The 40,617-nt window shown below is 46.3% G+C and carries 34 protein-coding genes and 1 pseudogene; 22 read left to right on the plus strand and 13 right to left on the minus strand.

The features are described 5' to 3' along the window. From ACTHUT_RS02760 to ygiD, 6 genes are all read right to left on the minus strand, one after another. Positions 1 to 424, minus strand: a 424-nt coding sequence (locus ACTHUT_RS02760) for a contractile injection system protein, VgrG/Pvc8 family (protein ID WP_440386704.1), incomplete at its 3' end; no start/stop codon positions are given. 589 nt (positions 425 to 1,013) lie between these two features. Next, positions 1,014 to 2,252: a type VI immunity family protein gene (locus tag ACTHUT_RS02765; RefSeq protein ID WP_440386805.1), complete on the minus strand. Its 1,239-nt coding sequence runs from the start codon at positions 2,250 to 2,252 to the stop codon at positions 1,014 to 1,016. Between the two features lie 32 nt (positions 2,253 to 2,284). Beyond that, positions 2,285 to 2,482 carry a hypothetical protein gene (locus tag ACTHUT_RS02770; RefSeq protein WP_440386806.1) on the minus strand — a complete coding sequence of 66 codons (198 nt, stop codon included), beginning with the start codon at positions 2,480 to 2,482 and terminating at the stop codon, positions 2,285 to 2,287. A 549-nt stretch (positions 2,483 to 3,031) separates the two neighbouring features. After that, the gene (locus ACTHUT_RS02775; RefSeq protein WP_440386419.1) at positions 3,032 to 3,481 is read right to left on the minus strand and encodes a hypothetical protein; all 450 of its coding nucleotides are present in this window, start codon (positions 3,479 to 3,481) and stop codon (positions 3,032 to 3,034) included. Between the two features lie 380 nt (positions 3,482 to 3,861). Continuing rightward, positions 3,862 to 5,298 (minus strand): NAD-dependent succinate-semialdehyde dehydrogenase, encoded by a 1,437-nt coding sequence (locus tag ACTHUT_RS02780; RefSeq protein WP_440386418.1) that lies wholly within the window; start codon positions 5,296 to 5,298, stop codon positions 3,862 to 3,864. A gap of 803 nt (positions 5,299 to 6,101) precedes the next feature. Then, on the minus strand, positions 6,102 to 6,887 hold the full coding sequence (ygiD, locus tag ACTHUT_RS02785; protein ID WP_440386417.1) for a 4,5-DOPA dioxygenase extradiol: 786 nt from the start codon (positions 6,885 to 6,887) through the stop codon (positions 6,102 to 6,104). 244 nt (positions 6,888 to 7,131) lie between these two features. On the opposite strand from ygiD, the gene ACTHUT_RS02790 reads away from it, so the two are divergent. From ACTHUT_RS02790 to ACTHUT_RS02815, 6 genes are all read left to right on the plus strand, one after another. Then, a complete protein-coding gene (locus ACTHUT_RS02790) occupies positions 7,132 to 7,650 on the plus strand; it encodes a GbsR/MarR family transcriptional regulator (protein ID WP_308904528.1) in 519 nt (172 codons plus the stop codon). 180 nt (positions 7,651 to 7,830) lie between these two features. Then, positions 7,831 to 8,220, plus strand: a complete 390-nt coding sequence (locus ACTHUT_RS02795; protein WP_440386416.1) for a DoxX-like family protein — start codon at positions 7,831 to 7,833, stop codon at positions 8,218 to 8,220. Continuing rightward, a complete protein-coding gene (locus ACTHUT_RS02800) occupies positions 8,217 to 8,699 on the plus strand; it encodes a DUF2269 family protein (RefSeq protein ID WP_440386415.1) in 483 nt (160 codons plus the stop codon). Before ACTHUT_RS02795 ends, ACTHUT_RS02800 begins: the two co-directional genes overlap by 4 nt. A gap of 38 nt (positions 8,700 to 8,737) precedes the next feature. Then, positions 8,738 to 9,010 carry an NAD-dependent epimerase/dehydratase family protein gene (locus tag ACTHUT_RS02805; protein WP_440386414.1) on the plus strand — a complete coding sequence of 91 codons (273 nt, stop codon included), beginning with the start codon at positions 8,738 to 8,740 and terminating at the stop codon, positions 9,008 to 9,010. Then, positions 8,931 to 9,563, plus strand: coding sequence for an HsdM family class I SAM-dependent methyltransferase (locus ACTHUT_RS02810; protein WP_440386413.1), 633 nt, complete (start codon positions 8,931 to 8,933; stop codon positions 9,561 to 9,563). The genes ACTHUT_RS02805 and ACTHUT_RS02810 overlap by 80 nt, the downstream gene beginning before the upstream one ends. Positions 9,564 to 9,578: 15 nt before the next feature. After that, positions 9,579 to 9,953: a hypothetical protein gene (locus ACTHUT_RS02815; RefSeq protein ID WP_440386412.1), complete on the plus strand. Its 375-nt coding sequence runs from the start codon at positions 9,579 to 9,581 to the stop codon at positions 9,951 to 9,953. A 162-nt stretch (positions 9,954 to 10,115) separates the two neighbouring features. Here ACTHUT_RS02815 and ACTHUT_RS02820 read toward each other — a convergent pair whose 3' ends face one another. From ACTHUT_RS02820 to ACTHUT_RS02830, 3 genes are read right to left on the minus strand one after another with little or no spacing between them, the layout of a single operon-like run. Further along, positions 10,116 to 11,570 (minus strand): LutB/LldF family L-lactate oxidation iron-sulfur protein, encoded by a 1,455-nt coding sequence (locus ACTHUT_RS02820; RefSeq protein WP_440386411.1) that lies wholly within the window; start codon positions 11,568 to 11,570, stop codon positions 10,116 to 10,118. Next, positions 11,567 to 12,268, minus strand: coding sequence for a LutC/YkgG family protein (locus ACTHUT_RS02825; RefSeq protein WP_440386410.1), 702 nt, complete (start codon positions 12,266 to 12,268; stop codon positions 11,567 to 11,569). Before ACTHUT_RS02825 ends, ACTHUT_RS02820 begins: the two co-directional genes overlap by 4 nt. After that, complete coding sequence (locus tag ACTHUT_RS02830; protein ID WP_049323225.1) at positions 12,265 to 13,044, minus strand: (Fe-S)-binding protein; 780 nt, start codon at positions 13,042 to 13,044, stop codon at positions 12,265 to 12,267. Before ACTHUT_RS02830 ends, ACTHUT_RS02825 begins: the two co-directional genes overlap by 4 nt. Positions 13,045 to 13,711: 667 nt before the next feature. On the opposite strand from ACTHUT_RS02830, the gene ACTHUT_RS02835 reads away from it, so the two are divergent. The 10 genes and pseudogenes from ACTHUT_RS02835 (at position 13,712) to clpP (ending at position 25,985) form a co-directional block, all read left to right on the plus strand. Continuing rightward, complete coding sequence (locus ACTHUT_RS02835; protein ID WP_049323224.1) at positions 13,712 to 15,622, plus strand: alpha-amylase family protein; 1,911 nt, start codon at positions 13,712 to 13,714, stop codon at positions 15,620 to 15,622. Between the two features lie 154 nt (positions 15,623 to 15,776). Beyond that, positions 15,777 to 16,601, plus strand: a complete 825-nt coding sequence (locus ACTHUT_RS02840) for an amino acid ABC transporter substrate-binding protein (RefSeq protein ID WP_049323223.1) — start codon at positions 15,777 to 15,779, stop codon at positions 16,599 to 16,601. Further along, the gene (locus ACTHUT_RS02845; protein ID WP_191620507.1) at positions 16,591 to 17,307 is read left to right on the plus strand and encodes an amino acid ABC transporter permease; all 717 of its coding nucleotides are present in this window, start codon (positions 16,591 to 16,593) and stop codon (positions 17,305 to 17,307) included. Before ACTHUT_RS02840 ends, ACTHUT_RS02845 begins: the two co-directional genes overlap by 11 nt. A 9-nt stretch (positions 17,308 to 17,316) precedes the next feature. After that, the gene (locus ACTHUT_RS02850) at positions 17,317 to 18,078 is read left to right on the plus strand and encodes an amino acid ABC transporter ATP-binding protein (RefSeq protein WP_036490792.1); all 762 of its coding nucleotides are present in this window, start codon (positions 17,317 to 17,319) and stop codon (positions 18,076 to 18,078) included. 176 nt (positions 18,079 to 18,254) lie between these two features. Further along, the gene (locus tag ACTHUT_RS02855) at positions 18,255 to 20,174 is read left to right on the plus strand and encodes an ATP-binding cassette domain-containing protein (protein ID WP_440386409.1); all 1,920 of its coding nucleotides are present in this window, start codon (positions 18,255 to 18,257) and stop codon (positions 20,172 to 20,174) included. Positions 20,175 to 20,221: 47 nt separating this feature from the next. Further along, the gene (locus tag ACTHUT_RS02860) at positions 20,222 to 20,554 is read left to right on the plus strand and encodes a nucleolar protein (protein WP_440386408.1); all 333 of its coding nucleotides are present in this window, start codon (positions 20,222 to 20,224) and stop codon (positions 20,552 to 20,554) included. Positions 20,555 to 20,590: 36 nt separating this feature from the next. Then, entirely contained in the window at positions 20,591 to 21,142 is a 552-nt protein-coding gene (locus ACTHUT_RS02865) for a hypothetical protein (RefSeq protein WP_440386407.1), read from the plus strand. A 287-nt stretch (positions 21,143 to 21,429) separates the two neighbouring features. Then, positions 21,430 to 23,775: pseudogene (locus ACTHUT_RS02870) on the plus strand (DNA translocase FtsK); the annotation flags it as partial. A 188-nt stretch (positions 23,776 to 23,963) separates the two neighbouring features. Beyond that, positions 23,964 to 25,274 carry a trigger factor gene (gene tig, locus ACTHUT_RS02875; protein ID WP_070837884.1) on the plus strand — a complete coding sequence of 437 codons (1,311 nt, stop codon included), beginning with the start codon at positions 23,964 to 23,966 and terminating at the stop codon, positions 25,272 to 25,274. 90 nt (positions 25,275 to 25,364) lie between these two features. Continuing rightward, entirely contained in the window at positions 25,365 to 25,985 is a 621-nt protein-coding gene (gene clpP, locus ACTHUT_RS02880) for an ATP-dependent Clp endopeptidase proteolytic subunit ClpP (RefSeq protein WP_049349799.1), read from the plus strand. A gap of 62 nt (positions 25,986 to 26,047) precedes the next feature. On the opposite strand, the gene ACTHUT_RS02885 is transcribed toward clpP, so the two are convergent. After that, complete coding sequence (locus ACTHUT_RS02885) at positions 26,048 to 28,033, minus strand: site-specific recombinase (protein WP_440386406.1); 1,986 nt, start codon at positions 28,031 to 28,033, stop codon at positions 26,048 to 26,050. A 227-nt stretch (positions 28,034 to 28,260) separates the two neighbouring features. After that, complete coding sequence (clpB, locus tag ACTHUT_RS02890; RefSeq protein ID WP_440386405.1) at positions 28,261 to 30,834, minus strand: ATP-dependent chaperone ClpB; 2,574 nt, start codon at positions 30,832 to 30,834, stop codon at positions 28,261 to 28,263. A gap of 259 nt (positions 30,835 to 31,093) precedes the next feature. On the opposite strand from clpB, the gene trpS reads away from it, so the two are divergent. The 3 genes from trpS to tpx all read left to right on the plus strand — a co-directional run bounded on the left by trpS (position 31,094) and on the right by tpx (position 33,265). Beyond that, on the plus strand, positions 31,094 to 32,104 hold the full coding sequence (trpS, locus tag ACTHUT_RS02895) for a tryptophan--tRNA ligase (protein WP_440386404.1): 1,011 nt from the start codon (positions 31,094 to 31,096) through the stop codon (positions 32,102 to 32,104). A gap of 84 nt (positions 32,105 to 32,188) precedes the next feature. Beyond that, the gene (locus ACTHUT_RS02900; protein WP_188211696.1) at positions 32,189 to 32,728 is read left to right on the plus strand and encodes a hypothetical protein; all 540 of its coding nucleotides are present in this window, start codon (positions 32,189 to 32,191) and stop codon (positions 32,726 to 32,728) included. Between the two features lie 42 nt (positions 32,729 to 32,770). Beyond that, positions 32,771 to 33,265 (plus strand): thiol peroxidase, encoded by a 495-nt coding sequence (gene tpx, locus ACTHUT_RS02905; RefSeq protein WP_440386403.1) that lies wholly within the window; start codon positions 32,771 to 32,773, stop codon positions 33,263 to 33,265. 103 nt (positions 33,266 to 33,368) lie between these two features. Here the strand turns inward: tpx and ftsH are convergent, their stop codons facing one another. Continuing rightward, a complete protein-coding gene (gene ftsH / locus ACTHUT_RS02910) occupies positions 33,369 to 35,330 on the minus strand; it encodes an ATP-dependent zinc metalloprotease FtsH (RefSeq protein WP_440386402.1) in 1,962 nt (653 codons plus the stop codon). Between the two features lie 70 nt (positions 35,331 to 35,400). Then, positions 35,401 to 36,021, minus strand: coding sequence for a 23S rRNA (uridine(2552)-2'-O)-methyltransferase RlmE (rlmE, locus tag ACTHUT_RS02915; RefSeq protein WP_150537380.1), 621 nt, complete (start codon positions 36,019 to 36,021; stop codon positions 35,401 to 35,403). Positions 36,022 to 36,133: 112 nt separating this feature from the next. On the opposite strand from rlmE, the gene yhbY reads away from it, so the two are divergent. The 3 genes from yhbY to aceE all read left to right on the plus strand — a co-directional run. Further along, complete coding sequence (gene yhbY / locus ACTHUT_RS02920; RefSeq protein ID WP_049323205.1) at positions 36,134 to 36,421, plus strand: ribosome assembly RNA-binding protein YhbY; 288 nt, start codon at positions 36,134 to 36,136, stop codon at positions 36,419 to 36,421. Positions 36,422 to 36,640: 219 nt separating this feature from the next. Beyond that, positions 36,641 to 38,068, plus strand: a complete 1,428-nt coding sequence (locus ACTHUT_RS02925; protein ID WP_440386401.1) for a tetratricopeptide repeat protein — start codon at positions 36,641 to 36,643, stop codon at positions 38,066 to 38,068. Between the two features lie 592 nt (positions 38,069 to 38,660). Continuing rightward, positions 38,661 to 40,617: pyruvate dehydrogenase (acetyl-transferring), homodimeric type (gene aceE / locus ACTHUT_RS02930; RefSeq protein WP_440418671.1), on the plus strand; the 1,957-nt coding region annotated here is incomplete at its 3' end.

Genomic DNA, 40,617 nt, shown 5'->3' on the forward strand with positions numbered 1-40,617 from the left:
CGTGGTGTTTGAAGACGGCGACAATGATGTCGGGAATGGTTTGGTGTTGGAACAGCCGGGAAGTTTGGAAATGTTTTAAAGCCGCGAAGCGCGGCTCTAAAACAAAGCGGTAAACGGTTTCATCCTTAGATACCGACAACTTCTCGCATGAGGTGATGATGCCCTGCCATTGCTTCGCCGGCGGATCGTCTGAAGCAGACCCGAACACCCCGGCCACTTCCGACAGTAAGCCTTCCTGCGGACGAATCTCAAATGCTGCGCGTTGGTTGAGGTAGGAAGACAGAGGCAAAGAGGAATCGGTCGATGTGGCAGTGATTTCAACCCGATAAGCGGTATTGACCGCTTCGGATGCGCTGAAGGAGCGGACTGAAAGTGACGGGGAAAAACGGGCGAAAGTGAGGTGGTAGGATTGGCGGGCGGTCATGACGAAACAATTTTAGAATGACAATGAATTTGGTATGTTAACTTGGATGATGACTATGGTAAAGCGAATGGGATGAGTGGAAAAAAGGCCGTCTGAACGGTTGAAATAAGGGATAAAATACCATTTTACCCTGCCCTATTCCACCATTCAGGGAAAAAGTGGTAAATTAATCAACCACAATTCTCTTAAAACCTATTGATTTTATACTAAAAATTGGAGTACTATGAGCATACTCTCTAGAGTATTATTAATTCTCATTTGACATATAGGAACAAAACAGCGGAATTTGTAGAAGAATAGGGAAAAGGAAATTAATTTATATTATGTTAACTTCATATACCTAGTATTGTAGTCTATTCATTCCAGTTTCTCTTAATTCTACAATCACTTACAGAATTCAAGAATAAAAAAGGCCGTCTGAAAGGTTTTTCAGACGGCCTTTTATCAATTGCCCCAGCTTTTTCTCAATAAATCCCTTGTTGTTAAAGTCTCCGATTATTTCAATAAGTAATTTGTCCAAGACTTTATTCAGGGATTGCTTTGGTGTTTTTTTAGATCCACCTGCCGACAGATTGTTTATGGCTTGGCTTTACCATATAGGTTTTCTACGCAACGGCTCGTCATGGTCTCCTTTGACAAGCTCCCAAATGGTCAGACCCATTTGGGGGCCGAGAAGTGCTTTTTGCGTTCTCTCACCCTCTCCTTCGGGGAAGATTTCGCCTTTATTGAAATGACGGGTTTCGCCGTTAAAGCTGGTAATTTTCCATATGCCCGAAATCGGGACAGGCTCTTCCTCGACGCCGATGATTTCCTGCGGTGCTTGGGTGTAGATCTTTTTACCGTCTTTTTCTTCTTCCACTTCCCAGCCGTCCCATCTTCTCGACCAATAATACATCTGTTCGCGGGTAATGCCGCCCATATTTTCACGGGGGTATTTTTCACGTATCGGTTCTAAAGCGCGGTTTAGCTCAATATAGTCCAAGGGTAAATCTTCGTGGATATCTCCGGTTTCAGGCAAATTGCCAATTTTGAAAACTTTGATACCTGCTATATCACGCATCTTAATATCGGGATGATTTGCCAAAACAGGCTCTATCCTGCCTGCCGGAAGCTGTCCGTAAAGTTCCCTACCAACCAGAGTGTACCAACTGATACTGCGTATGTTGTATCTATAAAAAGTTGACAGATAATCGGTTGTAACCGGAATCAGACCGAAATTCTCGCGACACACCCCGTATTCGTATGGCGCACCATCGTAATAGTTATGAGGTGGAATTGCTGCCAGACCGATATAGCCATGGAAAACATCCAGCTTCTCTGCAATCTTGTCGACAAACTCATCCAGTTTTGCCAAATCTTTGGGGGAAGACAAAATTTCCAGTGGCAGGTTAAAAAGTAGGGTGCCTAGCGGCATATGGGCTTCATTAACCAAACCTGCGGCAATAGAGGTAATGTCGAAATAATAGGATGCGCTGGTATCTGCATGCTCACTTTGCATTCCCCACATCACCTCTGGCAGATTTTCCTCCCGATTGTCCAACCACCGGTAGATTGTATCCCGTTCTTTCAGATATGATTTTTCGGTCAGTTTGACTTTTTTAATATCCCTATGGCCTCTTTCGTGCCTAGCTATTGTCAGCTTGTCTTTCGCCCATTCGTAATAGAAATCCATCAGAGCGGTTAAGGCATCGGCGACATCATTGCGGGTATTAAAATAGATTGCGCCACGTATGCCCAGTTTCAACAGGGTAAAGCCATGTTCGTTGTTGCGTTTGGTGCGGTCGGCGGTATAATGGATGGCGATGAGTTTCTTTTCGGTATCATTCATGAATTATCCTTTCTTGATTAAAATAAAGATTTTTATCTGGCGGCGCAACTGTTGCGGGCTTCTTCTTTGCTGGTGATAATTTCCCCATTACAACCTACTATGGTTACATGAGGACTGGCATCATACTCTTCTTTGCTTGCATCTCTGATATATGCAACTTGATCAATGGTATAAGTATTTCCTTCTACAACAGGTATTCCTTCTTTGAAATGAAATAAGGTATAGCCCAAGTCAAATTTACGAAGGAGCTCTATTTTATTCTCAACGGCCTCTTCTATTTCTTCATCGGTAAAATCGGCAGCTCAGTATATGTTAAATTTATAATTTAAGCATTTCAAATTTCTAAAATCTGTTTCTTTCAGTAGTACAATCACTTACAATATTCAAAAACAAAAAAGGCCGTCTGAAATGTTTCAGACAGCCTTTTTTGTTTATATTCCTTAAGCCTTTTCATAATCAAACTTTCGTTGTCAAAGTCCGTATTGTTCCAATGTAATCCATTTTCTCGATCGTAATATTTACCTTGGACACGGAATGGGACGTTGAATTTTTAAGCCTTCTAAAACGGTTTCTTAGTGGATTCTATCCTATGCTTCGTATTTATTCGTCCATACTGCCTTACTATCTACACTAACCTTCTCAAAAGAACTAATACCGATATATTTTTTATAATCAATAGAATAAGAATTGAAAAACAGCCTAATGATAAAAAAATCAGATACAGATTATACTGATTAAAGTATCCAAACTAAAAATTTTATTATTATTTAACTCTATTGTTAATCATCCATTCCCCTATTTTTTCGTTTAAACTTCCATCCTTCTTCTATATCAAACCTTATAATTTTTTGCTCCATCTCGACAAGAGATAACTTATCAATAAAGAAGGCATAAAAAAAGTCACGTGCTGCCTCCAAGGCGTGAGGATGTCGTAAATCAACCCCTAATCCTAAAAAATAGAGTTCATCTGCCTTATTTCCACTAACTTCTGACCAAGAGTTATCTATACCGGTATTAACTCTGAAATGATCATCATTAAATCTGTCTTCATAGTATCCAATTGGACATAAGGTAATATACCTTCTAGTTTTTTTTCCATAAAAATGATCACAATTCGGATCAAGACGTTTTCCTTGAGAATATGAGCCATTTGTCAAACCATCTCCATCAAATGAACTGCATGCTCCGCTGAAAGCTACGCAAAACAAGATTAAAAATTTCTTCAACATTCACATCACTTTTTTATAAAAATCATACCCAAAAATTACAGCCTAGATAAAGTTCCCACGCTATCGATATAAGCCACACTATGTGAGCAAAAAAACAATCCTTCCTTGCTCACGGTTGTATTATCCAAAATTCCCGCTGCCATCACTCAAAGAAAAACCACTGCTAGAAACTCGAAATAAGCACCTTGCAAGATTAAAAACATAAAAAAATTATCAAAATAATTTTATATACATGTGACAAAATTTTTGCAACTTTGTTTCTTATGGTTTTGCTTTTTTATAAAGCTCGTTCTCACAATATGAAAATTATCCAATACCTTTTCTGCGTTTAAAAAAGGCCGTCTGAAAACCGAATTTCAGACGGCCTTTACTGTACAGCCTTATTCCGCCACATCAATACACAAATATTTCAATTCCAAATATTCGTCCGCACCGTATTTGCTGCCTTCACGTCCCAAACCGCTGCGTTTTACACCGCCAAACGGTGCCACTTCATTACTGATTAAGCCCGTATTGATGCCGACCATGCCGTATTCCAAGGCTTCGCCGACGCGCCACTGACGGGCGGTATCGGAGGTAAAAAGGTAAGCTGCCAAACCGTATTCCGTATCGTTGGCGGTCGCGATGACTTCGGCTTCGGTTTCAAAACAGAATACTGGACACAACGGCCCGAAGGTTTCTTCGCGCGCCACCGCCATTTGCGCCGTTACGCCGCTTAAGACAGTCGGTTCGAAAAATGTTCCGCCCAACGCGCTGCGTTTGCCGCCGGTCAGGCAGACCGCGCCTTTTGAAAGTGCGTCGGCGATGTGCTGCTCAACTTTCTCTACCGCTTTTTCCTCAATCAGCGGCCCTTGGTTCACGCCTTCATCCAAGCCGTTGCCCAATTTGAGCGCAGCCACTTTTTCACTCAATTTACGGCAAAATTCTTCGTAAATGCCGGATTGAGCATAAACGCGGTTGGTGCAGACGCAGGTCTGGCCGCTGTTGCGGAACTTGCTGGCCAGCGCGCCTTCGACGGCTTTGTCAAAATCGGCATCATCAAACACGATAAACGGAGCGTTGCCGCCCAGTTCTAAACTGAGTTTTTTAATGTCCGCCGCGCTGTCGGCAAAAATTTTCGCACCGACTTCGGTAGAGCCGGTAAAGCTGATTTTGCGCACGGTCAGGTTCGTGGCAAATTCATGGCTGATTTCAGAAGCGCGGCCACTGACGACGGGAAGCAAATCCTGCGGCACGCCTGCTTCGTAGGCCAGTAGCGCCAGCGCATACGCGCTCAGGGGCGTGAGCGACGCAGGTTTGACTATCATCGCGCAACCCACCGCCAAAGCAGGCGCGGCCTTGCGCGCAATCATCGCGGACGGGAAGTTCCACGGCGTAATCGCAGCGGTAACGCCGACGGGCTGTTTCAACACGACCAGTTTTTGCGACGCTTTCACGCTTGTCAGCACATCGCCGTCAATCCGCCGCGCCTCTTCGGCAAACCAGCGCACAAACGAAGCCGCATAATCGATTTCGCCGCGCGCCTCGGTCAGGCTTTTGCCCTGTTCCATCGTCATGATGCGCGCCAGTTCTTCTTTGTTTTCCTTGATTAAAAAATACCAACGCCACAACACATCGGCGCGTTCCAACGCAGTTTTTGCCGCCCATAATTTTTGTGCGGCCTCCGCCTTTTGAATCAGCAACTTGAGGCCGTCTGAACGAGTCGTGCGGACAAACGCCAAAGTCTCACCTGTTGCAGGATTATCAACTTTAATAGCATTTGGAATCGGAGAAAAGGAAATATCGGGATGGTTGAGCAAGCGGGCAAAATCTTTCATGAGAAACTAGCTTTCTAAAATCAGGAATATGTGTTCATTATCATATTCATACCATGAAAGCGCAACTGAATCGCAAAATAAGACAACAGCAAAGGCCGTCTGAATATCTTACAGACGGCCTTTCTTATTCGGGTTTCTCTAAACTACATACTTATCTCAATTTATGTATGCGAAGATAAAAATATATATTGCTTAACAAAAGTATCACATATAGGAAAAATATAATGATTAATCCATAATTACCTGCTTTTATTGTACTGAAGACAATGATAAAAAATAGATCTAATCCTACTAATTTATGGATAAAATATAAAAATAAAGCTAAGAATATTAATCCAATTATTTTCCTATTGAGTAGAAAAAGTAAAATAGGAATATTATTCAAAATAAAAAATAATTTAATAAAAACTTCATTACCCTCTATCTCACCCTGTAGCTCAGATAGCTTATAGATATCCCCATAAACAATATAATCTGAAATATAGAAATTTTGCTTACTAAGGAAAAAAGAGAATACACATAGTAATAAAAAAATTATAAAATTTCATAAATAATATACCATAGTCCTACTTTATTAGATATAACTTTTATCTATAATATAATCAAACCATTCCCACCTAATCATCCCAACTGCAAATAAAATTCAGCTTTAATCGCTTGCTATGCTCGAATTATTTATATTTGAAGATTATAAACTCAATCTCATCTTTGCTGAATAGGTTATGGTTTATATAGATATAAAACGCAGTCTGAAACAGATAAAGCCAATAAAGGATGATTTCTTTTACTATATTTTTCCCTTTTTACCCCACTAAAACCGACGTCATGCTGAGTGAACCTGCAATCAGCTTGTCGTTGAAAAACGTAACCTGATCTTGCGGTTCGCGCAATGCCATGATGTACAGCAAGGGCAAGTAATGATCCGGTGTTGGCACGGAAAGCTCGGCTTTTTCGCCTAGTTGCTGATAATGCACCAAGGTTTCATCATCTTGTGTCGCAATCGCTTGATTGACCGTTTCTTGGAATGCAAACGCCCATTCATACCCTGCACCGATTTGATCAATATGTTCCCAGCTTATTGCCCTCAGGTTATGCACAATATTGCCGCTGCCGATAATCAACACGCCTTGTTCGCGTAAAGCAGCTAACTTTTTCGCCAAATTGAAATGCCATTCTGCCGATTGCAAACGGTTAAGGCTAAGTTGCACCACAGGAATATCGGCATTGGGATAAAGAAATTTCAACACTGCCCAAGCACCATGATCAAAGCCACGTGTTGGGTTCAGCTCGACATTTTCCGGCTGTAATAATGACTTCACTTGCTCCGCCAACTCAGGCGAACCGGGCGCAGGATATTGCACTTGACTGAGTTCATCTGGAAAGCCGTAGAAATCGTAAATCATTTTAGGATGCGCGCCTGAGGTTACCTGCAAACGGCTGCTGTACCAATGCGCTGAAATCATCAAAATAGCTTTTGGTTTGGCAAACCTTTGCGTAATTAGGCTGAAATTCTGATTAAACAGGTTTTCTTTGTCCAACACATTCATCGGGCTGCCATGCCCGACAAACAATACAGGCATTTTTTTCATGATTTACTCCTCGTTATTTGATACAGCGGATTGTACGGACAAATTTTTATTCAAAAAATACCGGTTTACGAACAACATCTTTTCCTCATAAGAAATCATGACTGATAAGGTCTAGAGATGTTGAGAGGATATATAGAAGAAGGGTTGATTCAAAAGGCCGTCTGAACATTTTATTTCAGACGGCCAAAAATTTCTTTATTTCTGTATTGACAGAAATAAAAGATAAAAATAGAATACCATCACTATGAAACTGAATCCGACCACTGAAAAATTTATCCTCCATTGGGGCGAAATGGGCACCAAATGGGGGGTCAACCGTACCGTTGCGCAAATCCATGCCCTGCTCTATATCTTGGGCAGGCCGATGAATGCCGAGGAAATTACCGAAACGCTCGGAGTGGCGCGCTCCAATGTCAGCAACAGTATTAAAGAGCTGCAAAATCTGAGACTGGTGCATACCGTGCATATCTTGGGCGATAGGCGCGATCATTTTGAAACTTCGGATGATGTCTGGACTTTATTCCGCACCATTGCTGAAGTGCGTATGCAGCGCGAAATCGAACCGACGCGGCAATTTTTGCAAAGCCTGATCGACAGCCCTGAATTTAGTCAGGAAAATGAAACCGCCAAGCAGCGAATCCAACAAACCCATGATTTCATCAGTACGCTGACCATATGGGCAAATGAAATGCTGAAGCTATCCACTTCAACCATGGTAAAAATCTTGAAAGTCGGTGCAGGAATACAAAAATTTTTCCGGTAATGGCATTGGGCATCTGCTCAAAAAATACTGCCTATGTTATTTAGAAATATGAAAACATACTCATGTTAGTTTTACATGGGCATGTAAAACCAAAATTTTTTTACCCTATAATTTCTCTCTTGACAGAAATTTTAGAAATTAAAGATTGAACAGGCTTAACTGATGAAATAGGAATTTGGTATGCTCGACAATATTAAACGCCCTCCTCCCGCCTACTTGTCTTACTCGATGGGGCTGCTATGGCTCTGGAGTGGTACCCAGCCTCTGTTTTTCATGCCTGAAATGTCATTGGGTTTACTGCGTTCGGCCGGCATTCCTAATCCTTTGCAATGGCCGACATTAATCGCTGCTTCACTGTTGGACATCGGTTTTGCCTTTTTATGTTTCAGCCGCTTTCGCTTCCGTTCCGCAATATGGCTGCTGCAATTGATAACCGTCGCGGCATACAGCCTGATTATTGCCTTCAGGCTGCCTGAAATGTGGGCGCATCCGTTTGCACCTTTGGTAAAAAACCTGCCGATTATGGCTACTTTATTTTTCCTGTATCAATCCGTAGAAGATAAAAAATGAACACCTATTTAATCGTTAAAACCTTGCACATCATCTCCGCTACCTTAATGGTCGGCACCGGTTTTGGTACAGCGTTTTACCTCTTTTGGGCAAACCGCAGCGGTTCGGTCGCCGCACAGTCGGTCGTATCGCATTGGGTCATCAAAGCAGATTGGTGGTTTACGACACCTGCCGTCATTTTCCAACCCTTGTCCGGCTTATGGATGCTGTATGAACGCGGCTATACTGTTTCCACCATGCTGGAACAAAATTGGATATGGATGACGCTGGCTTTATACATCTTTTCAGGCATTTGCTGGCTGCCCGTTGTTTGGCTGCAAATCCGCATGGCCAAGATTGCCGAAAAAGCGCACAAAGAAAATGCAGACACCATTCCTGAGCCTTATTGGCGTTATGCCAGACGTTGGGAATTGCTGGGCTATCCCGCCTTTTGTGCCACTATCGTGATTTACTTCCTGATGGTGATGAAACCGGTTTAAAGGTTTTCAGACGGCCTCAGCAATATAAAGAAAAAACCATGAACATCATCATTTTCGGAGGCAGCGGATTTATCGGCAAGCGTACCGTTCAAATCCTCAAAGAACAAGGTCACCAAGTTTGCACGCCTGACCGCCGCGCCTTCGACTTTCTTCATCCCAATGAAACAGCCGCACGCCGTTTATTAGAGGGGCAAGACGTCCTCATCAACTGCATCGGCATCATGAGCCGTCATGCCGAAATACTCGAACCCGCCTTTCGGTGTGGAATGGAAAATCCAAGAAGATTACGTCAAAGAAGAATATGCCGATAAAGGCTTTAACGGGCGTTTCGGGGCTGGTCTGCCGCGTATCAACGATGGCTCACTCCTCTTTTTGCAACACATGATGAGCAAAATGAAGCAGCCTGAAAAAGACGGCCAAGGCTCGCGCATTGCCGTGGTATTTAACGGCTCGCCGCTATTTACCAGCGATGCCGGCAGCGGTGAAAGCAATATCCGCCGCTATGTAATTGAAAACGACCTGCTTGAGGCCGTTATCGCGCTGCCGGATCAAATTTTTTACGACACCGGCATTTATACCTACATTTGGATTTTATCGAATAAGAAAAGCGCCAAACGACAAGGCAAAGTGCAGCTGATTAACGCTACGCAGTATTTCCAAAAAATGCAAAAATCGCTTGGCAATAAGCGCAACGAATTGTCTGAACAGCATATCGCAGAGATTACCAAACTGTATGCCAATTTTGCCGAAACCAAAGACAGCAAGATTTTTAGCAACCAAGATTTTGCTTATTTGAAAATCACGGTAGAACGTCCGCTGCGACTCAATTTCCAAGCCAGCGCAGAACGTATTGAAAAACTGTAGGAACAAACCGCCTTTGTGAATTTAGCCACAAGCAAAAAACTCAAAGACGAAGCGCAGATTAAAGCTGATGAAGCCATCGGCGCAGCGCAGCAACAAGCCATTATTACCGCATTAAATGGCTTGGGCGATAAATTATATAAAAATCGTGAGGCATTTTTAAAAGTGTTGAATCCGGCCTTAAAAGCCTTGGATTTCACCATTGGTGCACCGCTGAAAAAAGCGATTTTGGAAGCCTTAAGCGAGCGTGACCAAACCGCTGATATCTGCACAGACAATAAAGGCAATAAAGAGGCTGATTCACAACTGCGCGATAGCGAATTAGTACCGATGCCGTCTGAAATGCCGTTTCCATTAAGTTTGAGCTATGAGAATGTTCATTTAGAAAAGTAGAATATTGATATTTACAAGGCCGTCTGAAACTCATTTTCAGACGGCCTCTTACTTAATAGAAATAAAAATAAGCTAATGAAATCAATTACTATCAGTCATTCAACACCATTCAATAAAAAATAAAACCTGAGGCTTTCATCCCCCAGGTTTTATTTTCAAGCCTTATGCTTTTTCCTGCTGACGTTTTCTTTCTGCCACCATCTCATGCAATGTTTGCTTGGCAGGTTTCATCGGAACATGGTTATTGGTCCAGCTTAACTGCTTACTTGGCGTCAATGCACGGAATTTGGTAGCAGCCCAGCCGAATGCTCGATAAGCCTTACTGCCGCTGAAAATACCGTTAAAGGTTCGCCATGCCATTTGCTCGCCGAAGGTATGCGATGCGCCTTGACCACGGATAGGATGAGGAACGGCTTCTGTTGGCGAACGTTGTGCTTCAACGCGCAGACGTTGCATTTGTTCGGTAATCGGAATGCGTACTGGGCAAACTTCGACACACGCGCCGCACATGGTACACGCAGTCGGCAGATCGCGTGTCGCATCCAAGCCCAACAAATGCGGAGAGATAATCTCGCCAATCGGGCCGGGATAGGTTGTGCCATATGCCGCGCCACCGATACGGGTGTAAACCGGACAGTGGTTCATGCACGCACCGCAACGGATACATTGCAAGGTACGGCGCATTTGATCTTCTGCATACGCTTGGCTACGGCCGTTGTCGAGCAGAACCAAGTGCATTTCCTGCGGACCGTCCAGTTCTTCGCTACGGCGAGGACCGGTAATCATATTGAAATAAGTGGTAATATTCTGACCGATGGCGGAGCGTGGCAACAGGCTGTACAAAGGCGGCACATCCGACAGTTTCGCAACCACTTTTTCAATACCGGTAATGGCGATATGCACAGGCGGCACAGTGGTACTCAAGCGGCCGTTACCTTCGTTTTCCACCAGACACAAAGTGCCTGTTTCAGCAACGGCGAAGTTTACGCCGCTCAAACCGACGTCGGCAGTGCTGTAAATATCGCGCAGTGCTTTACGGGCGAAGCCGGTCAGTTGGTCCACGTCGTCAGTTAACGGCGTACCGAGGTTTTGATGGAAAAGCTCGCTCACCTGCTCTTTGGTCTTGTGAATGGCAGGCATCACGATATGGGTTGGTTTCTCGCCGGCCATTTGTACGATAAACTCGCCCAAGTCGCTTTCAACCGCTTTGATGCCCCGGTCTTGCAGATAATGGTTCAGCTCAATCTCTTCGCTGACCATAGATTTGCCTTTCACCATCAGCTTACCGTTTTTATCGGTAATGATGTTGTGAATGATTTGGCAGGCTTCGGCCGGTGTTTCCGCCCAGTGGACTTTAACGCCCAGCTTGGTCAGGTTCTCTTCCAGCTGTTCCAATAATGCAGGTAATTTGGACAACGAACGTTGACGGACATGCTCACACAGGTCACGCAGGCTTTGCAGCTCTTCTTCATCTGTCAAAACAGCTTTGCGCTTGGTCATCAGCATATCCATCGCCGTACGCAAGCTTTTACGCAGAGGCTTGTCTTGCAAAGAAATCGCGGCGTTTTGCTTGAACGTTTCCGGCTTCATATGGAATTTAATGGTTTGGGAACTCATGCTTTTTCCTCCAAATCGGCAGGGGAAATATGATCAGGCAGGACAGCCAAAACCACCAAATCGCGCGGGCCGTGTGCACCATAGGCCAAAGTCAATTGAATATCGGCAGTCTTAGACGGGCCGGAAATCAAAATAACGTTGGTAGACATACCTTTTTCTACCAGTTTTTCGCCTTCAACAGCATTATGGAATTCGTTGTACATTTTGCTGGTGTCAAACAGGCAGAAATGCACAGGCGGTACCAAACTCAAACTGCGCGGCTCCAGAGGACTGGACTCCAACATAATCGTACCGGTACGGGCAATACCGCATTTAGAGCCGCTAAATCCGGCCTCAATATCGGCAAAGAATTCGTTTTTCCAGTCGTCGATTTTTCGCTCAAAACCGCGCGGTTCGATATCGGTATCGGCCAAAGCTGCACGAGCCAGCTGGCCGTGTTCTGTTTCCAATGGCAACAGAATGTTTTTCAAGCCTTTGCCTTCGGCTGCTTGACGGAATACTTGCGGCCAGTTGGTTTTAGTAACCCAATAGATTTCCGTTTTGACGGCACGCATGGCAGCCGCCCAATGTTTCAAGCGTTCGACATCGTTTGCCCAAGAAACGCCCATTTCACGGTAATAATCGAAAACCGGCGGCTCTTCCATCGGTAAGGCATCGGCTTTTTTCAATTTCGCCAAAATATTTTCGCGCGCGCTCATGCTTTACCTCCGGTGCGTTCCAACAGGAAGGATGCAATGTGTTTCGGACGTGGCATATTCGGTTCGTCTTTGGCAATTTTGCCGCCGATATTCATCATGCAGCCGCAGTCTGCGCTGATGATTTCAGTCGCGCCGGTTTCTTTCAGGGCTGCAACTTTGTCGGTTACCATCGCGCCGGAAATATCTGCTTGTTTGACAGAGAATGTACCGCCAAAACCGCAGCATTCACTTTCATGGTCGTGAACGATACGCTCAACATTTTCCATGCCGTCAATCAGCTGCCAGCCTGACAAATGGACATTCATCTCACGACGCGCCGCGCAAGAAGTATGAACGGCCACTTTAACCGGCTCGCCTTTATCTTCAGGTTTGTAGCCGATGGCCAGCAGGAAGTGGGTAAATTCAATGATACGGTTGGCGCAATCAATGGCTTTTTGTTCGTACTCGGTGCCTTTGAACAAAGTCGGCCAGTGGTGTTTCATCATGCCGCCGCAAGAACCGGACGGTACGACAATCGGCCAATTTTCCGGGAATAAATCCAATTGGGCTTTGGCCACATCAAAAGCTTCTTTCGGATGGCCGGACGAATAGGCAGGTTGGCCGCAGCAGCTTTGCTCCATCGGATAATGGATACGGATGCCCTGTTGTTCGATTAAGGTAATGGCATCCATGCCTGCTTCGGGCATGAAAAGGTCGAGAACGCAAGTACCGAAGAAATAAGCATCGGTTGGCTTGCTGTCGAATACGGTGATTTGTGGTGGTTTGATTGCGCTCATTTTTTTGGAACGGGATAACCCATTTTCTTGTGTAAAAATAAGATGGATACTTTAAGTAATTGCTTGTAATGGGTCAAGTCTAATTTTAAAAAATAATATTAAAAAAGCATGACAAACCAGACAAACACCTTTCCCTTATTAAATTGATAATCTACATAATAACTACTATCAATAAGAAAACTAAAGGATTCATTTTTTAATAAATGAAATGCAACCATTCACTCTCTCTTCAAAACACAATAACTGCCTCTTTATAGAATCTTGATTTACATCAGAAGTCATGAATTTAATCGCTATGACACGTTTTTAAACAAAATAAGCAACCTCTTATGCTATACATATGTTTCAGACGGCCATACTTAGCATAAAAATATGTCTAAGATAATAAAAATAAAAGTTTTTTCACAAGACTCAGGCCGTCTGAAAGATAAGTTCGTCAAAAGGCCACTTTCCATATGCTCAATCCTACTTTTAATCAAAATCAAACACTTGAAAAATCATCGTTCCCAACCTTGAAAACCCTATGCACACTCAAGCACTTCCAGTATTATTGTGACAATTTCTTGACGCAAAATTACAGTCTTAGCCGCCCACAATCGGCATGGATTTGCAAAAGAAGTGAAACCAAGCTTCAAAACAATTTCACCTTAACTTCGGAGTAGGCATCATGTTGACCCAGACTCAACAGGTTGATTTGACCTTGCATCACCTTAAAGAACGCACCCTATCGATTTATACCCCCGAACAGCGTGCAAGCATCGAGACATCTGAAGACTGGAAACAGTTTGACAGGCGACTTGAAGAACACTTCCCAAAACTGATGCACGAGCTGGACAATGTTTACAACAACAACGAAGCCGTTCTCCCCATGCTGGAGCAACTGATTGCTCAAGCATGGCAAAGCTATTCCCAACGCAACTCATCCTTAAAAGATATTGATATTGCGCGCGAAAACGATCCTGACTGGATTTTGTCCAACAAACAGGTTGGCGGCGTGTGCTATGTCGATTTGTTCGCAGGCAATCTGCAAGGTTTGAAAGCCAAAATCCCTTATTTCCAAGAATTGGGCTTGACCTATCTGCACCTGATGCCCCTGTTTAAATGTCCCGAAGGCAAAAGCGATGGTGGCTATGCGGTCAGCAGCTACCGCGATGTCAATCCGGCTTTGGGTACGATAGACGACTTGCGCGATGTCATTGCCGCCTTGCACGAAGCAGGTATTTCCGCCGTCGTCGATTTCATCTTTAACCATACTTCCAACGAACACGAATGGGCAAAAGGCTGCGCCGCCGGTGATCCGCTCTACGACAACTTCTACTACATCTTCCCTGACCGCTGGATGCCCGACCAATACGACCGCACCCTGCGTGAAATCTTCCCCGACCAACATCCGGGCGGCTTCTCCCAACTGGAAGACGGACGCTGGGTATGGACGACGTTCAACTCCTTCCAATGGGACTTGAATTACAGCAACCCATGGGTATTCCGTGCCATGGCAGGCGAAATGATGTTCCTTGCCAACTTGGGCGTTGATATTCTGCGCATGGACGCCGTTGCCTTTATTTGGAAACAAATGGGCACAAGCTGCGAAAACCTGCCGCAAGCCCATGCCTTAATTCGCGCGTTTAACTCTGTGATGCGTATTGCCGCCCCGGCCGTGTTCTTCAAATCCGAAGCCATCGTCCACCCCGACCAAGTTGTCCAATACATCAGCCAAGACGAATGCCAAATCGGTTACAACCCGCTGCAAATGGCATTGTTATGGAACACGCTTGCCACGCGCGAAGTCAACCTGCTCCATCAGGCATTGACCTACCGCCACAACCTGCCCGACCACACAGCATGGGTCAACTACGTACGCAGCCATGACGACATAGGCTGGACGTTTGCCGATGAGGACGCATGGCAGTTCGGCATCCACGGCTACGACCACCGACAATTCCTCAACCGCTTCTTCGTCAACCATTTCGACGGCAGCTTCGCGCGCGGCGTCCCCTTCCAATACAACCCAAACACTGGCGACTGCCGTGTCAGCGGTACAGCCGCAGCATTGGTTGGTTTGGCTCAAAATGACCCGTATGCCGTTGACCGCATCAAACTTTTGTACAGCATCGCCCTGAGTACCGGCGGTCTGCCGCTGATTTACCTAGGCGACGAAGTGGGTACGCTCAATGACGACGACTGGTCGCAAGACAGCAATAAGAGCGACGACAGCCGCTGGGCACACCGTCCTCGTTATAATGAGGAGTTGTACAACCAACGCCATGACAGCTCGACCACTGCCGGTCAAATCTTCCAAGGTTTGCGCCATATGATTGCCATCCGCCAAAGCAATCCGCGCTTTGACGGCGGCAAGTTGGTTACCTTCAATACCAACAATAAACACATCATCGGCTATATGCGTAACAACGCGCTTTTGGCATTCGGCAACTTCAGCGAACATCCGCAAACCATCAGTGCGCATACGCTGCAAGCCATGCCGTTTAAAGCGCACGATTTGATCAGCGGTCAAACCGTTTCCCTGAATCAGGATTTGGTACTGCAACCCTATCAAGTCATGTGGCTTGAAATTGCATAAGCCGGAATTTTGATACACCGCTCAAGGCCGTCTGAACAAATCAGCGTTCAGACGGCCTTTTAAGAAATAAGATGTATTTTGTATTTTGGGCAGTTTCGCTTAGAATGCATGCTTTAATACCAGATGACACACTAAAAATCAGGAGTAAAAATCCATGTTGAAAAAATTCGTACTCGGCACCATCGCTGCAGTAGTTTTGGCTGCTTGCGGTGGCGAAGGCAGCAATTCAGCTTCTTCTGCACCGGCCCAATCCGGCGCAGCCTCCGGCTCACTGATTGAGCGTATCAACAACAAAGGTACCATCACTGTCGGTACGGAAGGCACTTACGCACCCTTCACCTACCATGATAAAGACGGCAAATTGACCGGCTACGATGTCGAAGTTACCCGCGCCGTTGCCGACAAACTGGGCGTAAAAGTCGAATTTAAAGAAACACAATGGGACTCCATGATGGCGGGTTTGAAAGCCGGCCGTTTCGACGTGGTTGCCAACCAAGTCGGCCTGACCAGCCCTGAACGTCAAGCAACTTTTGACAAATCCGAGCCTTACAGCTGGAGCGGTGCTGTATTAGTTGCGCGCAAAGACAGCAACATCAAATCCATCGACGACATCAAAGGCGTGAAAACCGCACAATCCCTGACCAGCAACTATGGCGAAAAAGCCAAAGCTGCAGGCGCAGAACTCGTACCGGTAGACGGCTTGGCTCAATCCCTGACCTTGATTGAACAAAAACGTGCCGATGCAACCCTGAACGACGAATTGGCGGTATTGGACTATCTGAAGAAAAATCCGAACGCCGGTGTAAAAATCGTTTGGTCTGCCCCGGCTGATGAAAAAGTCGGCTCCGGCTTGATTGTCAATAAAGGCAACGATGAAGCATTGGCTAAATTCAGCACAGCCATGAACGAACTGAAAGCCGACGGCACGCTGAAAAAACTGGGCGAACAATTCTTCGGAAAAGACATCAGTGTTAAATAATTTCCTTGCCTCTCTGCCGTTTATGACGGAAACACGCGCTGATATGCTCATCAGCGCGTTTTGGCCCATGGTTAAAGCCGGCTTTATAGTATCTCTTCCTCTAGCGATCGCTTCTTTCGTTATCGGCATGATTATTGCTATAGCCGTTGCTTTGGTACGAATTATGCCACCAGTTGGAATTCTTCAAAAAATCCTACTTAAAGTGGTTGAATTCTATATTTCGGTCATTCGTGGCACACCACTTCTAATACAGCTGGCTGTAGTCTTCTATGGCCTGCCATCTGTTGGTATATATATCGACCCGATTCCTGCTGCCATCATCGGCTTCTCGCTCAATGTCGGCGCATATGCTTCCGAAACCATCCGCGCGGCAATCTTGTCCGTACCTAAAGGTCAATGGGAAGCCGGCTTCTCCATCGGTATGACCTATATGCAGACGTTCCGCCGTATTATCGCGCCGCAGGCATTTCGTGTTGCCGTACCGCCTTTGAGCAACGAGTTTATCGGCTTGTTCAAAAATACTTCGCTTGCAGCAGTTGTAACAGTAACTGAATTATTCCAAGTTACCCAACAAATTGCGAATCGCTCCTATGACTATCTACCAGTCTATATCGAAGCCGCATTGGTTTATTGGTGTTTCTGCAAAGTGCTGTTTTTGATTCAGGCGCGCTTGGAAAAACGCTTTGACCGCTATGTCGCCAAATAAGGAGTTGTCATGATTAAAATCCGCAATATCCATAAGACCTTTGGCGAAAATACCATTTTGCGCGGCATCGATTTGGATGTCGGCAAAGGACAGGTGGTCGTTATCCTAGGCCCTTCCGGCTCGGGCAAAACCACGTTTTTACGCTGTTTAAACGCTTTGGAAATGCCCGAACAAGGTCAGATCGAGTTTGACAACGCGCAGCCGTTAAGCATCGATTTTTCCAAAAAACCAAGCAAACACGATATTTTGGCACTGCGCCGCAAGTCCGGCATGGTGTTCCAACAATACAACCTCTTTCCGCACAAAACTGCGTTGGAAAACGTCATGGAAGGACCGGTTGCCGTACAAGGCAAACCTGTCGCCCAAGCGCGTGAAGAGGCTGTCAAATTGCTTAAAAAAGTCGGTTTGGGCGATAAGATTGATCTCTACCCCTACCAGCTTTCTGGCGGTCAACAGCAGCGCGTCGGCATTGCCCGAGCATTGGCGATTCAGCCTGAACTGATGCTGTTTGACGAACCGACTTCCGCGCTCGACCCTGAATTGGTGCAAGATGTTTTGGATACCATGAAGGAGTTGGCACAAGAAGGCTGGACCATGGTTGTCGTTACGCATGAAATCAAATTTGCCTTGGAAGTGGCAACCACCGTCGTCGTGATGGATGGCGGCGTTATTGTCGAACAAGGCAGCCCGCAAGATTTGTTTAACCATCCCAAACATGAGCGGACACAAAAATTCCTGCGCCAAATCCGTGCGGACAATGCTGACCTTTAAATTTAATTGAAACGACAGAAAATTTGAAAGCATTTCCGACTGTCATTTCATAAAGGCCGTCTGAATAAGTGAAATAGAAAACGCTGATTTCGTTTTCATACTTGTTCAGACGGCCTTTTATATGTCTTTTCAGGTAAAATAACGCCTTTCGTTTTACTTATCCCCTACCCGCCATCATGATAGAAATCAAAAAACTCACCCTGCAACGCGGTTTGAAAGTCCTGCTCGATAAAGCCGATGCCGTAATCAACCCCGGCCAACGCGTTGGTTTAATCGGTAAAAACGGTACGGGAAAATCCAGCCTGTTTGCGCTGATAAAAGGTGAAATCACACAAGATGGCGGCGAAATCCTGATTCCCAAAACATGGCGCCTGGCTTCCGTCTCTCAAGAAACGCCCGATTTAGATATTTCCGCTTTAGACTACGTTTTGCAAGGCGATGCCGAATTGCAGGCTTTTCAGACGGCCTTGGCCCAAGCAGAAGCGCAAAACGATGGCATGAAGCAGGCCGAATATCACGCCAAACTCGAAGAAATCGATGCCTATACCGCTCCGGCACGCGCGGCGAAATTGTTGAGCGGCTTGGGTTTTGCACAAGAAGAACATATCCGCCCCGTCAAATCTTTTTCCGGCGGCTGGCGTATGCGCCTCAACCTTGCCCAAGCACTGATTTGCCGTGCCGATTTGCTGCTTTTGGACGAACCGACCAACCACTTGGATTTAGAAACCGTATTGTGGCTGGAAAACCATCTTGCCTCCCTGCCCTGTACGCAAATCATCATCTCCCATGACCGCGACTTCTTGAATGCCACCACCACGCAAACCATCGAACTGTCGCAACAAAAACTGACCCAATACGGCGGCAATTACGATTTCTATCAAGCCGAACGCGCCCAGCGTCTGGCGCAACAACAAGCCGCCTACGTCAAACAGCAGGCGCAAATCAAACATCTGCAATCCTTTATCGACCGTTTCAAAGCTAAAGCCACAAAGGCCGTACAAGCCCAAAGCCGCATGAAGGCATTAGCCAAACTCGAGCGCATCGCCCCTGCTCATTTGGATAGCGAGTTTTCCTTTGAGTTTGCCAATCCGACCCACCTGCCCAATCCATTATTGAAACTCGACCATGCCGACTTGGGCTATGGCGACAAAACCGTTTTGCACGATATCACCTTGTCTCTGGAAAGTGGCGCACGTTACGGCCTGTTGGGCGTTAACGGCAGCGGCAAATCCACATTTATCAAAGCCTTGGCAGGAAAAATCGATTTGCTTTCCGGCAGCATCGTCCGCTCCGAAAAGCTCAATATCGGCTATTTTGCCCAGCACCAACTGGATACCTTGCGTGCAGACCAAAGTCCGGTTTGGCATATCCAACAGCTTTCGCCCGAAGTCCGCGAACAGGAAATCCGCAACTTTTTAGGCGGTTTCAACTTTGTCGGCGATATGGCGGTTCAAAAGACCGAGCCCTTTTCCGGCGGCGAAAAAGCGCGGCTCGCCCTTGCCATGATTATCTGGCAAAAACCCAATCTGCTGCTGCTTGACGAGCCGACCAACCATTTGGACTTGGATATGCGCCACGCCCTGACACTTGCCCTGCAAAGTTTCCAAGGCGCATTGATTGTCGTATCGCACGACCGCAGCCTGCTTGAAGCGACTACCGACAGCTTCCTATTGATTGACAAAGGCCGTCTGAACAACTTCGACGGCGATTTGAACGACTACCGTCAATGGCGATTGGCACAAGAAAACGCCGCAACAGCCCCCGCTGCATCTGCACAAAGCCAAAGCCCCAAGGACACCAAGCGTATCGAGGCACAAATCCGTCAGGAAAAAGCCAAACGCAGTAAACCGATTCAGCAGAAAATCGACAAAGCCGAAAAAGAAATCGCGCGTTTGACTGATATTCAGACGGCCTGTGAAGCATTTTTGGCACAAGAATCTGCTTATTCAGAAGAAAATAAACCCAAATTGCAAGAGACACTCGCACAATTAACAGAAACTAAAGTAAAATTAACGCAACTGGAAGAAAACTGGCTGCAATGGCAAGAAGAGCTTGAGCAAATCCAAGTTGATGTCGAAGCCGAGTTTTCCCAATAAAAATAGAGCCATCAGGCCGTCTGAAATAAAACACAATACGGAAAAACATGACTTCAACTATCAAACAAGCCGGATACTTCCTCGTATCCTCTTTCGTCTTGGGCATTTCTCTTCACGCAGCCGCCGCAGTTTATTCCTGCGGCAACGGCAGCTATACCTCCGAGCCCAACTCCTCCTGCGCACAGGCCCAATTGCCTAAAATCAGCGGCCATCAAGGCAGCGGTTATCATCTCAACATCCGCAGCCTCAATGCCTCTGATGAACGCGTCAATGCAAAACCCAAGAAAAAGAAGCGCACGGAAAAATCTGACAAACCGAGCAAAAACAAAAACAGTGCAAAAGCCAAAAAACAACAGCCCATGCCGTCTGAACAAGAATAAAATGCTCAACTGCAACGAATCAGCCCTACCTGAATCATGAAAAAATATCTGCTTACCCTATCCTTGCTGCCGCTTGCTGTTTTCAACAGCCAAGCCCACGCCGCAAAAATCTACACCTGTGAAGTCAACGGCTCGATTGTCTATACCTCACGCCCAAGCGGCAACTGCCAAGCCGTCAACGATTTGCCGATTGTCGGCAAATACAGCAGCAGCCGATACGATGCCCCGATCAGCGATGCGCCTACACTCAACGCGCCGACATCACAAACGGCTCCGGCAAAAAGCAAAAATACGGCGGCAAAATCCAACCATAAAGCAACGCCTAAACCTGCCCCCGTCCGCACCGCTTCTGAAACGGCTCCTCCTCCGGTTCCCAAATCCTCCGGCGTCAACAGCCGCCGCTCTATTTTGGAAACCGAGTTATCGAATGAACGCGCGGCTTTGGCCGATGCCAAAAAGCAATTAAGCCAAGCGCGGACAGCCAAAGGCGGCAGCGTCAATCAACAGGCCATCAGTACGCTGCAAGGTGCCGTTTTGGATAGGGAGAAAAACATTCAAGCCCTCCAGCGCGAACTGGGCAGAATGTAAGTTCAAATCAATCAAAACATCAGGCCGTCTGAACAGGTGGAAACGAAATCCAAAATTTTCGTCACGCCAAACAGACGGCCTGAATCCCGTAATGATTACGCCCGTTTCAATTTCTCGCGTCTGGTAAATACGGTATAATTTGCCCTTTACGCACATTACCTCCGGTCTTTTCAGACGGCCTTTATCTCATGACTGCAAAATCTTCTAAAACCCAAACAAAAAAACGTACCTCCAACAAACCGGCTGCCAAACCGACCACACGCAAATCCGCCAAAACACAAACTCAAGCCGACAATAAAGTCTCCCAACGCCTGAAAGCCGCCAAAGAGCTGCAAAGAAACGAAGAAAAAAAAGCGCGCCCCGAACATGTCGTCAACTTGATTAATGATGCCTTATGGCTGTTTGGTTTGGTTATCACCATTTATCTGGCCATTTCCCTGGCCAGTTTCAGCATGGACGACCCTGCATGGTCACGCAGCGTTCCCAAAAGCCATGATGTTGCCAACCTCGGCGGCCTTTTTGGTTCCTATCTTTCCGATGTCGGGTATTATTTGTTCGGCCTGTCATTTTGGTGGTGGATTGTCGCCTCTTGCGTTTTCCTCTACAAAAACTTCCGCCCCATGAAAAAGCAGGAAAACCATAAGCCCTACAATCACGGCGTAGCCGCTTTAGCATTATTCCTCCTGCTGGTGTGCAGCCCGATTATCGAGCACTTCCTGTTTGACAACGCATTGAGCGAATCCCTTCCCGTCGGTGCCGGCGGCTTGGTCGGCTTATTGGCCGGCTCAGGCTTGGCTTGGCTGCTGGGCAAATCAGGCAGCCTGTTGATTATGCTGGTGATGTTGCTGTTGTCCATTTCCCTGCTGGCTCAGGTGTCATGGTTGGAAGTCATGGCCAAATCCGGCAGCCATATGGGCGGCCTGTTTGGCAGCCTGATGAAAAAATTGTCTCAATTCAAAAATAAAAAAGAAGACGTCAGCGCCGAAGCTTTGGAAACCCAAAATACGCGCCGCATGGTTAAAGAAGCCAAAACCATTACCGCTACTCCGGTTGCTCCGTTGGCAGGCAGCAGCAGCAACCGTAAAACCGTTGCCGTATCCGTTGCACCGCCTCCTAAAATCCAAACTTCCCTGTTTGACGATACCGAGCCTAAAAACAACGGCGAATACCACAAACCCAATATGAACCTGTTGCGTATGCCGTCTGAAGAACCGGTTGCCGTCAATCCAGATGAATTGCAACAGACTGCAGAATTGATTGAAACCAAACTGGCTGAATTCGGCATCGGCGTACAAGTTGTTTCCGCCACTTCCGGCCCTGTGATTACCCGCTACGAAATCGAACCAGCACAAGGTGTCAAAGGCAGCCAAATTGTCGCCTTATCCAAAGATTTGGCGCGCTCGATGTCTCTGCAAGCGGTACGCATTGTTGAGACCATTGCTGGTAAAAATACCATGGGCATTGAATTACCTAATGAGAAACGCCAAGACGTGATGTTGAGCGAAATCCTCTCTTCACCCGTATTTACCGACGCTAAGTCCAAACTGACCGTCGCGTTGGGTAAAGATATTGCAGGTACGCCCGTGGTCGGCGACTTGGCAAAAATGCCGCATCTTTTGGTCGCTGGTATGACCGGCTCGGGTAAATCCGTCGGCGTGAACGGCATGATTATGTCCATGCTCTTCAAAGCCACGCCCGACGAAGTCCGTTTTATTATGATTGACCCTAAAATGCTGGAATTGAGCATTTACGATGGCATTCCACACCTGCTCTGCCCGGTTGTAACCGATATGCGCGAGGCAGGACAAGCGTTAAACTGGTGCGTTGCCGAAATGGAAAAACGCTATCGCCTGCTCTCACACGCCGGCGTGCGTAATCTGGACGGCTTCAACCAAAAAATTGAGCAGGCCAAAGCGGCAGGCAAGCCATTACTCAATCCATTCAGCTTAAATCCTGACGATCCCGAGCCTCTGGAAAAACTGCCGTTGATTGTGGTCGTCATCGACGAGTTGGCAGACTTGATGATGACCGAACGCAAATCCGTCGAGCAACAAATCGCACGCCTTGCCCAAAAAGCGCGTGCGGCAGGCATCCATATGATTGTCGCCACCCAACGCCCGAGCGTTGATGTGGTTACTGGTCTGATTAAAGCCAATATCCCGACACGCATGGCCTTTACCGTACAAAGCAAAATCGATAGCCGCACCATTCTTGACCAAATGGGTGCAGACGAATTGCTCAAATACGGCGACTCATTGTTCCTGCAACCGGGCAGCGCAGAACCGACACGCCTGCAAGGTGCGTTTGTTTCCGATGATGAAGTGCATCAAGTTGTCAATTTCATCAAAGAACAAGCGCCGACCAATTATGTGGAAGGCTTGCTCAGCGGTGAAGCGGCCATCGAAACCACCAATATTGTCAATCCGAACGCCAACAGCGATGAACTGTTTGATCAAGCAGTTGCCTTCGTATTGGAAAGCCGGAAGACTTCCATCTCCTCCCTGCAACGCCAATTGCGCATCGGCTACAACCGTGCCGCCAATTTAATAGATGCGCTTGAAAATGCCGGCGTGCTTTCTCCGGCAGATGTCAACGGCAGCCGACGGATTCTGGCGCAAAAAGACCAGCTTTAAAAAACAATGTCAAAGCAAAAAGGCCGTCTGAAAAGAATTTCCTACTTTTCAGACGGCCTTTTTATGTTATTCGTGAAACATTGTGTTATACTAAGCAGCTAAATTTTGACCTTATGCATATTCCCGAAATCCTTCGGGGGATTAAGCAGAAGGATAACCGTTTAACACAACAAATTTAAGGGCTTACGATGAGCGTAACTGTTGAAACTTTAGAAAATCTGGAACGCAAAGTAGTATTGTCTCTGCCTTGGTCCAAAATCAACGCAGAAACTGAGAAAAAACTGAAACAAACCCAACGCCGCGCAAAAATTGATGGCTTCCGTCCGGGTAAAGCACCGTTCAAAATGATTGCCCAAATGTACGGCGCAAGCGCACAAAACGACGTTATCAACGAATTGGTACAACGCGAATTCTACGATGTTGCCGTTGCTCAAGAATTGAAAGTTGCCGGTTACCCACGCTTTGAAGCCGTTGAAGAACAAGACGATCAAGAGTCTTTCAAAGTTGCCGCTATTTTTGAAGTCTTCCCCGAAGTAACCATCGGCGACCTGTCTGCCCAAGAAGTAGAAAAAGTAACTGCAACCGTTGGCGATGCCGAAGTTGACCAAACTGTAGAAATCCTGCGCAAACAACGCACCCGTTTCAACCATGTTGACCGCGAAGCCCAAAACGGCGACCGCGTCATCATCGACTTCGAAGGCAAAATCGACGGCGAACCTTTCGCCGGCGGCGCGTCTAAAAACTACGCTTTCGTATTGGGTGCAGGTCAAATGTTGCCTGAATTCGAAGCCGGTGTTGTCGGTATGAAAGCCGGTGAAAGCAAAGACGTTACCGTAAACTTCCCTGAAGACTACCACGGTAAAGATGTTGCCGGTAAATCTGCCGTATTCACCATCACTCTGAACAACGTTTCTGAAGCCACCTTGCCTGAAGTTAACGCTGACTTTGCTAAAGCTCTGGGCATTGAAGACGGCGACGTTGCCAAAATGCGTGAAGAAGTGAAGAAAAACGTCGGCCGTGAAGTTGAACGCCGCATCGGTGAACAAACCAAAGAATCTGTCATGAACGCCCTGCTCAAAGCGACTGACTTGCAAGTTCCTGTTGCTTTGGTCAACGAAGAAGCGGCCCGCTTGGCAAACGAAATGAAACAAAACTTCGTTAACCAAGGTATGGCTGACGCTGCCAACTTGGATCTGCCTTTGGATATGTTCAAAGAACAGGCAGAACGCCGCGTTGCTTTGGGTCTGATTTTGGCTAAATTGGTTGAAGAAAACAAACTTGAGCCAACTGAAGACCAAATCAAAGCCGTTGTTGCCAACTTCGCAGAAAGCTACGAAGATCCTCAAGAAGTTATCGACTGGTACTACGCAGAGCCTTCCCGCCTGCAAGGCCCGACTTCTTTGGCAGTAGAAAGCAACGTTGTTGATTTCGTTCTGAGCAAAGCTAAAGTAACCGAAAAAGCGCTGTCTTTTGACGAAGTAATGGGCGCACAAGCTTAATTGCTCTAAGGCCGTCTGAAACAGACAATCAAAAGCACCGAAGCGCTTTAAATGGCTTTGGTGCTTTTCCATCATTAACAGGAGACAAAAATGTCCTTCGATTTCAATAACTACCTTGTCCCTACCGTTATCGAACAAAGCGGTCGCGGCGAGCGCGCATTCGACATCTACTCACGCCTTTTGAAAGAGCGCATCGTTTTCTTGGTCGGCCCGGTAACAGACGAATCTGCCAATCTGGTTGTCGCGCAACTGCTGTTTTTGGAAAGTGAAAATCCAGATAAAGACATCTTCTTCTATATCAACTCACCGGGTGGTTCGGTTACTGCCGGTATGTCGATTTACGACACCATGAACTTCATCAAGCCTCATGTTTCTACCTTATGCTTGGGCCAAGCGGCAAGCATGGGCGCATTCTTGTTGTCTGCCGGTGAAAAAGGCAAACGCTTTGCCCTGCCCAACAGCCGCATCATGATTCACCAACCGCTCATCAGCGGCGGCTTGGCCGGTCAGGCTTCCGACATTGAAATTCACGCTAAAGAGTTGCTGAAAATCAAAGAGAAACTGAACCGCTTGCTTGCCAAACATTGTGATCGCGATTTGGCCGATTTGGAACGTGATACCGATCGCGACAATTATATGTCTGCCGATGAAGCCAAAGAATACGGTTTGATTGACCAAGTTTTGGAAAACCGCGAATCTCTACAAGCCTAATCTTTATCGGTTTAAATCAAAGGCCGTCTGAACGTATATATTCAGACGGCCTTTCTCCAATCCTACTTCGTATTGTCTTTATTATTCACTTGAACCGGATACAGCAAAATCAAAGGGTTGGCTTTTACTTGGTTCCAAAAACTTTTCAGCAGATTGCGTATACTGCCCAAACGCGTACCGCGGGAGCGGAGCGCAACAGCCAAAGCCAAAGAAAAGCTGACCACTAAATTTACCATACCGATTGCCAATACGCTTGCCAAGCCGAGTATAAACGTGAATACATCTGCATGGCCGCTGATCGCGGCATAACCTAAATTTGCCGAAGAAAACGCCACATGGCGAATATCCAGCGGCAAGCCGAAAAGATGGCCAAAATAGCCGGTCATGCCTAAAAGCATACCGAAAATAAAATTGCCCATAAGCGAGCCGTAATGCTTATGAATATAAGCGGCCAAACGGCGGCGCGGCTGCGGGCGCATGATTTTTCGTAAAAACGGATTAAACGGCAGGCGCTGACGCAGGTTCAGATAATCGGAACGGTTGTCAAAGAAGCCGGCAATAATCCCTGAACAAAACAACCATACACCGGCAATAGCGGCATACCATAAGGTTGGCTGAGTAAAAATCTCAATAGATTTAAGCTGGTAGGCTGTAACCACCTCATTCAACAAGGGATGGCCATGCGTGTAGGCATAGCCCCAAGCGATCCCCGCCGCCAATAATACAGCAATCGATACATTACCAAATACGGCAACACTTTGCGAACGGCACACGTCAATCAGCAGTTTAGCCAATTTATTGTCCACCGCTTTGCTGCCTTCATTCGAGTCCACCTGTTCGGCAAAGCTCGCTGCCGTCATGGCAGGCTGCTTGGTTGCAACGGTGCAGTGCAACATATGAATCAACATAAAGCCCAAACCATAATTGAGCCCGGCTAAGAATGCAGTAGTAAATTCGCCAAACCCCAAAGACGCAATATGGATTTTATTCAATGCCATCAAAGCAATAATTACGCCGCCGCCTGCTGCGGAATAAAACATTTTGAAATATTCGCTACGGTTGCGCGTAATGTAATGCTCACCATGATGACTTTTGTTTTCCGTAATACTGCGTGCCAGCATTCGGATACTGCTTTTACGCAAGTGGCTGGTGCTGTATTGCTCCACCGCCGCATAAATCATCGCATTCATCAGATTGACAGTTAAGCGGGTGCGGCTGGTTTCGATTTGAATATTGGTCAACAATTTCAGGCGGTCTATGGTTTGTTGCAGGCGTTCGAGCAAGTGGGCAACTTTTACTGACGAACCAGACCCTGCTCCGGTACCACGACGGCGCAAATAGTCAATTTGATTTTCACACTGGTCAAACATAACCTCCAAGTGCGCCGTGTCATAAGTTTCTTCACTATGGCGATAATGTTCCACCATCTTCGCAACTTCGCGCTGTAAAGCGACAAATGCAGAATCCGCTTCCAACAAACGGGGGGCAATCCGTATTAAATCCGGCTCAATCGCTTCGGAAGCAATCCAGATGGACAACATTTCTACCGCACGCAAACGTGCATCTGTCAATTGTCGGCTGGCCGTCTGAAGCAAAGCGGGATCCGCCTTAGCCAACAACAATTCATACATACCCAGCCATTGTCGCAAACTCAGTGTTTGCAACCATTTATCATCGTTTTCAGAATGAAAAAGATATAAAAATACTTCGCGCAAGTTGGAAAAATCTTTATAAGACGGGCTGAACCGCTCATAAATCCGTATGCCCATTTCCCGGGTAAAACTATGGCGCGAGAAAATACCCAGCTTAATCAGCGCAGGATAAATGTGAACTTTAGACAGCCAAGTATAAAAGCGCAGGCTGAATTGACGGCATAAAGCATCATCTTGTTTTAACGTAGATAAAATCAAATCAAAACGTTCGGAGGCCTTCTTTTTGCCTCCCCGGCGCAAAAATTTGATTAAGGCATTGAGGATAAGAACAAAGTCGGTATCGTTTAAGCGCTCCGACAAAATAATGTGAAGATTTTGATTAGTCAGTTTTTGCATTGTAGTATTATTACATTAAATTAGGTATTTAGCAAGAACCTTGGTAAACAAGTCGGATTATAGCGTATTCTTTATCAAACTAAGGTATAAGATTTTGATCAATTTCCCTAGAATTCAAAGAATAATCAAATTACATAACAATTATATAATATGAATCAATAATCAAGAAAGGCCGTCTGAATTCTTTCAGACGGCCTGTTACAACAACATACTACATTAATTTAATCCTATGCAAACAAGAGTTTACCACCCTCTTCTTTAACATGGATTGTGCTATCGGGCGCATATTTGCCTTCAAGCAAGGCTTTTGCCAGCGCATTTTCGATTTCAGACTGAATAGCGCGTTTGAGCGGACGGGCACCATACACAGGGTCGAAACCGGCTTTGGCAATCAGATCCAAGGCAGCATCATCGACTTTCAGATGCAGATGTTGCGCTTCCAAACGTTTTTCCAAACCTTTAAGCTGGATTTTCGCAATGCTGCGGATATTGGCCTGATCCAAACCGTGGAACACGACGACTTCGTCAATACGGTTGATCATTTCTGGACGGAAATGTTCTTTCACATCCTCCATCACAACTTCTTTTACTGCTTCGTAGTCCTGAGTACCCATTTGTTGGATATGTTGGCTACCAATATTGGAAGTCATGACGATAACAGTATTTTTAAAGTCCACTGTACGACCTTGTCCGTCGGTCAAACGGCCGTCATCCAAAACTTGCAGCAAGATGTTGAACACGTCTGGATGGGCTTTTTCCACTTCGTCCAAAAGAATCACGCTGTACGGTTTGCGGCGGACTTGTTCGGTCAGGTAGCCGCCTTCTTCGTAGCCGACATAGCCGGGAGGTGCACCGATTAAGCGGGCAACAGCATGTTTTTCCATGTATTCGGACATATCGATACGAATCAGATGATCCTCACTGTCAAACAGGAAGCCTGCCAATGCCTTACACAATTCGGTCTTACCCACACCGGTCGGGCCTAAGAACAAGAAGCTGCCATAAGGTTTATTCGGATCGGCCAAACCGGAACGGCTGCGACGGATAGCGTCGGACACAGCACGTACGGCTTCGTCTTGACCAACCACACGACGGTGCAATACTTCTTCCATCTTCAGCAGCTTGTCGCGTTCACCTTCCATCATTTTTGACACAGGAATGCCGGTCATACGGGAAACAATTTCAGCCACTTCATCCGCGCCAACTTCGGTACGGAAAAGTTTGTTTTGTTTTTTGCCGTCAGGATTGCTTTCCGCAGCTTGCAACTGTGCGCCCAATTTCGGCAACTCGCCGTATTCGAGTTCGGACGCGCGGGCAAAGTCGCCTTGGCGTTTGGCCTGCTCGATTTTGACTTTGATGTCGTCCATCTGTTTCTTAATGTCGGCGGTGCTGGAAGACGCGGCTTTTTCGGCTTTCCAGATTTCGTCCAAATCGGCATATTCTTTTTGCAGACCGTCGATTTCTTCGTCTATCAGTTCCAAACGTTTTTTGCTGGCGTCGTCGCTTTCTTTGGCAACGTGCATTTTTTCCATTTTGAGCTGGATGATGCGGCGGTCGAGTTTATCCATCTGCTCGGGTTTGCTGTCCAACTCCATTTTGATACGGCTGGCGGCTTCGTCAATCAAATCAATCGCTTTGTCGGGCAGGAAGCGGTCGGTAATGTAGCGGTCGCTCAACTCCGCTGCGGCAACGATAGCGGGGTCGGTGATGTCGATGCCGTGGTGGATTTCATAGCGTTCCTGCAAACCGCGCAGGATGGCGATTGTGTCTTCTACGCTGGGCTCGCCGACCAATACTTTTTGGAAGCGGCGTTCGAGTGCCGCATCTTTTTCGATGTATTGGCGGTATTCGTCCAAGGTGGTCGCGCCGATGCAGTGCAATTCGCCGCGCGCCAAAGCCGGTTTCAGCATATTGCCCGCGTCCATCGCGCCGTCGGTTTTACCCGCGCCGACCAAAGTATGGATTTCGTCGATGAAAATCAGGGTGTTGCCGTCGTCTTTCGCCAAATCATTCAACACACCTTTCAAGCGCTCTTCAAATTCGCCGCGGTATTTCGCACCGGCAATCAATGCCGCCAAATCCAAAACCAGCAGGCGTTTGTTGCGCAGGGATTCGGGCACTTCGCCATTAACAATACGTTGCGCCAAGCCTTCAACAATAGCGGTTTTACCCACACCAGGCTCACCAATCAGCACAGGGTTGTTTTTGGTACGGCGTTGTAATACCTGAATCGCACGGCGGATTTCATCATCACGGCCGATAACAGGGTCGAGCTTACCGTCACGGGCGCGTTGAGTCAGGTCGAGCGTGTATTTTTTCAGCGCATCGCGTTGGTCTTCAGCATTGGCATCGTTCACGTTTTGTCCTCCTCTTACCGCATCAATTGCGGCATTGATGTTTTGTTCGGTTGCGCCGGCATCTTTCAAGATTTTGCCGGTCGCATCATTCTGCTGCACCAAAGCCAACAGGAAAAGTTCGCTGGCGATATAGGCATCGCCGCGTTTGGTTGCAGCCTTGTCCATCAGGTTCAATACAGCTTGCAGCTCACGGCTGGGCATAATATCGCCACCCTGGCCGGACACTTTCGGCAGGCTGCTCAAATGTTGCTGCAAACGCTGTTTCACCTGAGGCACATTCACACCTGCATGAGCCAGTAACGCAGCAGCTCCACTGTTTTGATCATCAAGCAATGCTTTTAAGATAAAGCCGGCCTCGAGATAGCTGCTGTCCGCAGCCAAAGCCAGGCTTTGACCTTCTTGCAGAGCTTGCTGAAATTTAGCAGTCAATTTATCAAATCTCATTTTACGTTCCTCTACAAATATATTTCTGTTGAAGCCTATATAGGCGCAAATGTGGATAACTCAAGAGTTATTTTTTCATTAAATAGTAAATTTTATTTATATTATTGTTTTATATTGATTTATTTTTATAATTTTATGTGTATAACTTTTCTTTTCCATTTGCCCCATACGTAAAAGGCCGTCTGAAAAATCAAGAAGAATCAGGTATAATCGGCAACATATTAATTTTCAGACGGCCTTTGCGCCGAAGGATACTTTCATGAGCAAAAAACGAGTTTTAACAGGCGTTACCACAACAGGCATTCCGCACTTGGGCAACTACGTCGGCGCCATCCGCCCGGCTATCCGCGCGGCGCAGGATGCCAATACCGAATCATTCCTCTTTTTGGCCGACTATCATGGCATCATCAAATGTCATGAGCCGGAAATGATTCATCAATCTACTCAAGCTGTTGCCGCTACATGGCTCGCCTGCGGACTCAATCCGGAACAGACCACTTTCTACCGTCAAAGCGATATTCCCGAAGTAATGGAATTGAACTGGATTCTGACCTGTATTACTGCAAAGGGTCTGATGAACCGCGCACACGCTTACAAAGCCGCAGTACAGGCAAATACCGAAAACGGTCAGGAAGATCCGGATCATGGCGTGGAAATGGGCCTATACAGCTACCCTATCCTTATGACTGCCGACATCCTTATGTTCAATGCCCATGAAGTACCTGTCGGTCGCGACCAAATCCAACACGTCGAAATGGCGCGCGATATTGCCGGACGCTTTAACCACCGCTTCCAAGAACTCTTCACCCTGCCCGAAGTAAAAATCGATGAAAATGTCGAACTTTTGGTCGGCTTGGATGGACGCAAAATGTCCAAGTCCTATGGCAATACCATTCCGCTTTGGGAAAACGATAAAAAAACCCAAAAATCGGTCAACAAAATCATCACCAATATGAAAGAACCCGGCGAGCCGAAACAGCCTGATGAAAGTCCTCTGTTTGAAATCTACAAAGCCTTCTCTACGCCGTCTGAAACTGCCGAATTCACACAAATGCTGGCCGAAGGCCTTGCTTGGGGCGAAGCCAAAAAACTCTTGGGCGCAAAAATCAATGCCGAACTCGCAGAACCGCGCGAGCGTTACAATGAGTTGACAGCCAAACCCTCTCAAATTGAAGATATTTTGCAGGCCGGCGCACAAAAAGCGCGTAAAGAAGCAGGCGAATTGTTGGATAAAGTACGCGATGCAGTAGGTATTCGTCCGTTGAAATAATAATAGTAAGGCCGTCTGAAAATTTCAGACGGCCATAATATCGTTTATTATTTGAAATATAATCATTTTTCTAGGGTTTCTCATATGAAAAAAACCTTTCCTCTTATCTTGCTCAGCCTTTCATTGGCTGCCTGCGGCGGCAAGTCTGAAGATACTGCCGCCAATGATGCTGCTTCAGGCAAAGCGCCTAAACCTACCTTTAAAGTCAAATACATCGATGAACAAGCCATAGCCGGTTTGGATTTAGGTACAGCTCAAGAAGGCGAAACTAAAGAAGGTAAAAAACAACGCACCTATCCGATTAACGGCATAGAGGGCGGCGTTATCAATCTGATTGGCAAGCACCCTAACGACTTAGAAGTCATCAGCGGCCAATGCATGGAAAAAAATGAAAAAGGCGTTTCAGCCGGATGGTCAGCCAACGGCGTCTGCCACACTGCCTTTGCAAAAATGGTGGACAATATTGCCCAAGACGGCGGCAAACTGACCGACTATCTGATTTCACACGCTGCTTTACAGCCTTATACCGAAGGCAAAAGCGGTTATGCCGCCGTTCAAAACGGCCGCTATATTTTGGAAATTGACAGCGAAGGCATGTTCTATTTCCGCCGCCGTCATTACTAAAACCCTGCCCATCCATTTTACCCCTGATATAAGGACTGAATCATGGCTCAAGTTACTTTCCAAGGATCACCTATTTCTACAAACGGTAATTTGCCCGCTATCGGCCAAGTTGCATCTGATTTCACATTGGTAGCAGCAGACCTATCTGAGAAATCATTGGCTGACTTTGCAGGCAAACGCAAAGTGCTGAATATTTTCCCTAGCATTGACACCGGCGTATGCGCCCAGTCCGTCCGCACTTTCAACAAACGTGCCTCGTCTTTGGACAATACCGTCGTCTTGTGCATTTCTGCTGATTTACCGTTTGCACAAGCCCGCTTCTGTGGCTCAGAAGGTTTGGAAAATGTAGTAACACTTTCTACATTCCGCAGCAGCTTTTCTAACGATTACGGTGTTACACTGACAGAAAGCCCATTACGCGGCCTAACTGCCCGTGCAGTGGTAGTTTTGAATGAGCAAAACCAAGTTCTCCACGCTGAGTTGGTTTCTGAAATTGCGAATGAACCTGACTACGAAGCTGCTTTGGCCGTTTTGTAATTAACCAAATAAAATCAGGCCGTCTGAAAATTTTCAGACGGCCTTTAGCTTATCCTCAAAATAAAAACGGCAGCTTAAAAGCTACCGTTTTCTGTTTCAAACCTTATACAGATTTATCTGTTTTTTCTGCTTCTACTGATTCAGCAGTCTGAACCTCATGTTGCTCAACAGGTTCAGCAGCTTCAGCAACAGGCGCTTCAGGCTCTTCTACTTTGTCATCACGGACATTGTGGCTGTAATCTTTAGGCGGGCTAGGCTGTTTACCGGCCATAATTTCCAAAACTTGGTCTCGATCGATGGTTTCCCAATCCATCAGTGCTTTGCACATGGTTTCCATCTTATCGCGATTTTCATCCAAGATTTTGTAAGCCACTTGATATTGCTCATCCAAAATACGGCGGATTTCCGCATCGATATCTTGTTGGGTTTTCTCGGAAATATTTTGAGAACGGGTCACGCTGCGACCCAAGAACACTTCACCTTCGTTCTCAGCATAAACCATCACCCCCATTTTATCGCTCATACCATAACGCGTTACCATCTCGCGTGCCATTTGAGTTGCACGCTCAAAGTCGTTAGAGGCACCGGTAGAGATACGGCCGACAAAAATATCTTCAGCAATACGGCCGCCGAACAAAATTGAGATCTGGCTCAACATTTGGTCTTTGTACATGCTGATACGGTCACGCTCAGGCAGTTGCCAAGTCAAACCTAAGGCACGGCCGCGCGGCATAATGGTTACCTTGTGAACCGGATCGGTAAATGGAAGGCTTTCCGCTACGATTGCATGACCGGCCTCATGATAGGCCGTCGCACGTTTTTCATCTTCATGCATCACCATGCTGCGGCGTTCAGGACCCATATAGATTTTGTCTTTCGCATCTTCAAAGTCGCTTTGATCAACTTTAACTTTATTGCGACGACCGGCAAACAAAGCAGCTTCATTGACCAAGTTTGCCAAATCTGCACCTGAAAAACCAGGTGTACCACGAGCCAAAGAAGTCAAATCTACAGATGCATCCAAAGGCACTTTTTTAGCGTGGACGTTCAAGATTTGCTCACGGCCACGAATATCAGGCAATGGAACAACGACTTGACGGTCAAAACGGCCTGGACGCTGCAATGCAGGGTCAAGTACATCAGGACGGTTGGTTGCTGCAATCACAATAACGGTTTGATTACTTTCAAAACCATCCATTTCAACCAACAATTGGTTTAATGTTTGCTCACGCTCATCATTGCCACCGCCCAAACCGGCACCGCGCTGACGGCCGACCGCATCAATTTCATCAATAAAGATGATGCATGGTGCGTTTTTCTTGGCCTGCTCGAACATATCGCGGACACGGCTCGCACCGACACCGACAAACATTTCTACAAAGTCAGAACCTGAAATACTGAAGAATGGTACACCTGCCTCACCGGCAATCGCTTTGGCCAGTAATGTTTTACCCGTACCGGGGCTACCTGCCAACAAAATACCGCGCGGCACACGACCGCCTAAGCTTTGATAACGATTGGGGGCTTTTAAATAATCTACGATTTCTTGTACTTCTTCTTTTGCCTCATCACAACCGGCAACATCGGCAAAAGTCACTTTATTGGAATCTTTATCCAACAAACGCGCACGGCTTTTACCAAAAGAGAAGGCACCGCCTTTACCGCCACCGCCGCTTTGCATGCGCATGAAGTAGAACCATGCACCAATCAACAACAAAACAGGTAGCAGGCTGTAAAACAGACTGGCCAGCATGCTTGGTTTTTCTTCCGGAGTCACTTTGACGCGTACTTTGTTGTCCAACAGTGTTTTAACCAAGTTGTCATCCAAAGGCGCATTGGTATAGAAGGCAGTTTTATCGGTGCGCTCACCTTTAATCAGATAGCCGCTGACAACAGATCCTTCGATATTGACATTGGATACTTCGCCACTATTAACTTGCTGAATAAATTGAGAATATTCGATTTGCTGTTTATCTTCCTGCTTATCGCTGAGTGCATTGAATGCTGCTAAAAGCATAGCACCACCCACTACCCAGACTAATATGTTTTTAATGGTATTCCCCACTGAACAGGCTCCATGGTTACAAAATAAATAAAATCAAGGGAAAGAATTTTAAAGCACCCACCCTACATTGTCAGCGTTTATTTTTGCCTAATAGGTAAATCTCACTGGAACGATTGCGGGAAGCATCCGGCTTTCGAGTTTGCACACTGGCAAAAATTTCGCGCATTGCCGCCGTATATTCCTGATAGCCCGCGCCTTGAAACACCTTCACCAAAAAACTGCCTCCGGGTTTCAAGTGCTGCGAGGCAAAATCCAAAGCCAGTTCACACAGGTAAAAACTGCGTGCCTGGTCTGTTACGGCATTGCCTGACATATTGGGTGCCATATCACAGATTACAAGGTCTAACGGGCGATTATCCAATAAGGCTTCAAACTGCTCCAAAACAGCATCTTCTCGAAAATCACCCTGAATAAACGAAACGCCTTCAATCGCATCCATCGGTAAAATATCCAAAGCAAACACCGCCCCTGTTTTACCGACCAGCTTGGCTGCCACCTGCGACCAACTACCCGGTGCACTACCCAAATCCGCCAAGACCGTACCCGGCTTGATCAATTTATCTTTCTGATTGATTTCTAATAATTTATAAGCCGCTCGGGCACGATATCCATCCTTTTGTGCCATATGGACATAATGATCGTTGACATGCTCATGCAGCCATGCTTTTGAAGATTTTGAGCGTACAGCCATCTTGGTTTGAAATGCTTAAGTTTAAAACCAGTATTGTACGTTATTTCCCCCGTAAATGTTCTAAATCGCGTACAATATAGCCATTATTCTTTTTAATTGGATACTTATCAAAATGAGCGACAACAAACTAAGCACCAAAGAAATTTTGGCCTTGAAAGCCCAGGCACACCACCTCCATCCCGTTGTTATGGTTGGCCAACAAGGTTTGACTGACTCTGTCATTAAAGAAACCGACGCCGCATTGACAGCACACGAATTGATTAAAGTCCGCGTTTTTGGCGATGACCGTGCAGAACGTATTGAAATTTGCAATGCCCTGTGTGAAACACTGGGTGCCCAACTGGTTCAACACATTGGTAAATTACTTGTTTTATGGCGTAAAAAACCGGACGAAGAGTAATTCGAACTGAACAAACAGCAGAAGTATTTTCTCAACCCACTTTGTTCCATCTTCTGTTGTATTTATGCAGCATAAAACAATTTATTCCATCATTCTAAGTATAAAAATACAAATACGGTTGCCTGTTTTTGTAAATAACCCCAAAATTACAAAATCATAACGGCCGCACCCTGTCGGCCGATTATTTTATCCTTGAATCCTTCATAAACATAAAAAACGATGAATGCTCAACAATATGAAGAATCTTTTCTTCTAGCAGAAAAATTAATCACTCAAGACCCTCCTGACTTTGCACGAGCCATCCCATTGCTCTGCGAGGCAGCAGAAGCCGGGCATATTGAGGCCGCATTTCAGCTAGCAGGATGCCTGATCGAACACCACGAAAATGCGCAAGATTTAGCAATTGCAGTTGAATATTTAAAGCAAGCTGCAAGAGCTGGTCATCCATATGCCCGCTATAATCTTCTCCAGTTACAAGAAAATAATGGAATAGAAATAGAAAAGCTCATTGCAGCCTATCAAGAGCTTGCTGAAGAAGGATTAGCCCCAGCACAACTACGCCTCATGCGTTTATATGCAGATAATGGCAATGACCAAGAAGCAGTCAAATGGGCATTGAAAGCTGCCGAACAGCAAAATCCTCAGGCACAATACTTCTTAGCCCAACATTACCAATATTCCAGCTCTTCTGATTTGGAATATTCTCATAAACTTTATCAACAATCTGCTGCGCAGGGATTTATTGCAGCACACTGGCAACTCGGTCTCCAATACAAATTGGGGCAAGGTGTCGCACAAAATCCTGAAAAAGCAATCGAACATTTACGTATTGCCGCCGATTACGACATTGTTCCAGCGCAAACTTCTCTTGCAGAACTCTTAGCCGCATCAAATCCTGCTGAAGCATTGGAATGGTTTGAAAAAGCTGCTGCACAAGGTGACAGCAATGCGAATGTAGCACTTGCCGAAATCTATCTCCTAGGCAAAAACACCGAACGAGACCCTCAAAAGGCCTATCAGCATGCTAAATTTGCTGCGGATCAAAATGATCCGGAAGGTTTGCGTCTTTTAGGTGATATCTATCGCTACGGATTGGGACGAGCAGTTGATGCAGACACCGCCCGTCAATATTATCAACGCTCGGCTGATTTAGGCAATCTTGCCGCTTACCAAAAACTTCTGTCTGACAGCGCATTGAATAACCAGCAAAACTATGAGCTAACCAAAGAAATCGCCCTCCAACGTCAGGAAGCCGAGCGTCTGTACAAGCTGGCATTTGCAGCACACTATGGCTTAAAACGCAAACAGAATTACGCTGAAGCACTGGAGTTATACCATCAGTCCGCAGAACGTGGGCACAGCAAATCCCAAACCAATCTTGGCATGATGTATTACTGCGGACAAGGTGTACCTGTCGACTACGCCCAAGCTGCAAAATGGTTTGAAGCAGCGGCCAAACAAAGAGACACGATGGCTCAATATAATCTTGCCTGCCTGTATTATCACGGCATGGGTGTAAAAAAAGACATCAACAATGCTTGCTTCTGGCTGCAAGAAGCCATCCAACATGGACATGAACAGCAAGACGTTCTCAAAGAGCTTTTGACTCAATGGAAGCAATTCGCTCAAAAAGGCTCTACCGATTAAAGGCCGTCTGAAATTCTAACTTCCTACATAAATGACATGTCAGCGCTAAAGTAGCCTGTACATGTCATTTTTTTCATTTACCCTTCCTCAACAATCGCCATCCTCAAATCCCATTTCTCCTTAATCTCTTTAGAGTCTTCAGACGACCTATTCTCTTTGTAAAAGACCAGATAATCTAAATTTAATTTTCTATTTACAACAAAATTTGAAAAATATTTTTCGTATACGAATCCATTTACTCAAATATCTGATACTTTTTTACTGTATCCACTCAATATCCCGATTTAAAAACAAGCTCCATAACTCTTTAAAAAAATCCTAATTTCAACGTCTAAATCCTATCAATATCTACAGCACAATTTGCCAGTTTGCCCAATTACTGATAGCATTTGCAGGTTAGCTGGTTTGTAAAAAGTTCAATTCTTTCTGATTTTTTATCAACGGTTATAACGTATTGAAAATATTTCAGTAATTAAAACTTTTTTCGAATTTGACTCTAGGAATTTTCGTTTTTAACTCACATTTGTTGATAAACGAAAATATCGGGGTACTACTCCGTCATTGAAAAACACTCAACACAAGGATAGATATTATGTCCACCCAATTACACGATGTTGACCCAATTGAAACCAAAGAATGGTTAGACGCGTTAAGCTCTGTTTTAGAATATGAAGGTAGCGAACGCGCCCAATACCTGCTGGAAAGTTTGGTCAAATACAGCCGTGACAAAGGCATCCGTATGCCTCACGGCACCACTACTCCATACTTGAACACCGTTTCCGTTGAAGACGAAAAAGGCATCCCTGGCGACCAAAACATCGAACACCGCATCCGTGCATTCGTTCGTTGGAATGCTGCCGCTATCGTTTTGCGCGCAGGTAAAAAAGATTTGGAATTGGGTGGACATATTGCATCTTTCCAATCTGCTGCGACCATGTACGAAGTCGGCTTCAACCACTTCTGGAAAGCTAAAGGCGAAGGCGAAGAAGGCGATTTGGTATTCTTCCAAGGCCACGTTGCCCCTGGCATCTACGCACGCGCTTTCGTTGAAGGCCGTCTGACTGAAGACCAGCTGAACAACTTCCGTCAAGAAGTTGACGGTAAAGGTTTGCCTTCTTACCCTCACCCTCACCTGTTGCCTGACTTCTGGCAATTCCCAACCGTATCTATGGGTCTGGGCCCATTGATGGCGATTTACCAAGCACGCTTCCTGAAATACTTGGAATCTCGCGGCCTGGCCAAAACCAAAGGCCGTAAAGTATGGGTATTCTGTGGCGACGGCGAAATGGACGAACCTGAAAGCCAAGGTGCTATTGCTCTGGCTTCACGCGAAGGCTTGGACAACTTGGTATTCGTCATTAACTGTAACCTGCAACGTTTGGACGGCCCAGTACGCGGTAACGGCAAAATCATTCAAGAACTGGAAGGCAACTTTGCCGGCGCCGGCTGGAATGTTGTGAAAGTCATCTGGGGTCGTCGTTGGGACCGCCTCTTGGCAAAAGACAAAGATGGCATCCTGCGCAAACGTATGGAAGAGTGCTTGGACGGTGACTACCAAACTTACAAATCCAAAGACGGCGCATACGTTCGCGAACACTTCTTCAATACGCCTGAACTGAAAGCATTGGTCGCCGATATGACTGATGACGAAATTTGGGCATTGAACCGCGGTGGTCATGACCCTCAAAAAGTGTACAACGCTTACGACCGCGCTGCGAACCACGCCAACGGCAAACCTACTGTAATCTTGGCAAAAACCATTAAAGGTTACGGTATGGGCGCATCCGGCGAAGGTCAAAACGTTGCCCACCAAGCCAAAAAAATGGACAAAGCATCTCTGAAACAATTCCGTGACCGCTTTGATATTCCTGTGACTGACGAGCAAATCGACAGTGGCGACCTGCCTTACCTGACTTTTGCTCCTGACAGCGAAGAATACAAATACCTTCATGCACGCCGCGAATCTTTGGGTGGCTACCTGCCTCAACGCAACCCTACCCAAGACGTTCTGGAAGTGCCTGAACTGTCAGCATTTGATGCCCAAATGAAATCCAGCGGTGACCGTGAATTCTCCACCACCATGGCTTTCGTTCGCATCCTGTCTACTTTGCTGAAAGACAAAAAAATTGGCAAACGCGTTGTACCTATCGTTCCTGACGAAAGCCGTACTTTCGGTATGGAAGGTATGTTCCGCCAATACGGCATTTGGAACCCTAAAGGCCAACAATACACCCCTCAAGATAAAGACCAACTGATGTTCTACAAAGAATCCGTCGACGGTCAAATCTTGCAAGAAGGTATTAACGAGCCAGGCGCAATGGCTGACTGGATCGCTGCTGCAACCAGCTACGCCAACAGCAACTTTGCGATGATTCCTTTCTACATCTACTACTCTATGTTCGGTTTCCAACGTATCGGCGACTTGGCATGGGCTGCCGGCGATATGCACGCACGCGGCTTCCTGTTGGGTGGTACTGCCGGCCGTACAACGCTGAACGGTGAAGGTCTGCAACACGAAGACGGCCACAGCCATATTCAAGCAGATTTGA

The organism is Neisseria sp. P0022.S010, assembly GCF_051956635.1.

Excerpts from the sequence above, each read along its gene's own strand:
- yhbY (WP_049323205.1), top strand. The coding sequence starts at position 36,134 with ATGAGCGACAACAAACTAAGCACCAAAGAAATTTTGGCCTTGAAAGCC.
- ACTHUT_RS02865 (WP_440386407.1), top strand. The coding sequence starts at position 20,591 with ATGAAAAAATATCTGCTTACCCTATCCTTGCTGCCGCTTGCTGTTTTC.
- ACTHUT_RS02810 (WP_440386413.1), top strand. The coding sequence starts at position 8,931 with ATGCCGAAATACTCGAACCCGCCTTTCGGTGTGGAATGGAAAATCCAA.
- ACTHUT_RS02790 (WP_308904528.1), top strand. The coding sequence starts at position 7,132 with ATGAAACTGAATCCGACCACTGAAAAATTTATCCTCCATTGGGGCGAA.
- ACTHUT_RS02820 (WP_440386411.1), bottom strand. The coding sequence starts at position 11,570 with ATGAGTTCCCAAACCATTAAATTCCATATGAAGCCGGAAACGTTCAAG.
- ACTHUT_RS02780 (WP_440386418.1), bottom strand. The coding sequence starts at position 5,298 with ATGAAAGATTTTGCCCGCTTGCTCAACCATCCCGATATTTCCTTTTCT.
- ACTHUT_RS02835 (WP_049323224.1), top strand. The coding sequence starts at position 13,712 with ATGTTGACCCAGACTCAACAGGTTGATTTGACCTTGCATCACCTTAAA.
- rlmE (WP_150537380.1), bottom strand. The coding sequence starts at position 36,021 with ATGGCTGTACGCTCAAAATCTTCAAAAGCATGGCTGCATGAGCATGTC.
- ACTHUT_RS02855 (WP_440386409.1), top strand. The coding sequence starts at position 18,255 with ATGATAGAAATCAAAAAACTCACCCTGCAACGCGGTTTGAAAGTCCTG.
- ACTHUT_RS02765 (WP_440386805.1), bottom strand. The coding sequence starts at position 2,252 with ATGAATGATACCGAAAAGAAACTCATCGCCATCCATTATACCGCCGAC.
- ACTHUT_RS02800 (WP_440386415.1), top strand. The coding sequence starts at position 8,217 with ATGAACACCTATTTAATCGTTAAAACCTTGCACATCATCTCCGCTACC.
- ACTHUT_RS02805 (WP_440386414.1), top strand. The coding sequence starts at position 8,738 with ATGAACATCATCATTTTCGGAGGCAGCGGATTTATCGGCAAGCGTACC.
- ACTHUT_RS02885 (WP_440386406.1), bottom strand. The coding sequence starts at position 28,033 with ATGCAAAAACTGACTAATCAAAATCTTCACATTATTTTGTCGGAGCGC.
- ACTHUT_RS02850 (WP_036490792.1), top strand. The coding sequence starts at position 17,317 with ATGATTAAAATCCGCAATATCCATAAGACCTTTGGCGAAAATACCATT.
- clpB (WP_440386405.1), bottom strand. The coding sequence starts at position 30,834 with ATGAGATTTGATAAATTGACTGCTAAATTTCAGCAAGCTCTGCAAGAA.
- ACTHUT_RS02830 (WP_049323225.1), bottom strand. The coding sequence starts at position 13,044 with ATGAGCGCAATCAAACCACCACAAATCACCGTATTCGACAGCAAGCCA.
- ygiD (WP_440386417.1), bottom strand. The coding sequence starts at position 6,887 with ATGAAAAAAATGCCTGTATTGTTTGTCGGGCATGGCAGCCCGATGAAT.
- ACTHUT_RS02900 (WP_188211696.1), top strand. The coding sequence starts at position 32,189 with ATGAAAAAAACCTTTCCTCTTATCTTGCTCAGCCTTTCATTGGCTGCC.
- trpS (WP_440386404.1), top strand. The coding sequence starts at position 31,094 with ATGAGCAAAAAACGAGTTTTAACAGGCGTTACCACAACAGGCATTCCG.
- ACTHUT_RS02840 (WP_049323223.1), top strand. The coding sequence starts at position 15,777 with ATGTTGAAAAAATTCGTACTCGGCACCATCGCTGCAGTAGTTTTGGCT.
- ACTHUT_RS02825 (WP_440386410.1), bottom strand. The coding sequence starts at position 12,268 with ATGAGCGCGCGCGAAAATATTTTGGCGAAATTGAAAAAAGCCGATGCC.
- tpx (WP_440386403.1), top strand. The coding sequence starts at position 32,771 with ATGGCTCAAGTTACTTTCCAAGGATCACCTATTTCTACAAACGGTAAT.
- ACTHUT_RS02860 (WP_440386408.1), top strand. The coding sequence starts at position 20,222 with ATGACTTCAACTATCAAACAAGCCGGATACTTCCTCGTATCCTCTTTC.
- ACTHUT_RS02775 (WP_440386419.1), bottom strand. The coding sequence starts at position 3,481 with ATGTTGAAGAAATTTTTAATCTTGTTTTGCGTAGCTTTCAGCGGAGCA.
- ACTHUT_RS02925 (WP_440386401.1), top strand. The coding sequence starts at position 36,641 with ATGAATGCTCAACAATATGAAGAATCTTTTCTTCTAGCAGAAAAATTA.
- tig (WP_070837884.1), top strand. The coding sequence starts at position 23,964 with ATGAGCGTAACTGTTGAAACTTTAGAAAATCTGGAACGCAAAGTAGTA.
- ACTHUT_RS02795 (WP_440386416.1), top strand. The coding sequence starts at position 7,831 with ATGCTCGACAATATTAAACGCCCTCCTCCCGCCTACTTGTCTTACTCG.
- clpP (WP_049349799.1), top strand. The coding sequence starts at position 25,365 with ATGTCCTTCGATTTCAATAACTACCTTGTCCCTACCGTTATCGAACAA.